The sequence below is a fragment of the Thermoflexus sp. genome, assembly GCF_042408815.1.
Lineage (GTDB): Bacteria > Chloroflexota > Anaerolineae > Thermoflexales > Thermoflexaceae > Thermoflexus.
Map to the genome: position 1 here is coordinate 1 of NZ_JBHOQR010000036.1, position 57,671 is coordinate 57,671.

Genomic DNA, 57,671 nt, shown 5'->3' on the forward strand with positions numbered 1-57,671 from the left:
GCCGAGCTCGCCGAAGCCCAACGCCGCACCGAAGAATCCCTGGCCGCACACCGCGCCGAAACCGACCGCCGCTTCGCCGAGCTCAGCGCCGAAGTCCGAGCCCTGGCCGAAGCCCAACGCCGCACCGAGGAATCCCTGGCCGCCCACCGCGCCGAAACCGAGCGCCGCTTCGCCGAGCTCAGCGCCGAAGTCCGGGCCCTGGCCGAAGCCCAACGCCGCACCGAAGAGATCATCCAGCAGATTCTCCTGCGTCAGGAGCAATTCCAGCGGACCCTGGATCGGTTCGGACAGACGATCGGGGTGACGGTGGAAGGGGAGATGGTGAAAGCGCTGCAACGCTATCTGCGGGAACGCGGCTATGCCCTCCTGGAACCCATCACCACCCTGGCCATCGATCAGGTGGGAGAGCTGGATGGGGTCGCGCGGGTCCGCGGGCCGGATGGGAACGAAGCGTGGGTGCTCGTCTCTGCGAAAGCCCGTGTCAGCCCCCGCGCGGTTCACGAGTTCGTCGATCTGCTACGGAATACCCGGGTGGTGCAAGCCCTGCAGGCTTACGGCATTCGGGGGAATGTGTTGCCCCTCATCTTCGGCGTGACCCTGGACCGTCGCGCTCTGGAGATCGCCAGGGAGAGCCAGGTGGGCCTTCTATTGCAGGCCCAGGGGGAACTGATCGCCCCCCAAGCCTGGACCCTGGAGACCCCGGAGCCATCTCAATCTTAATAGACCTTCGAACGGCGAAGAAGGGGAGGAGTAGGCCAGAGCGGCGCCGCCAGAGCGGCAGGGTCGCAGGCTGAGAGCCCTGCTCGGTGACCGCCGGCTGAAGTTCGCCCCGGAGCCGGAGCGGCGAACCGGAGGGGGATTTCCCGGCCTCCGCAGTAGTCGCTCCCGGAGGGCCCGCCGTTACCTGGGCTGCCCATGGGGAGGTGGAGCCATGGGCCGATGAGGGGGCCTGGGCCGGATGCGCCCAGGCCAAGCAGGGTGGTACCGCGGGGGATCCCACGCCCTCGTCCCTGGTAGGGATGAGGGCGTGATTGTTTCATGAAGACCTGCTTTCATCCTTCCCAGGAGGAAAGATGGGGAATGATCACCTCGGAGGAGCTGGAGCGCTTACAGGAGGAGGCGTTGCGGGCCCTGGAGGCGCTGGATACCGAAGAGGCGCTCCGGGCCTGGTATGCCGGTTATCTGGGGCGGCGAAGCCGGCTGATGGAGACGTTCGCCATGCTAGGGACATTGCCGAAAGACCAACGGCCGATCATCGGACGCAAGGCCAACGAAGTGAAAGAAGCCCTCGAGGCGGCCTATGCGGCCCGCTTGGAAGCGATCCGCCAGGCCGCGCTGCGCCGGGAGCTGGAGGCCCCGCCCCTGGATGTGACCTTGCCCGGCCGACCGGTCCGCGCGGGCCGGCTTCACCCGGCCACTCAGACCCTACGGGAAATTGTGGCCATCTTCGCCGAGATGGGATTCCAGGTCTTCACCAGCCGGGATGTGGAGACCGACGAATACAATTTCCAGCTGCTCAACATCCCGCCTCATCACCCGGCCCGGGATATGTGGAGCACCTTCTACACGGACCGGGAGGGGGTGATCCTGCGCACCCATACCTCACCAGGCCAGATCCACGCCATGCGGGCCTTCTGCCCGGAGCCGGTGCGGGTGATCCTGCCCGGGATGTGTTACCGCTACGAGCAGATCACCGCTCGCTCCGAGATCATGTTCCACCAGGTCGAAGGGCTGGCAATCGGCGAGCGGGTGACCATGACCGATCTGAAGGGCACCCTGGCGGATTTCGCCCGCCGGATGTTTGGGACGGATCGCCGGATCCGTTTCCGCCCCTCTTATTTCCCCTTCACAGAGCCCAGCGTGGAGGTGGACATCGATTGCATCCTATGCGAGGGGCTCGGCTGTCGGGTGTGCAAGTTCACAGGGTGGCTGGAGATCGCTGGAGCCGGGATGGTGCACCCGGTAGTGCTGGAGAACGGGGGATATGATCCCCGGCGCTTCACCGGCTTCGCCTTCGGCATGGGGCCGCAGCGCATTACCATGCTGAAACATCGCATCGACGACATTCGATATTTCTGGGCCAACGACCTGCGTTTCTTAGAGCAATTCGGATGAAGATCTATCGGGTTTCCCCGGAGGAAAAAGAACAGATCGCCAGGCTCCTGGCCACAGCTCTGGCCCGGGGAGCCTGATGGGGTCTTCACTTGAGGCAGAGACCTTTCGGGACATCGATGTGGCGGTCTTCCTGGATCCGCTGCCGATGGCCATCTGGTGCCACGAGAGCGAGCTGACGGACCGGCTGGGAAAGGCCCTACATCGGGGGGCTTCAGGTTCCCTATCTTGGGAACGCCTCTAACAGGCGCTTCGCCTCGTGCTCGACCACAAATGGATGCGGGAGGGACGCGTGATGCGGGTTCCGTTGCGCTGGTTGCAGGAATACGTGAAGGTGGAGCTCCCGCCGGAGGAGCTGGCGGAACGGTTGACCATGGCCGGCCTGGAGGTGACCGCCATCGAGCGGTTCGGGATCCCCGGCGCCCCCCTGGAATGGGATCGGGAGCGGATCGTTGTGGGCCAGATCCTTCGGGTGGAGCGCCATCCGAACGCTGACCGCCTGCTCCTGGCCACCGTGGATTACGGCCGGAGGGAACCGAAGGTGGTGGTCACCGGCGCTCCGAACCTCTTCCCCTTCATGGAGCGCCCCCCGGAGCGGCCGCTGAAGGTGGCCTTCGCCCTGGAGGGGGCGACGCTTTACGATGGCCATCAGCCCGGCTGGGTGAAGATGACCCTTCAGGGCCGGGCGATCCGAGGGATCTACTCGGATGCAATGGTATGCTCAGAGAAGGAGCTAGGGATCTCGGAGGACCACGAGGGGATCATCCTGCTGGACCCAGAGGCGCCGGTAGGGATGCCTCTGGCGGATTACATGGGCGACGCCGTGCTGGACATCGATCTCACTCCCAACCTGGCTCACGCCTTCTCGATGATCGGGATCGCCCGTGAGGTGGCCGCCCTCACCGGCCGACGCCTCCGATATCCCTCCACCGTGGTGAAGGCCCTGGGCCCGGCCGTCCGCCGTCTCATGGAGATCCGGATTGAGGATCCTCAGGGCTGTCCGCGCTATTCCGCGATGGTGATCCAGGACATCCGGGTCGGTCCTTCCCCCTACTGGATGCAATGGCGTCTGCGGCTGTGCGGGCTCCGCCCGATCAACAACATTGTGGATATCACCAACTACGTGATGCTGGAATGGGGCCAGCCGCTCCACGCCTTCGATTACGACCGGCTGGTGGAGCGCGCCAGCGGCCGCCCGCCCACGATCATCGTCCGCCGCGCCCGACCCGGCGAGCGCATCCGCACGCTGGATGGAGTGGATCGAACCCTCGATCCCGAGGATCTGCTGATCTGCGATGAGGCCGGGCCCATTGCGATCGCCGGCGTGATGGGCGGGGCCGAGACGGAGGTCACGGAAGCCACCCGGGCCGTCCTTCTGGAATCAGCGAACTTCGATTTCGTCTCCATCCGCCGCACCGCCGCCCGCCACCGGCTGCCTAGCGAGGCCAGCGCCCGCTTCGGCCGGGGGATCCACCCGGCCCTCACCATCCCGGCCGCTCAGCGGGCAGCCGCCTTCATGCAGCGGCTGGCGGGGGGCCTCGTGGCCCGGGGGATCGCTGATGCCTATGTGCGAAAAGCCCGGCGTGTGGTGATCCCGCTCTCCGTCGAAGCGGTGGAGCGGGTCCTGGGCTTCTCGATCCCCCCCCGGCAGATCGAGCGGATCCTCCGCTCCCTGGAATTCCAGATGGAGCCGATCGCGCCCTCCCGCCGTCGGGGCCGCCGCCCATCGCCGCCGACGGCCTGGCGGGTGACCGTGCCGGATCACCGGCTGGATTGCAATCGGCCGGAGGACCTTGTCGAGGAGATCGCCCGGATCTGGGGCTATGATCGGATCCCGGAGACGCGTCTGCGGGATCCCCTGCCGCCCCAGCGGGGGAACCCCGCCTGGGCCTTCGAGGAGCGGGTGCGGGACATCCTGGTCGCCTGCGGGCTCCAGGAGGTGATCACCTATTCCCTGATCCATCCCGAGGATGAAGCCCGCCTAACCCCACCCGGCGTCGCGAATCCTTACACCGCTCTGGAGTATCTCCGTCTGATCAACCCGATCAGCGAGGAGCGCACGGTACTCCGCCATACTCTGCTGCCGGGCCTGTTGCGCATCCTGGCTGCCAACCTGCGGTTCCGGGAGCGGGTGGCTCTCTTTGAGGTGGGGAAAGTCTTCCTCCCGATCCCGGGTGCCGCGTTGCCGGAGGAGCCGCGGCGAGTGGGCCTGGCCCTCACCGGCCCCCGGGATCCGGTTTCATGGCTGACGGTGGATCGCGCGCCCATGGATTTCTTCGACCTGAAGGGGATTGTGGAGACCCTGCTGGAGCGGCTTCACATCCCGGAGGTCGTGTTCGAGCGTGTGGAACATCCGACGCTTCATCCAGGCCGTGGAGCTGAAGTAATGGCAAGGGGGCGCCCCATCGGGATCCTGGGAGAATTGCATCCGCTGGTGCGTCGGATGTGGGAGCTGCCCGATCAACCCGTGCTGGTGGCCGAGCTGGATTTGGAGGCCCTCCAGGCGCTGACGCCGCTGGCTCACGCCTTTGAGGCGGTGCCCCGAGTGCCTCCTGTGGTCGAGGATCTCGCCTTCATCGTTCCAGAGAGCGTGCCAGCGGCCGCCCTGGCTGCTGTGCTCCGGGAGGCCGGCGCCCCCCTGGTGCGCGAGGTGCGCCTCTTCGATGTCTATCAGGGCGCTCCCATCCCGCCCGACCACCGGAGCCTGGCATTCACTGTGGTCTACCAGGCCGAGGACCGCACCCTCACGGATCGCGAAGTCGCCGCGTTGCGGGAACGGCTGATCCGAGCGGCAGCGGAGCGGCTGGGAGCTGTGATTCGGCAACGAGAGGGATGAAGCGGGGAAGGACCGCGAGGGCTACGGGGAGCGCCTTCGGCGCCCCTGTAGCCCTTAAAATCAAAGAACAACCCCGCCCCCCGAATCCGAGACAAACTGGTGTCTGCTTTGGGCAGCCTACTGGGAAAGCGGCTGCTCCCCGAGATCCGGCGCTCTTAATGGCAACGGCATCCGCCACCAGAGGGAGCAGCACCGCCCTGGGTGCGGAAAGAGTGGCCGCATCCACAGGTCGCGATCGCATTGGGATTGTGGATCTGGAAACCGCCCCCCATCAGGGCGTCCACATAGTCGATGGTGGAGCCCCACAGATACATCGCGCTGATGGGGTCCACCAGGATGCGGATCCCGTGGCTTTCGATTTGATAATCCTCGGCCTCCGGCTCGGCTTCGAACCCCATTCCATACTGAAGGCCCGCGCATCCCCCACCGGCGACAAACACCCGGAGGAAATACCCCTCCAGCTTTTTCTCGGCCATGATCTGCTGCAGCCTCCGGGCTGCCCCCTCCGTCAGGGCCACCACCGGGGCCTCCACCTGGCTCCTCTCTTCCTGCGTGAGCTCTTCCGCCATCGGACGCCTCCTGAGATTCGTCTCCAAACCCCGCCACTGGGGAAGGGCAAAAGATGTGGGCAAAGCCCTCAGCGGAAAATCCCATCTTGATTTATGATACCACACCCAATCATATAGGTATCCACGCCGGGCCGGTGACCCTGGCGCCTCCTCTGAGGATTCAATCCCGCACCATGGTGGGGTAGTATCCCCGATCCCGCATCTCCTTCCACAGACGCTCCAGGGCAGACTCCTCCAGGATGACCAAGTTAGGCGCCAGCCAACCCAAGATGGCGGACCCCAAGGAGGTGGCTGTGAGAAGCTCCTGCAGAAGGAGCGGATCTCCGGTCTCCAGGAGGGTGACGTTCTCGAACACCTGCACCCGGCTAAGACGCGCCCATGCCTCCTGGAGCGCCTGACGCAGCGTGGGGGTGGGCGACAGGCCTGAAGCCTCGAAGAGGGCCAGGATCTCCTCCGGTCGATATCCCTCCCGAAGCAGCCCCTCGATCCGCACTTCATCCAGCGTGAACACGAAGGGGGAGCCCGTCGGACGGCCCAGGCGGCTGGAGAGCCCGAGCAGACGGGCAGACTCTGGCCCCGGCCGCACCGACCAGGTCCGCTCATCCAGCCATCGGGTCTCGGGCAGGGAGACCCCCTCCAGCGCCCCTTCCGCGAGCGGGGCGCCCGCATCGGTTTCCCCTCGGACCCAGCGGCGGCCGCGCGGCGTCAGACGGAACGCCCGGAGCGCATCGCCTTCATAGGCGAGGGCCACTGCTCCCAGCCAGAACAGCGATCCCTCAAGGTAGGCCCGCACATGCTCAGCGAGCGGGAGCGGCTCCTGAACCGGGTGGCCACGGACCAGCCGCCAGGGCCGGTCGAGAGAGGGGCCCGCGAATCCCGGCGGCTGCACCGCCTCCAGCGCCCGCGCCACATCGGTCCAATCCACCCATTCGTCCGGCAGCCCACCCAGTAGGCGGATCAGGACCTGCCGGCCCAGCCCCCATTCGTAATAGAGCTGCTCCATTCCCCCGATCCAGCCGATAGACCGCAACAGGCGAACCGTTGGATCCCAGCGCTGAAGCCAGAGGATTTCAAACAGAGTAGCGCCGCTCTGCCACAGCCTCCACAGCTGATCCATGATCTCCGCATCGTCGGCCTCCCTCAGGGCCGGTGAGGCGGGGAAGATCTCCCCCAGCGGGGCGCCGGAAAGCCGCCCCATGGCCTCCACCAGGAACGCCGCGCCTTCCCATGGCAACCCGATCCGTTCCATCACTGCCTCAACTGTCTCAGAGGCCAGCCCGCTCACCGGCACCGTGATCCACTCGTAGGGGGGAGGGCCCCACGGATGGCGGGCGAGGAGAGCCTCTACTTCCTCCGGATCATGAGGCCATCCCCACAACCATGGGAACATCCTCGCCCGGGGATGCACGCGGAGGGGGATCCCGAACCGCTGAGGGAACAGCCCGCGACAGGCTTCCCGCAGCAGCGGGGCGATCGGGGGCGCCGCCACAATCCGATCCGGTGGGAAACCGCGATAAACCGTGATCGGGAACACGGGGGCCGGGAGCGCGGAGATCTCCAGGGCGGCGACGAGATGCGCATGGGGACGCGGCCGTGTCTCATGGCCCAGGACGCAGGGGATCAGCAACCCCTTCCGGATCGCCCGGTTCCAGATCTGCCGGAACACCCGGCGTTCCCCACCTGTCCAGCGGATCCACCGCGTTTCGAGATCCTCCAGATCCACCCGTTCGGCTCCCAGCAAACGGATCAGACCTAAGAGGCCCTCCAGCTCCGGATCCAGCTCCTCCCGCCACAGCCCCAGCCGGAAATAAAGGAAAAGCCGAGCGGCCAGCCGGCGCACCCGCTCCGGCTTGCGCCCGCGGGGAAGGGGCCATCCCCGAAGGCGGGCCAGGCGGAGCAGCTCCACCGTCGTCCGCTGTTCCAGCTGGGCTTCCAGCCGCCGCAGATCTTCCAGACCCTCCGCCGGGGCGGGCCCGATATCCAGCAGCAGGGCCAGCCAGGCTGCCACCTCATGGGCGCATGGTTTGCTGCCACGACATCCACAGCCCCGCTCCCGCAGCGTCTCCAGACGGATCTCCCCTCCGGGGCAGGGTCGCCGCCATTTCATTTCCCGGGGAACGCCCGTGGGGGTCTTCGATCGAGATGGCGGGAAAACCGTCGCGAAGAGCACGTCTCCATCTCCGGAGCGCCAGTGGATCCGGCCGGAGGACCACAGGCGGAATGCCTCTATCAGGAGCGAGCGGGGGAATCCATCAAGCCAGCGATCCATGACCATTGGAGGAAGGCCCTCGTCCATCGGAGCGGGAGCCCGGCAGGGAACGATACCAGACCGGCACATCCGCGACAGCAGGGTGATAAGCAGGCAATTCCTCCGCCTCAAGGATCTCATATCGATAGCCCCGCTCCGTGAGAAACAACTGGCGCCGGGCGGCATAATCCTGCTCCACCGTATCCCGGCTCACCAGGGTGTAGAAGTGCGCTAGGACCCCATTGCGCTTGGGGCGAAGGATCCGGCCCAAACGCTGGGCCTCTTCCTGTCGTGATCCGAAAGTCCCCGAAACCTGGATGAGCACGTTAGCGTCCGGGAGATCGATCGCGAAATTGCCCACCCGCGAGACCACCAGGCGGCGGATCTCCCCCCGACGCAGCTGGTCGAAGAGCCGCTCCCGCTCGACCACCGGTGTGCGGCCGGTGATCAGCGGGGAGCGGATTGCCCGGGCGATCCGCTCCAGCTGCTCCAGATAATGGCCGATGATCAGCACGGTATCGTCCAGATGCTTTTCCAGCAACTGACGGACCACAGGCTCCTTGGCCCGATTGGTGGCCGCGAGGCGATACCGCTCGCTTTCTTCCGCCGCGGCGTATCGAAGCCGATCCTCCGGCCCCATCGGAACACGGACCTCATGGCATTCCACGGCAGCGATCCAGCCCCGTGCCTCCAACTCCCGCCATGGCGCCTCGTAACGCTTGGGGCCGATCATGGCGAACACCTCCCGCTCCAGGCCATCCTCCCGCACCAGCGTGGCGGTTAACCCCAGACGTCGCCGGGCCTGGAGCTGCGCTGTGATGCGGAAGACTGGCGCGGGCAGCAGATGGACCTCATCGTAGATGATCAGCCCCCAGTCCAGGGCGTTGAACAGGCGGAAATGGGGGAACTGGCGGAGAAGGTCCTCCTCGAAATCCCGTCGGGGACGGTGGGTGAGGATCTGGTAGGTGGCCACTGTCACCGGACGGATCTGCTTCCGGTGGCCGGTGTATTCCCCGATTTGATCCGGGCTCAGATCGGTTTTATCCAGGATCTCAGCGATCCACTGGCGGGCGGCCACCGTGCTGGTGGCGATGATCAGCGTGGCCGTTTGCAACCGGGCCATCACCCCCAGGCCCACCATCGTTTTCCCGGCCCCGCAGGGAAGCAGAACCACCCCACTCCCCGCCTGGAGGAAAGCTTCAACGGCCTCCTCCTGGTAAGGCCGCAGGCGGAACGGCTCGCCCGTCGACCGGGAGGCCGGGCGCAGGCGTAGATCCAAGCGCGCCCCCTCGATGTATCCGGCCGCATCCTCTACCGGGTAACCCAGATAAAGGAGCGCTTGCTTCAGATGTCCGCGGGCCCGGGGCTCCACCTCCACCCGATCCCGGATCGGGCCTCCCGGGGCCGTCCGGAGGAAGGGAGCGACCACGGATTGATCGACGGCCCAGGCCAGGAGCGCCGGATCATCGGCGACCAGCCAGAGCCGGCCGTTCTCCATCTCCAGACGAAACCGTCCGTAGCGAGCCATCCATTCCCGGATCTCCTGGCGGAGCGTCTCGGGGACATGGCCGCCGCTGAACCGTTCGAGCCCGGCCAGGATCTCCTCCGCCGTGAGGCCCAGGGCGGCCGCGTTCCATACCGAGAGGGGGGTCATTCGATAGACATGGATCGACCCGGCGCTTCGCTCCAAATCCGCAAAGCAGGCCAGGACATCCCGGGCCTGCTCATACTCCGGGTGCCGGGTTTCCAGCCAGATCGTTCGATCGGTCTGGATTGTAATCGGGAAAGCGAGGCGGATCGCCATGGGTCGCACCGGCAAGAGATCAGGCTATTTATTTTCACCCACCTCCAGGGCCTTCGCAAGGCCTTCCATGGAAGGCAGCCGGAATCAAACGAAGCGCGGCCCTCCAGGCAACCCGCTCCGCCCCCAGCGCCAGCATGGACCACGCATCCCTGGCTTTCAGGGTCGATGGACAACCGCTCGATACACCGCTACCGTATCTGCGGCGATCCGCTGATGGGTGAACCGCTCCAGGACCCGCTGCCGGCCCTTCTCCCGCAGGGACTGGTAGAGCGAGGGGTCTTCCATCAGACGCCGGAGGGCTTCCCGCAAAGCGTCCTCCTGATCTTCCGGGAACACCAGCCCAGCCTCCCCGATCACCCAAGGGATCTCCCCGGCGGAGGAGCCGATGACCGGAACGCCGCATGCCATCGCCTCGATCAGCACCCGGCCGAACTGCTCCGTCCAGTTCCGCCGGGTTCGGGAGGGAAGCACCAGCACATCCAGGCTCCGATAGACCTCCGGCATACGCGTGGAGGGCAATGGAGGCTCAAAGGAGACGCGTCCGGAGAGCCCCAGGCGTTCCGCCAGCCGGCGCAGGGCCGGCCCTGCCGGGCCGCTCCCGATGATCCGCATCTGCCAGCCTCCGGCCAGCCCTGCGGCCGCCCGGAGCAGGAGATCGATCCCCTTCTCGGGAACCCACCGGCCCACGTAGCCGATGGTGAAAGGCCGGGGCGGCCGCTCCGCCACCGGCGAGAATAACTCCGGATCCACCCCCACCTGGGGGATCACCGCCAGAGGCCCTGCGTATCCCTTGGCCCGCCAGACCCGGGCGGCCGTCTCGCTGCCCACAATCGCCGCGTCGGCGGATCGGAGGACCTCCCGTTCCCACCAGCGGAAGGGCAGCGGATAGCGACGGAGGAGGTTCTGCCAGGAGAAAAAGATCACTCGGATCCCCATCCGTTTCGCGACCCGGACGGCATGCCAGGTCGCCAGGTTATAGGGCTCCTCCTCGATGTGCAGGAGATCTGGCCGCAGGGCGCGCAGGCGTCGGCTCAGGTGGGGATAGAAGTGCAGGTGGAAGTGCCCGTTGAGAGCAATGGGCTCCACCAGCAGGGTATAGCCCCGGGTGTGCGCCCGCTCGAGGGGAAGCATCCCTCGTTCATCCCGCCAGGCGGGAGGGACGAGCACGATAAGCTCGATATCCTCGTGGCGGGCGATCTCCTCCGCTTTGCGTTGATAGGCCCCCACGACCAGAGCTTTGGAGAGCAAGACCACCCGCATGGAGCTCCTTAAGCGCTGCGGGAATCATCTCGCCCGGATCCGCAGGGTTGGTGCCGTTCCGGTTCTCAGCGTCTCCGACCAACGGCTGCCGAATCGTTCTTAATCGTTTTCCTCGTTTTCCCACGCGGTGAGGGCATCCAGGCGCTGTTTTGCCTCCTCTGGAAGGGACCAACCTACCGCGCCGAGGAGTTCCTGCAACTGCTCGACGGTGCTGGCCCCGATGATCGGGCTGGTCACCACCGGGTTGCTCAACACCCAGGCCAGGGCAACCTGAGAAGGCGTTTTGCCGAGCTCACGGGCGATCCGCTTCACCTCCTCCAGGGTTCGCCATGCCCGCTCGCTCCGGAGGTAACGCGAGAGCCATTCGCTGACTGCCCCTCGACTGCCGGAAGGGGGTGGGGCATCTCGTCGGTATTTCCCGGTGAGGAAGCCGCCCGCCAGCGGGCTGTAGGGAATCACGCCCAGGCCTTGATCCCGACATAAAGCCATCAGCTCTCGCTCGAACTCCGCCCGGTGGAGCAGGTTATAATGCGGCTGCAGGCTATCGAAGCGCGCCCATCCATGCCGATCACTGATCCACAGCGCCTTGCAGAGCAGCCACGCCGGGAAGTTCGAGGCCCCGATGTAGCGCACCTTCCCCTGCCGCACCAGATCATCCAGCGCCCGAAGGGTCTCCTCAAGGGGCGTCTCCTCATCGGGCCAGTGAACCTGATAAAGATCGATGTAATCGGTCCCCAGGCGGCGGAGACTCCCTTCCACCGCTTCCATAATGTGCTTTCGGGAGAGCCCCTGGTCGTTCGGGCCCGGGCCCATCGGCCCACGCACCTTCGTGGCGATGACCAAGGCCTCGCGCCGCTGCCCCTTCAGCCAGCGGCCGATGATCTCTTCGGTACGCCCGGCCCATGCCCCTGGAGCCCAATACGGATAGATGTCGGCCGTATCGATGAAATGGATGCCCGCGTCCACCGCGGCGGAGAGGATCCGATGGGCCGTGGGCTCATCCGCCGTCCAGCCGAAGGTCATGGTTCCCAGGCAGAGAACGGAGACCTTGAGACCAGTTCGTCCCAGGGTGCGATATTCCATGGTGTGTCCTCCGGAGAACGGATTGTCATGGCGCTCGCAGCGCCCCGTCCGCCCTCACCTCACTTCCTCCACCTGAACGCGCTGATCCCCAAAGGAGGCCGATTGAGGACCCCGAGCCAGCATGGATCGCCAGATCTCCGGGATCACCGTGACCCGGCCGTTGCGATCGAGACAGACATGCCGGGTCCAGCCCGTGGCCAGGCGCTCCCCGGTATCGGCATTGTAAACGGCGTAGCGGAAGGTGATGGCGCGGCTGCGGACCTCCTCCACCCACGTGCGCACCGTGACGCGATCGCCGTAGCGGGCGGGAGCCTCATAACGGGCGTGCGCTTCCGTCACCGCGAACAAGGCCCCGCTGCGCTCGATATCCGCATAGTCGGCCCCGCAGGCGCGCATATACTGGCTTCGCCCTTCCTCAAACCAGACCAGATAGGCACTATGATGCACGATACCCATCTGGTCGGTTTCGGCATAGCGCACGTAAAACGTCGTCGCCACAACCGGTCGATTCTTGGATATTCCCGACATGAGCCGATTCCGCCTTCTGAAAAGGGTTCCGTGGGTCTTCCTCTCCCCGAATCCCAAAGGGATGTCTGGTGCAACAGCTGCCCCGGCCATCCGGACGGGGTTCGGTGGCCTCCACTGCCCGCGGGCGAGGCCAGGGCGGCCGCTTACGAGCCAGCTGGCCGCAAAAGCTCGCCAGCCTCTCGCACAGTGAGGAAAACCAGAAGCGCGATCAGAAGGAAGAAGCCGATCAGATGGACAACCCGCTCCCGCTGCGGATCCACCCGTCGGCCCCGCACCGCTTCCACCAGGACGAACAGGATCCGTCCACCATCCAAGGCGGGGATCGGCAGGAGATTGGTGAACGCGAGGGCCAGGCTGATCAAAGCTATGAAGGTCAGGAACACATCCGGCGAGCCCACCTCCACGCTGGTTTGAAGCACCTTGCCAGCCTCCGCCCCAATTCGAATCGGGCCCGCTGGCTGAAGCACGCTGGGGGGGACGAGTCCCAGCACGATGCGGGCCGGCAGGCTGAAGAGCTGACCAGTCAGCATGGCGAACATCGCCGTGCCCCGGGCGATCGCCCCGGAAACGCCGAAGCGCTGAATCCGCTGGTAATCCGGCACGGTGGCGATAATAACCCCCATCGCGCCCTGACCGGGAGGCGGATCCGGCCGCACATACACGGAGACCTCCCGCTCCACGCCGTTGCGACGGATCCGCAGGATCACGGTTTGTCCCCGGCGCTCCTGGGCCAGCCTCCGCACCTCCTCGGTCGTGAAGACCGGAATCCCCTCTAGGGCGATGAGGAAATCGCCCGATCGAAGCCCGGCTCGGGCCGCGGGCGAATCCGCAGCGACACCCTGGATCTGCACTCGGGAAGCAGGAACCCCGAGCAGGAAGACCAGGATCAGCACCCCCCAGGCGACCAGCATATTCATCAACGGGCCCGCCGCCAGGATCAGCAGCCGCCACGGCCACGGCCGGGCGGCGAACCCGTCTGGAATCTCCGGATCTTCTTCCCCGCGTAGCCGCACGAAGCCCCCAAAGGGGATCGCGTTGAGGGACAGAACCGTCTCTCCCCAGCGGCCCATGGTCACCAGGCGCGGAGGGAAACCGAAACCGAACTCCTCGACCGCAACCCCACCCAGCTTGGCGGTCAGCAGATGTCCCAGCTCATGGAAAAAAATCAAAGGACCCAAAACCAGCAGGAATCCCAGGATTCCCCAGGGCACTCCGATCATTGGCTCGCTCATGGTTCCTCCAAAGGGAATTTATCCGGATTGGCCCCTTTTCCTCTACGGGAGGTCAGCAACACTCCTCCGGATCCCTAGGAACCCGGGATCCGAGAGGCTCCACCCCCCGGCCCGCTGGTCAGCACCCGCCGCACCCCCGGCACGCGCCCCAGCCGCTGGGCCACCTCGTGGGCGACTTCCCCCGGACAGAGCACATGCACATTGGGCCCGGCGTCCAGCGTGAAGGCCACTGGCAACCCTTCCTCCCGCCAGCGACGGACAGCCTGCAGGACCGTGATGGTGGCGGGCTCCCAGTAGAACAACGGAGGCCGCGAGGTCATCATCACGGCGTGCATCCAGATCGCATCCGTCTCCGCAATCTCCGCCAGGGATTCGAAGTCCCGTCGCTGGATCGCCTCCCGACAGCGAGCAACCCGTTCAGAGGCTGTCACCACCCGCAGGGCGTGGAGCGGGCTGGTGGCCGCCCGGCGATGGCCCTCGCTGGAGCTGACCACCTTATGCTGTTCGCTGACGATGGCGATCACATCCCACAACGCCCAGTGCTCGGGCGGGGCGATGCTGTAGGCATACGAATCCTCGTGGCGCTCTCCCGCCACCCATTCCACAAAGCCAGGGGGCACGGACCGACAGGCCGACCCGGAGCCGAGCCGGGCCAGCATGGAGAGCTCGCGTTCCGAAAGATCCAGGCTCAGTGCCGCGGCGGCAGCCACCGCCAGCGCCGCAAAGGCGGCCGCCGAGGAAGCCAGCCCCACCCCGGCCGGGATGTCCGTGTTCGACTCCACCACGGCCTGCCCCCGAAACCCAGCCTCCCCCCGCACATAATTCAGGAACCCCTCCACCCGATCCCGAGCCGGGCCCTCCACCCGGATCCCATTCAAAATCAGAACATCCGGCCCTTCCTCCTCCAGGAACGTCACCGTAGTCACCGTGCGCAGCGCCCCCAGATTCATCGAGAGAGAAGGGTTCGCCGGAAGGCGAAGCCGGTCGTCCCGATTCCCCCAGTATTTGATAAAGGCAATATTTGGATGGGCTTGCGCTGTCGCCCGTCGAGCCGCTTCCATCCTTCACTTTCCCTCCGGATCGGAGCGCGGATCTCCTCCGCGGGGCCATCCCCCTCGGGCCAACCGCGTCCAGATGGACCAATCCAGTTTCACATCCTTCGAGGGCGGCATCGCCGCCTATTCCCCGGGCCAATCCGCGACGCCTGCCCGGCCCCAGGCTCACCAGAGCGGAACGAGCGGAAGCAACAGGCGCGCGGAAGCGGGAAGGATCCCACACGCGACCATGATATCTTCATCTCCGAATCGGGTGTCGCTCCAGGCCGCGCACACCCGATCGCGGACCACATCCAGGCCCCAGTAATCCCCGGGGGCCGGGCTGATCGGCGGCACCCCCACATTGAGGTCAAAGGAGCGGTTGCTGACCCGGAACGGCAGGCTCCACGTCCGGCCGCCATCCGGCGAATACGCATAAAAAGCATCGAACAGACGGTTTCCTGGATCCCGCCGGCGGTCCAGCCAGAACAAATGCACCCATCCGCGGGAATCCGTTCGCACGATGGGATGGGCCGCATCGCCAGGGGCGGCGAACGGAATGGATATGCTCCACGTTCGACCGCCATCCTCACTACGGGCGAAGACCACCTCCGTCCCCAAATCTCCCCGGGTGGAGAGCTCGGTCCACGTGACATAGAGCCGGTTTGCATCGGAAGGATCCGCCGCCGCGCTGGGGAGCGTGTAAAGCCGCCACCGGTCGTAGGGCCGCACCGGGCTGGGAGGCTGGAGGACGTGGGCCACCGTCCGGGGGGCAGAGAAGGAACGCCCACCATCGAAGGAAGTCACCACGCGGATCTCCCCCGGCGTGGTCGGGGACATCGGTTCCACATAGAACAGATGGACCGCGCCGTCCGCTCCGATCACCGGCATAGCCCCCTGAACACCTTCCCCTTCCGTCGCAGTCACCGGGGGTGACCAGGAAAGCCCCCCGTCTCCGGAGTGAACCATCCACAGCACATCGGCATGCATGGGGCGCCAGGCCACATAGAGGCGCCCGTAGAACGGGCTGCCAGGCCGGTTATCACGGGCCAACCATGGCTTATCATCGAGAATGGTCGATGGCTCCGAAATCACCGTCACCGCGTCCCGCCACGTGCGCCCCCCGTCATCCGACCATGTCAGAAAGAGCCCATGGTGGCGGTAAGCAGGGGTCCCTGCCCCCAGGACCAGAACGTAGAAGCGCCCGTTTTCGGCCGCCAGAGCCACGGGATCGCTCTGCCGGGTGATCGCAGGAGGGAGCCCGGGGAAGGGAAGCTGGATCGGCCAGGAACGCCCGCCATCGAAAGAGACATAGATCCAGACCTCGCGGGTGATATCCTGAGTGCGACGGAAATCCTTAGCGGCCACCACCAGATTCCCGGGATTTTGAGGATGGATGGCCAGACTAGGCTCCTGCTGGGCGAAGCCACTACGATCGCTGTTCGCGACCGCATTCGGACCCCAGAGCGGTGGAGGGAGCAAATCCGCCTCCATCCGAGCCAGCGCCAGAGGAACCGCCCATCCCAACAGAAGCCCCCCGGCCAGGGCGATCCACTGGGGAAACGCCTTCATCCTCCCGCCTCCATCAGTCTTCCTCGACTCATCCCGACCGAACAAGAGGGGAACCGCCCTTCGCTCTCCAATCGCGTTGAAGGTAAGGCATGGATCTGCTATGATCATGAATCCGGGGAACTGAAACCAGCAACCTGACTTGAAACGCAGACCGAACCCTCCATCTCCCTTCCCCACAAGGGCCGGGGGAGAGGTCAGACCCGATGGCCATCGAACGGACGTGGATTGCGGCATGGCAGGATGCCGCGATCTGGAAAGATGAGCAATGGGGGCGGCTCCTGGTGCGCGGGGAGGATCGGCTGGCCTTCCTGCAACGGATGTCCACCCATGACTTCCGCGCGATGCAACCCGGGATGGTCCTCCCCACGGTCTTCACCACCTCCACCGGGCGGATCATCGACTGGGTCCATGCCTGGGCGCTGGAGGAAGAGATCCTGCTCCTGACATCTCCCGGGGCCGGCCCGACGCTGAGCTCATGGCTTCGACAGTATATCTTTTTCCGGGATCGGGTCCGCATCGAAGACGGCGCTGACCGCTGGGAGGCCATAGCGCTGATCGGGCCCCGGGCCGCCGAGCGCCTGGGGTGGTCGCCTGGCCCCCCTTATGCCGGCCAGTGGATCCGGGTCGCCGGCATAGAGGTCCTCGCGGCGAGGATCGATTTCCCGCCTGCCCTCTGGATCATCGGCCCCCCCAATCCCATCCGGATGCTGCAGGAACATCTGGAGGCGCAGGGCGTGCCGGCCATGGGGAAGGCCATGTGGGAGATCTGGCGGATCGAACAGGGGATCCCCGTATGGGGTCGGGAGCTGACTGAAAGGGTGAATCCACTGGAAGCCGGCCTTCGGTTCGCGATTTCCTTCCAGAAGGGCTGCTATATCGGGCAGGAAGTCATCGCCCGCCTGGAACACTATGAGAAAGTCCGCCGCCGCTTGATGGGCCTGTATCTGGAGGAGGAGATCCCAGCCGAAGGCGCCCGCCTGGAGGTGGAGGGACGGGAGGTCGGGTGGTTGACCAGTTCAATTCGTTCCCCCCGGTGGGGTCCCATCGGTCTCGGATACGTATTGCGGGAATACGCCGAGCCCGGTCGCCCCGTTTCCGTTCGATCCGGCGAACGAGCCATTCCGGCCCGCCTGGCTACACTGCCCTTCGCCCAGAATCCCCTGCCGGGCGCTCTGGAGTGAGTCGGGCCTGAACCCGGCATTCAAATCCCGGGCCGCCTGTTCGGATGGAAACCAGGCGGGCAGAGGCTACCCTATCCCAGCGCTCTGAAATATCATATCTTTCGATGAGCACCCTGCAGGAGGGAATCTTTCCCATGGCGCGAGAGCCTGTGAAGCTGGCCATCATCGGGGGCAGCGGCCTCTACCAGATGGAAGCCCTGCAAGATGTGGAGGAGGTGCAGATCCCCACGCCCTTCGGGGATCCCAGCGATGCCATCATCATCGGGACGCTGGAGGGACGACGGGTTGCCTTCCTCCCCCGCCACGGGCGCGGCCACCGGATCGCCCCCAGCGAGATCAACAGCCGTGCGAACATCTATGCGCTCAAAGTTTTGGGAGTCGAGCGGATCGTCGCCGTGAGCGCCTGCGGGAGCCTTCGGGAGGAGTTCGCCCCCGGCCACGTGGTGGTCCCGGACCAGCTGATCGATGCGACGAAGGGCAAGCGCGCTTATACATTCTTCGGCAACGGCCTGGTGGTGCACATCTCGATGGCGGATCCTTTCTGTCCTCACCTGAGCGAATATGTCTACCAGGCGGTGAAAGCGGTGGGAGGCACGGCCCACAAAGGGGGGACTTTTATCACGATCGAGGGGCCGCGTTTCTCCACGAAGGCTGAGAGCCGGATCTGGCGGCAGTGGGGGGCGGATATCATCGGCATGACGGCGGTGCCGGAAGCCCAGCTGGCCCGCGAGGCGGAAATCTGCTATGCAGCGATGGCCCATGTGACGGATTACGATGTCTGGCATGAAAGCGAGGAGCCGGTGACCGCGGAGATGGTGATTCAGCGCCTGGCTGCCAACGTAGCCATGGCCAAAGAGGCCATTCGGGTCCTGGCCCGCATCCTCCCGGATGAGCGGCCCTGCGCCTGCGGCAGCGCCCTGCAGCACGCCTTTGCCACCGATCTCTCCCTGGTCCCCGAGTCTCTCCGGCGTGATCTGGCCCCGATCCTGGGGAAATACCTCCAGCCGTCTTGACATTCCGGGAATACAAGCAACGGCGGGCCGGGGAACTGCCTCCCCGGCCCGCAAGCGCTCTTCAACGGATTTCCCGCACCAGCTGCTCGTAAGGAATGTCGCCCGGAATCAGCCCTTTCCCCCGGGCCCAGGCAATCACATCCGCGAATTGCTCACGGGTGGGGAGCGCACGCTCCGGATACGGGGGTAACCGATAGGTTCCCACCAGGGGCTGAGGCACCAGCTGCTTCTCGGAGAGAAGGCCGGCGTATTTGTCCCGGTTCGCGTTGATGGCCGCCACCGCCTGATCCCATGCCTGCAGGAAGCGCCGCACGGCCTCCGGGTTCTTCTCCACCACCTCCGCCCGGAAGCTGAGCACGCTCAGAGAGATCGACTGGACCTCCCGATCGTCCGCGATCACCTTCGCCCCCTGCTGAATCGCCAGGGTCGCGAAGGGATCCGGAAGGGTGGCCGCCTTCACCCGGCCTTCCACCAGCGCCTGCAGCCGATCCGGGATGCGCGGGATGTTCACCGTTTGGTAATCCCCTGGTTTCAACCCCGCCCGCTCCAGGATCCGATCTGTCATATACTCAATGACCGTCCCCTGGGAGATGGCGATCTCCACCCCCTTCAGATCCTGAGGGCTTTCGATCCCGGCGCTGGGGTTCGCCAGAATGAAATACTGGGGCGCCTGCGGATACGCTTGGCGGGCAATGCGAACCACGTAGATCTGGGGTTTCTCTTTGTTATAGAAGAGCGTCGAAAGCGTATCGTTGACCATGGCGTCGATGCGCCCGGCCTGCATCAATTGATCCCGCTCGGCCGCAGAGGCCGCGGGCACGACTTCCACTTCCAGACCGGCCCGGGCGAAGTAGCCCTCGGTCTGGGCCACATAGACCGGCAGGACATCCAAGATCGGCAGGGCCCCGAAGCGGACCCGCATCGGACCCGCGCTCGATGAAGGCTGGCACCCGATCGCCTCCAGGATCAGCCCGACCATCAGAGCCAGCCCGATCCCTATCCGCTGCTTCATGGATCGCCTCCAATACCAGAATGTCATCAATAGTTTATCTCAACCCCCCGTCTCGTGAAGAATTTCTCAAAAGGCTGGGAGGAGGAGACCGAACATTCCGCTTTGCCCACCCATGGCCCTTTGCGCTTTGAGCGGGAGAGCCGTCGTGAGGCTTTTCCGGCGGCACCCTTGCCGTGGCGGGCGGCTCCAGGGCCTCGAGAGGCGCCCCACCCACCCGGCCGCTTTGACAACTCCCCCCAACTCGCCTATACTGGAGGCAGAACACGCAGATGGGGGAGGCTTCCCTTGCGTGGAGAGGTCCGACAACGAAGGCCATCCCCAAAACGGCACGCGGCCGATGGGCTGTCGTGCCGTTTTGCTTTTCTGTAAGGGGCTACGCCGCTCGGAATTCCACCCTCAGGAGGAGGCTCCCTATGGTGGACTCGGCGCTGATCGGCAAGATTGAGAAAGCCCGGCGCTACGCTGAGGAGCGGGATCGATTCCACTTCATCTCCTTCGCCGTCACCGTGCGCGGCGAGAACAACACCCACCACGTTCGCTACCACGAGGGGAACTGGACGTGCGACTGTGAGTTCTTCCAGCATCGCGGGACCTGCGCCCACACGATGGCGCTGGAGCGGATCCTGGAGGGGATGTTGTAAGCCGGCGATTTCCTCCAGCTCCCCGCGATCTAGCGGTGGGGAAGCATCCGTCGATGGATCTTCCGGGAAGGATCGCCGCGCCTTCCGAATCGCACCTGGACTGGGTCGGCGGGGCGGGCGTTGCAGCTGCCCGCCCCCTCATCTTTACAGCCGGGAGACGCGGAAAAGCAGGCCGGCTGCCCCCCATCCCCCGCGATGGAGCAGGCCTCCTCAGCCTATTCGCTATCATAAACATGAGCCAGCATGCCCGGCTTTCCCTGCTCGGGCCCTGTGCTGCCCGTTCGGCGCTATCGCTTTTGGGAGATCAAGCCGAACGATCCCGCAGGCAGATCCCTATCCCGCTCGACTCAGACGAAGCGCCATGAGCATCCGCAATCGAGGTCCGGCGTCCGCCTCCAGAGGAGGCGAGTTCTGGTTAACCCTGCGAGAAACGATCGTGTTGGGAGCCACCCTGGCCAGCTTCCTGGCCAGCATCTGGCTGCTCCGGCGTCCGGCTCCCGCGCCGATCCGGATCGTTCCGCCCCCAACCCCGGCACCGACCCTTACCCCCACCCCGAAGTGGATCCAGGTCTACCTGACCGGCGCCGTGCAAGCGCCCGGCGTCTACACCGTCCCTCAGGGGGTTCGGATCTGGGCCCTGCTGGAGCAGGCAGGGGGCCCTCAGGCCGATGCGGATCTCGAGGCCCTCAATCTGGCCGCGCCGGTTGCGGATGGGATGCACCTGCATGTGCCCCGACGCGGGGAGCCGCCATCGGCTACGCCCACCCCCTCCGCCCGCCTGGACCTGAACACGGCTTCCGTGGAAGCGCTGGAGCAGCTCCCCGGCATCGGGCCCCGGACTGCGCAGGCGATCGTCGATTACCGGCTCAAGCATGGACCCTTCCGGTCCCTGGAGGATCTCCTGGCCGTCCCGGGCATCGGCCCCGCTACCCTGGAGCGTATTCGCCCCTGGGTGACCATCTATCCGGAACCCTGAGGGAGGCGGAAACCGGTATTGACCCGGCCCAGATGACCGACGGAGGAAAAAACAAGGGCGGAACCGACACGAGGGCCCGGCTCGTTATGAAGCTATGAAGCATGGAGGGCCGCCAGCATGTCCTCGAGCAGGTGTTCATCGGTGAAGGTTCCCTTCTCCAGCACCGCGTAGGCCTGCTCGCGCAGACGGGCCTGTTCCTCCGGCGCCAGGCTCCGAGCGGTGATCACCAGGACCGGGATGCGGCGCAGCTGTTCATCGGCTTTCAATGCCTCCAGGAGAGCAAAGCCGTCCATCCCGGGCATCATCAGATCCAGGAGGATCACATCTGGCGGCTGCGCCCGGATGCGCGCCAGGGCCTCGTCGCCCCGATAGGCGGCCTCCACATAGAAAACCCCGCGCGATTGCAGAATCCGCCGGATCAGCCGCACCGCATCCGGGTCGTCGTCCACGATCAGCACCCGCCGGCTGCGCGGATCCAGCTGGTCTAATGCAGTGAGGAACCCCTCGGAAGGCGCAGCGGGGGCTTCCAGGGTGTGGACCCAACCTTCTCCCAGGGCGAACTTCTCCACCGGGAAGGTATGCCCCGACGCGTTGATGACCACGGTCTCCTCCGGCCGGATGCGCCCGGAGGCGATCAGCTTGAAGGCACCGGCGAAGGCGGCGGCCGCCGCTGGCTCTATCGAGAGGCCTTCCATCTTAGCCAGCAGATGCATTGCCCGATAGGCTTCCTCATCGCTCACCGTCTCCATAAAGCCCCCGGTCTCCAGCACGATGCGGCGCAGCACGGGGTAGGCCGGGCCCGGATCCCCGGTCGCCAGCGTGGCGATCCGGGTGCGGGGCGTAGGAACGACCTGGGCCTGCTCCCGGCCCTCGCGGAAGGATGCCACGATAGGGGCGCAGCCCTCCGCCTGGATGATGCCGATGCGCGGAACCCGATCCACCAGACCCATGGCCTGGAGCTCCCGGAATCCTTTCCACACCCCGATTGGGCCCATTCCCCCGCTCACGGCCTGGATATACCAGTCCGGCGCCCGCCAGCCCAGCTGCTCCGCCATCTCGAAAGCGAGGGTCTTCATGCTCTCCCGCGCCGCCAGGCTCCGGATCCCCCGGTCCAGGAACAGCCCGCGCCGCTCGGCGAACCGGGCCGCCACCTGCTTGGTCTGGTCGTAAGTCCCGGTCACCTTGATGACCTCCGCCCCATACAGGGCGACCTCCCGCATCTTGTCCGCGGGCGCGGAGCTCACCAGGAAGGCCCATAGCTGAATCCCGGCCCGGGCGCAGTAGGCGGCATACGAGATGGCCACATTCCCGGTGGAGGCCACCACCATCTCCTGCAAGCCGGCCTCCCGAGCCACTGAGATGGCCAGGGAGGCCTGACGGTCCTTGAAAGAGCCCGTGGGGTTCTGGCGCTCGTCCTTGATGTAAAGGCGCGGACGGCCCAGCATCAACCCCAGGTTCTCCGCCCGCAGAAGCGGCGTTCCCCCTTCGTCCATCGTCACGATGTGGAGATCATGACGCAGGGGCAGGAGCTCCCGATAGCGCCACATGGTGAAGGGGCGGTCACGGAGCACGCGTTCCCACTGCCGGCGGACGGTTTCCAGATCGTAGACGACATCCAGCCAGTCGCCGCCACAACGCGGGCAGCGGATCTCGAAGCGGAGATAGGGCCACCGATGGCTACAGGCCGCGCAATGCAGCCACATCCCGTCACCCCTCCGATTCGAGGCCCAGGGCCCGCCGAATGTGAAGGTCGAAGGGCGGATAGAGGATTCCCCTCTCCGTGACGATCCCGGTGATGTAGCGGGCAGGCGTGACATCGAAGGCGGGGTTGGCCGCCCGCGCTCCCCGGGGGGCGATAGGGATGCCCTCGATCTCCAGCACCTCCCGCTCATCCCGCTCCTCAATGGGGATGGCGTCTCCGTTCGGCGTATGGGGATCGATGGTGGAGGTGGGGGCCACCACATAGAAGGGGACCCCGTGCTCTTTCGCCAGGACCGCCAGGGTGTAGGTGCCGACTTTGTTGGCCACATCGCCGTTGGCAGCGATGCGGTCGGCGCCCACCAGGACGATGTTCACCTTCCCCTTGCGCATGTAATAGCCGGCCGCGCTGTCGGCGATCACGGTGAAGGGGATGCCCAGCTGGAGCAGCTCCCACGCGGTCAGACGGGCGCCCTGCAAACGTGGCCGCGTCTCATCGACCAGCACATGGATGCGCTTCCCCTGCTCGTGAGCCGTGCGGATCACCCCCAGGGCGGTGCCGTAATCCACCGTGGCTAGGGCGCCGGTGTTGCAGTGGTGCAAGATGATGTCACCATCCCGGATCAGAGACGCCCCGAACTGGCCCATCCGGCGGTTGGTCTCCACATCCTCTTCCGCAATGCGGATCGCCTCCGCCACCAGCGCCTCCCGCAACGCCTGGGGATCCTCCAGGCCCTCATCCGTTGCGCGGCGAAGCATGCGATCCACTGCCCAGAACAGATTCACCGCCGTGGGCCGGGAGGCCTTGAGCAGGGCCGCCGCTGCCTCCAGATCCCGCAACAGGCCTATCCGATCGGACGCCGGACTGCGCAGGGCAGCCAGGGCCATCCCGAAGGCGGCCGCCGCCCCAATCGCCGGCGCCCCGCGGACTGCCATGGTGCGGATGGCCTCCGCGACCGCCTGTGGGGTGTCACACTCCAGGATTACCCGCTCATGGGGCAGACGTCGCTGGTCGATCAGACGAAGCACGCCGTCATGCCATTCCACGCTGCGCATCCGCTGGTCTCCATGCCAGAAAGATCAATGGGGATTTTACCCGAACCGATGGTGATGTGGGGAGTCCAGAGCCTCAAACCGCCCGGCGGGGACGGGATCCCGTTCCACCCCTCTCCCCTCTTGACGGCTTTGCGACCTCAGGGGCCCGCTGATCCCTTGAAGTCCAGAAATGAAATCCCCCTCCCCGTTTCCAGGGAGGGGGATCGGGTTAACATTCACTGTAGCCACAGTTATAGCAGGTCCGGCATCCTTCTTGCTCCAGCAGCGTAGCCTCGCCGCACTGCGGGCAGAGGTCCCCCACTGGCCCGAGGGCCTCTCGCTCGGCGGGCTCCGGGCGAGGTTCCGGCAGCGGGAGCGCTGGCGGAGGGCTCGGGATCGCCGAGGCCTCCAGGCCGCGCTCCGCCAGGTATTCCGCCAACACCCGGGCGATGCCGTCGGGGAGGCTGCGCACCCGCTCCGGCCCGAAGCCCAGGGCGCGCCCCCCGCCGATGCCCTGCAGCTGATCCACCACCTGGCGCAGCCGCTCGGCGGGCGGCACCGGGGAAGGCAGCCGCAGCAGCAGGGAGATCAGCCGCCCGATGGCCTCCGCCACCGCCGCGATGTCCGAACCTGCTTTCCCCACATTCAGGAACACCTCGAAGGGCTGGCCCTCGCCGTTCTCATTCAAGGTGATGAACGCCGTCCCCACCGGCGTGGCGATCCGGTAGGTGACGCCAGCGAGTTTCTGCGGCCGCGGACGCACGGTCGGGCCCACTGGTTGCGGCAGCGTGGGCTGGGTCGGAACCATCGCCGCCCCCTTCTGCTCCTTCTTGGCCTTGGTCTCCAGGGTCTCCAGGACCTCCTTTTGACGGGATCCGGCCACGTATACGGTCAAGCCCTTGCATCCCAACTTCCATGCCAGAAGGTAGGCCTTTTCGACATCTTCCACGGTTGCTGTTTCGGGGAAGTTGATGGTCTTGGAAATGCTGTTATCGATGAACGCCTGGATGCTGGCCTGCATCCACACGTGTTCTTCGGGGGTGAGGTCCTGGGCGACCACGAAGGTGTGGCGGATCCAGTCGGGGAGCTCCTGGATGTGCTGGCAGGTGCCCCTGCGCAGGACCTCCTCGATGATCCGGGCGCGGGCCTCCTCATTGAGGCCGGCCTCCTTCAGGGCGCGCATGAAGAGGGGGCTGACGTAGCGCAGCTCCAGTCGCCCCTCCGCCTCGTGGACGTAGCGGATGTAGGCCAGGGCGAAGACGGGCTCGCACCCGTAGCCCTCGCAGCCGGCGACGGTGGAAAGCGTGCCAGTCGGGGCCACCGTGGTCTGGGCGGCGTTGCGGATGCCGTAGCGGCGGATCCCCTCCACGATGGCCTTCCAGTCCAGGGGCGGCCGGCCCCAATCCCGGGTGTAGGGCTTCAGAGGCTTCGGGGGCTCCCATTTCAGGTTCTCCGGGTCATAGATGCTCCCCCGGATCGCCGGGAAGGGGCCCCGCTCTTTGGCCAGCTCGATACTGGTCCGCATAGCGTGGTAACGGATGAACTCCGCGATCTGGGCGGCGAACTCCTGGCCTTCCTCCGAGCCATAGCGGATCCGCAAGTGATACATCAGATCCGCCAGCCCCATGAAGCCCAGGCCGATGCGGCGGGTCTGGAAGGCAGCCTCCTTCAGCTGAGGGACGGCGGGCACATACTGGTTGACCTGGACCACGTTGTCCAGGAAGCGGGTGGCCCATTCCACAGTCTCCCGCAGCTTCTCCCAATCCACCTCCGCCCGGCCGTCCACGTATTTCACGTGGCGGGCCAGGTTCACCGAGCCCAGACAGCAGTTCTCGTAAGGCCCCAGCCACTGTTCACCGCAGGGGTTTGTGGCTTCCAAGGTGTAGAGATGCGGGACCGGGTTCGAGCGATTCGCGGTGTCCAGGAAGAGCACACCGGGCTCACCGTTGTGGTGGGCCTGGGCAGCGATCTTGCGGAAGAGGTCCCGAGCCCGCACCCGCTTGTAGACCCGGATGGGGATCCCCGCCCGCTCGGCGTCCTCCAGGGTCCCCCGGAAGTTGCGATAGGCGGGATGCAGCACGTCTGGGAAGCGCAGCTCCCACTCCTCGTCGTTCTCCACCGCCCGCATGAAGGCATCGGTGATGCCCACCGAGATGTTGAAGTTGGTGATGGCGTTCTCGTCCGTCTTGCAAGTGATGAACTCCTCGACGTCCGGATGATCCACCCGGAGCACCGCCATGTTGGCGCCCCGGCGGCTGTTGTGGGTCACCATGCCATTGGCCAAATAGGTGTGATTGTCTGATACCTCCAGGTCCAGCGTCAGCGCCTCGCCAGCGGGCTCAACGGATCGAACGTGAACGAACCAGCGATTGCCCACCGGAAGAGCATGTCGGGCGAATTCAGGAGATCGCGCTGTTAGCCCTTCATAAGCCGTAAGGGTGAGCCAACCCTCCCCTCGGACGTAGCGCCGCAAGGCACGTGGCAGCGCTGGGCGCGGGCTTCGGATCTTTCGACCGGTTCCTCGCCCGCGTCGATCCCGCAGTGGAAGGGCGGTCGCTCCCCGAACCGGGCTGAGCCAGTAAGCGGGCTCCGGAAGCGGATAGGCGGATTCACGATTCGAATCCGGGATCCGCTCCAGGCAAACCCGGAACCGGGAGCGGGGATCACAACCGATCCGCTCCGCCCATGCCCGCAGCCCGGCCGAGGAGACAATGCGAACGAACCAGGGCCGGGACCGTCCGAACCGGTTCCTGGATGGATGGCCCGAGCGCACTTTCACCGGGCATCCCAGGCCGATGAGCAACACCGCCACTTCTCGGGCCAGGCGCTCCGAGGCAGTGCAGAGCATGGGATAGCCATGGACGACCCTTCCATCGGCCTCGAAAAGCCCCCGCAGATAAGCCGCCACCACCGAAGGAGGGCTGAGCCGGATCAGACGGGGGACGCTGGCCTCCACGCTCCGGCCCTTCCCCAAACCGTTCATGCGAAGGAACTCCTTCACCGCGCGGTTATCGATGATGAAGAGCGTAGAGCCCTTCCCGGGCTTGCGCTGGATATGGACCTGAACCCCGAAGAGACGCTCCATCAGGCGGGGCATCTCTTCGATCAGGTAAGAATGATCGGCCACCGCCACCCCGATTCGATGATCGTTCTCCCCGTGGGCTACAAAGCCATCACCGGTGAGATACCCCAGGAAAAAAGCGAACTCCTCGTCCAAAACAGGGGGTAGCCGGGGCATGACTGGATCGCCGTGTTCCTTCTCGACCGGCTTCAGAGGCTGGAGATGGCCCTGATGCTGGCCGAGAATGACCGGGATGGCCTCGCCGGGCTGCAGCTCATCCAGCCGACGCCAGACCCAACCTTCCCGCGTCAGCACCTTCACCTTGTGATCCGGCGTGCCAGTCAGCGTTAGGCCCTCCTCCGTCACCACGCGCAACACCCGGGATCGGCCGCGGTTATAGCCGTGAAGGGAAATCCGGGGACCCTCATCGGTCCACACGGTGATGCGCTGCGGCTGCCATCCGGGCTTTTCCGGATCGACGATCTCGTCCAGCCGGAGCAGCCCATGCGTGGTGAACACCAGGGTATCCGGCGTCAGACATCCTCCCTGGGCAATCTCTCCGAAGGCCCGATCGTAGACCCGCAGGAAGCCTACCGGGCCGGTAGCCCGGCCCATCGAGGAGAAGACGATGGCGTTCTTGGGACGCAGACGGGAGAACGAGAACCCATTGCCGCCGCCCGTCTGCTGGATCAGCGCCGCATCCCGCAGGGTCTGAAAGATCCCCCCCGGGATCTTCCCCATGTCATCCTCCAGGGGGAGGACAAAGCAGTTGTGGACTACAACGCCTTCTACAACATAAGTGTGATCCTCTTCTACCTCACAATTATAAACAAATCCTTCATACCCCTCAGTTCCAACATGTTCTATCTTCAAATATGCATGGTCTCCGTTCCTCAATATGTCGTTACCCAGAGATACAGGAACCGAAAGATGGATTTCAAAGGCTTCCTCGATAAGCGGCCGAGATCGGCGGCGAACTCGGATCGCTGGAGCAATGCACTGGGCTTCAAGATCCTCGGCATAGACGGCCTCCGCTGGATCGAAAGGCCCAACCGGCAAGATCCCCTTCGGGAAGCCGACAGCTACCCAATCTCCAGGACGGAGATCGGCGGCCATGACCCAGCCCTGAGGGGTCAGGAAAGGATGCTCGGGAGTGGCCCGGATGGGTTGACCGATCCGCCCCACTTGGATCACCTTCAGCGGTCCCCGATAAAACCGCCGGGAGGTTTGCCGGACCGGCTGATAGCGGCCACGATGGGTCAGGACGCGATCGCCGGGCCGCAGGTCATCGATCCGTTTCGGACCGCGATCGGTCATCACGCGCATCTCGGGCGTGAAGCACGCCGCCAGCTGCCCCAGCGGGGTGCCGGCGCCGGTGAAGGTGGGGGAATTGGGGAGAAAGCGGAGGGAGGTGAGCATCCGGTAGAACCGCTCCTCCCATAGGGCCGGATCGCCGCCCAGCTCCTTCTCCGCCTCCGCAATGGCCCGAGCCACTCGACGGAACATCTCAGGGATGGTCTCTACCGGCCGGCCGTCCGGCCCCTTGCGCAAATACCGCCGCTCCAGGACGATACGGCCGTTCTCGGTTAACGGGATCTCCGCCTCCGTATTCGCTTCATCCACCCGGATCTCCCAGCGCGTCGTCATGGCCGTTTCCTCCTTCCCCAAAATAGAGATCGCTCGGCATCGATGTGCCCCGGACTCCATCGGCCCGCTGACCCCATGGACACCATCCGGATCTCCACTGTTCTCGGAGAACCCGGGGAACCACCATATATGGCGGTTTATTTGACATCAAATCCTATATATGGCGAATCCGCGGACACCATTGAGCCATCGGTAGGAGGTTCGCGGATCGGTTGCTTGGGATGGAAACAGGGCCCGAGGTCAGGCGCCGTTCAGGCCGGGCCGGCCGGCGGGGAGGCGCTTTCCCGGGCTCGGGCCTCCAGGAGGTTATCGATCTCCCGCCGGATGCTCTCCAGATCGCTCAAACCGAGATACACAATGGCGTAGCGGATGTAGGCGATCTCATCCAGCTCCTTCAGCCCCGCGATGACCATATCGCCGATCTGCCGGCTGGGGATCTCCGATTTCCCCATCGCCTGGAGACGGGCCTCGATCCGCTCCACCAGGCGCTCCAGGGCCTCCGCCGGGATGGGCCGCTTGGCGCAGGCGATCTGGATCCCCCGCAACAGCTTCTCCCGATCAAAGGGCTCCCGTCGCCCATCCCGCTTAATCACCATGGGCGCGAGGTGAATCGGCCGCTCAATGGTGGTGAACCGGCGCAGACACCGGGGGCACTCCCGACGCCGCCGCACGGCCCGTCGCTCCGCCTCCGGCGTGGTGTCGATCACCCGCGTGTCCCCATTCCCACAAAAGGGGCAGCGCACGGACGAAACCCCTATATATAGGGTAGAAAACAGGTTGAGCCGCCAGATCTTCGGATCCAGACGGGCCCTTATCGTAGCATGGAGGCAGAGGGCTGTCAAGCGCCACGGAACGCTTTAACCGGCGAGGACGTCCGCCGTTGAGCGCGGAGCGGGCCGCTCGTTTGACGCCGGCCCGGGGCTACCCCGCTCGATCCTCCAGATGGCATGTATCGTTCAGGCGGATCACGACCCAGCGTCCATCCTGAACGACCAGCTCGGTCAGCGAGGCGTTATCGAAGCGAAACGGGGAAGGCCGATCCAAGGGGAAGCCCAGCCAGCACCGGAAGAACATGGCGAAGGTCCCCCCGTGGGCCACCACCGCCACCGCTTGCTCCGGCCGGGCCATCGCCGCCTGCATCGCCGCCCACACCCGCTCCGCGAAGGCCTCGCGGGGCTCCACCCCCACGATCGCCGTGGTTGGATCCCGGGCCATCTCCCGCCAGGCCCGCTGCAACACGGCGACCTCCTCCCCCGGGCGCCCCTCGAAGGGACCCTGCCCACGCTCCTTCAAGCGCTCATCCACCTCGATAGGGACCCCCCAGGCGGCGGCGAGGAGGCAGGCGGTCTCATAGGCCCGCCACAACGGGCTGCAAAGGATGAGGTCCGGCGGAGCGGTGCGCAGGCGCTCCGCCAGCCGGCGGACCTGCTCCCGACCCACGTCATCCAGGGGCACATCCGCCCACCCCTGGATCCGTCCTTCGGCGTTCCACGCCGTGCGCCCGTGCCGGATCAGATATAGCCGCTCCGACATCTCAGCGGTTCTCCCGACCCGACTTCATGGAAAGTTTCCTGCCCGCCGCATCCCTTGAGGTTCCATACCCAGCGATTCCATACCGGGTTCCCCGACGTGCTCTGAGTATACCCCATCTCCGGAGCCCTCCACGCATTTCGTTCCCCTATCCTTGGGTGCAGATCAACGGGGCTACGGGATTTCCAGGACCCCCACCTCCACGCCATCCCCGAGGGAGCCATCCACCCGGACCGGCCATCGGGCTCCGGAGCGAGGGTCATACAGACCCACCCGGATCCGGTAAAGGCCGTGGAGATCCCGGGGCAGGATCACCCGAGTGAAGACTGGGAAGGGGTGATCGAGGGGCCAGGTAGAGATCGGCATGAGATCGTTGGGCAGCGGACCGTCCTGCTGGGCCACCAAGCGCCCGGCAGGATCCAGGACATGGATGAACATCTGGGGAGAACGAGGGATCGGCCCCACCCGCGCCCAGGCCAGAGTCACTCCGAGCAGGTCTCCCGGCCAGCGGGGCTGGCGCAGATGCACGCCCCGCAGTTCGACTTTCCCATCGAAATCGGCCTTCCGCGGCGTCAGGGGACGCCCATGGAAAGGCGGCCACGTCTCATAATAAGCCACCCAGAGGGAACCGAAAGGCTGTCCCCCGACCTCAAAGCCGTTTTCCAGCAACAGCCCATCGAAGAGCCCCAGGGGGTCCACCACGTTCTGTTGCCATCCGAAGAACCACAGGCGCCACGGACGGTCGGGCGGGCCATATCGTCGATGGGCGTCCTCCAGCCACGTTCGAACGGCTTCCTCCTCCCACACGGGGGATGCCGGGCCCATGAGGAGCGGAGCGGAGATCCCCATCCGGTTCCAGTAATAGAGAACCGCCCAGTTGGCCCGCAGGGCGAGGGCCGCTTCCCCCGGCCGGATCTGTCGGGCCACGTGGGCCACCGCTTCCCGATACGGATCCCGGCCACGGCCGGGATCCGCCCACCACGTCCACCATGGGCCGAGGAGCATGGCTCCCAGGGGCAGGAGGAACAGCGCCCCGATCCATCCTCCGGCCCGGCGCGGCAACCCGGGGATCCGCGCGCCGAGGAGCTCCCCCAGCCGGGCGGCCCCGCCGCCGATCCCGATGACCCACAGCGCCCACAGGAAGATCCCATAGCGGGGATGGAACAAGGCGAACCGAGGGAAAACCGTCACGAGGGTCGCGACGGTCAGGGCCATGGTGCCCAGGGTGAGCGCCGCCCACCGACGGGCGAAGGCGTTCCAGCGGAGCAGAGCAGCCGGGGCGAGGATAGCGGCGAGGAGCCATGTCCCTTCCCCCGGCCAGAACCCGTGGGCGAGGGCGGAGAGGATCCCCAGCAGGGTCGCGGGGGGTCGGAGGAAATCCTCCGGACGAACGAACCGTTCTCGGGCGAAGATCAGCCAGGGGCCGATGAGCCCCAGGAGTCCCAGCATGCTCGCGGCCCATCGCCGGCGCGCCCCGGAGCAGCGGGCGCTCCCCAGCCCCAGCCCGATGGCCATCGCGGCCGCCGGGAAAAGCCCGTAATAATGCGTGAGGATTGTTCCGGCGGCGAGCAGTGTCCAGATCAGGAAGCGAAGCGACGTAGGCTTCCGGAGGATCGCTTCCATCCCCTCGAAGGCGGCCAATGCCCCGGCGGCCAGCATCGCATACATCCGGGCTTCCTGCACATAATACAGCCAGAAGGGGGAAAGCCCCATCGCCAGCATCGTCAGGATCCCCGCGGGCCATCCCCACCCGCGCGCGGCGATCCGTCCGGCCAGGGCGGCCGTCAGCAGGCCGAACGCCACTGAGGGCCACCGCAGCGCGAACTCGCTCTCCCCGGCGATCCGGATCCAGAGATGGAGCAGCAGGTAGTAGAGGAAGGGGCTCCGATCCGCCGCCGTGGTCCGCAGCATCTCCGGGATGGGCATGCGGGCCAGATGCCAAGACCATCCCTCATCGAACCAGAGGGAAGGGATGTGGAGGCGATTCAAGGAGATGGCGGTCAAGAGCACCAACCATGCGATCGGCATTCCGGTTCACTCCCGAACGCAGCTTGCGGTGCGCCCCGGCGGGGAAGCTCCCTCGAGGCCCAGCGGCAGCCTTCGATCCCCGATCTCCAGAGGATGCATCCGGATGGATTCGCTCCTCAAAGTGTAACCATCGAGGCGTTCCCTGCCAAACCAGTTCCCCGGAGTAGCCGGCTCAGGCTATTATGGAAAAGGGTGGCCTGGCGGGGCTTGCATCCAGGGGAAGGGAAACATCGGAAGGATCTGGGGACTCAGGGCTTATGCACATCGTGGTGCAGATCCCAGCCTATAACGAAGCGGAGACCATCGGGGAAGTGATCCGAGGGATCCCGCGGGAGATCCCTGGGGTGGAGCGGATCACTGTCCTGGTGGTGGATGATGGCTCAACCGACGGGACCGAAGGGATCGCCCGTTCCGCCGGAGCGGACATCGTCATACGGCATCGGCGGAACCGGGGGCTGGCGGCCGCCTTTCAGACTGGGTTCGACGCCGCCCTGCGTCTGGGCGCGGACATCATTGTGAACGTAGACGCCGATGGCCAATATGATCCGGGGGACATCCCGGCGTTGATCGCGCCCATCCTACGAGGGGAAGCCGACATGGTTGTCGGCGATCGACAGGTCACCCGCCTGGCCCATTTTCCCTGGCACAAGCGCATTCTGTCGGCCCTGGGCTCGGCCGTCGTGCGTTGGGCCTCGGGGCTGGACGTTCCGGACGCGCCGAGCGGCTTCCGGGCCTACACCCGGGAGGCGGCCCTGCGATTGATTGTGCTGACGGACTTCTCGTACACCGTGGAACATCTCATCCAGGCCGGCAAGCGACGTCTGGCCGTCACCCATGTTCCCATCCATGCCCGTCCCACTTCCCGGCCCTCCCGGCTCCATCATGGCCTATGGGATTTCATCAAACGACAGGGGGCGACCATTGTGCGGGTCTACGCGAGCTACGAGCCGCTGAAGGTCTTTTTCTATCTCTCCCTTCCCTTTTTGGGGGTTGGCCTGATTCTCTTCGCCCGGCTGGGGTGGTTTTTCATCGCTGAGGGCTTCGCCCTCTACGGCCATCTGCAGTCCCTCATCGTCGCCACCATGGCCATCATCCTGGCCTTCCTGATCTTCCTCTTCGGCCTATTAGCGGATCGCATCGGAGACAACCGAAGGCTGCTCGAGGAGGTCCTGCGCCGGCTGCGGGAGTTAGAGGAGCGACTTTAGCCCCGGCCCTCCGGTTTCCGAAGGACCAGGTTGAAGTTCGGCATCCAGGGGGTCAGCCACGGGCGAAATCGCGGAGGAAGCCGCCGCACCCAGCGCGAGAAGATCCTCACCCATCGTCCGTTCAAGTGGAACTGCTGTGGATCCTCCAACAGACGGTAAGTGTAATCCTCGATCACGAATCCCAGATCCTCCAAGGCGTGGCGCAGGGTCCACCATGAGACGGGGCGTTCATAATAGAGGGGAGCTTTGCCGCTCCAGCGCACCACCCGATGGGCCAGAGGGCGCGGGAGGTAAGGGAGCAGGGGGAGGTCATAATGCAACTCAACCGGAAACAGGCGGTTGGGGCCGCTGAAGAAGCAGACCCCACCCGGCCGAAGCACCCGCTGGATCTCCCGCAGCAAGCGACGCCAGTCTGGGACGTGCTCGTAGACCTGGGCGCAGAGGACCAACTCAAAGGCGGCATCGGGGAAGGGAAGCTGTAGCGCATCCCCCACGCATAAGGGAAGCCTTGCCCCTCGGCTTCGGGCAAGGCGCAGGGCTTCCGCGTCGATGTCCACACCGACGATCTCCCAATGTGGCCATGCCAGCACGAGATGCTCGCTGATCACCCCGATCGAGCAGCCGACATCCAACGCTCTCCCCCCCTGCTCTATGAGCTGGGGGGCTGCAGCCTCCAGGATGGAGCGGATCTTGCGGGCCTTTTGCCGTCTTAACTCCGGGTCCTTACACGTCTCCCAGCAAGCCCAATAGTTCGGCTGATAGTGTTCCTTCATCCTGTTCCCCCTTCAAAAGGGAGGCGATGATCTCCACCGCACGCTCGGGCCGGAACCATCCCCGCAGGATGGAGGTGTTCCGCTGGAAGACCTCCCGACGATCGGGATGGGATAGGACCCACCGCAGGCCTGTGGCCAAGGCCTCCACGGTAGGTTCACCCACCACCCACCCCACCTCCTTCAGGCGGATCAACAGGCCGAGGTCCCCCACATCTGTGGCCACTACGGGCAGCCCGCACTGCATGGCGTCTCCGAAGACCAAAGGGATGCTCTCCACGCGGGAGGGGATCACGAGGTAATCGGCCGCTTTCATCATGGAGACCACCATGGGGGGGGTCGCATAGCCGTGGAGGAAGACCGTTCCGGCCAGCCCGCAGGCCTCGAGACGCCTCTCCACCCACGGCCGCAGGGTTCCATCCCCCAACATATGAACCTGAACGCCGGCCAGATCCTCCCGCAGGGCGCACAAGGCCTCCGCCAGGAGATCCACGCCCTTCTGCCGCTCAAAGCGGCCGACATACAGCAAGCGACAACGAGCCGCAGGGAGCACAGCCGGAGCGATCTCGAGCGGCAGCCGCCGGGCCGCAGGGAGGAACCCACACCGCCTCCCGCTGATCCGTTCGACCTCCTGGGCCAGGTTCCAGCCATCGGCCAGGCAGAAGGCAGCATCTTGCAAGACCCGGCGGACCACCCGTTCCCCGAAGGGATAACGCCGCCGCCCCCAGATGTCGGATCCTAAGGCCCACACCCCGTAGGGGAGGCGACGCCGACGCCAAGCCCAATGCGCCAAAGCTCCCGATGGGAGGGCCCACAACGCCACGCAAGCCTCCACTCCGAGAGCAGCAGTGGCCCGATCCACGAAGACCATGCCGCTAAGCACAAGGCTGGCGAAGCGGATCCAATTGAGGGGATGCGAGGGCTGAGGGGCCAACTCTCGATAATTACCCCACCAAGGGAACTCGAGAACCGGGAGTTGAGGCTCGCGGATCGGTCGGTCCTTACGAGGCGTCACCACCCAGACTTGGTAGCCTGCCCGTTGTAGGCCGAGGGCCAGCTCGCGGGCGAGGACCCCCGCGTTGAAGGTCTCCTCCGGGCTCAAGGGATAAGACGAGGTGATCAGAAGGAGCCGCTTCATCCTTCCCTCCGCAGCAGCCAGGCTGTGTATCGGGCTCCCCACGACCAACCCAGGAAGGCCGCCACACCCTCCAGAGGGTAGGCCACGGCCAAGAAGAGATAAAGGCCGATCCACGGCCACCGGCTCTGGTGGAACCACGCTGCTGCCCTCTCTATCCCCCTCGGCCCTCCTGGAGCTTCCCGAAGCCCGAAAGAGGCCATGCGCCGGAGAAAAGGGATCCACGGAAGCCGCTCCACGGCCTGGGTTCCTAGGACGTGAAACCCGTGCCGTTGGAACAATGCCCCCCAGTCTCGGCGCTGTCTTGGGAATAGATAAAAGACCTCTCCCTCGAGCTGGCACAGCTCCAAAGCGACCAGCCTTCCTCCCGGACGCAGCAGACGTCGGAGCTCCGTGAGGGTCTCCTCTTGAACGGAATAGGGGAGATGTTGGAGGACGGTCACTGAGATCGCCCAATCGAATGAGCCGCTTTGGAAACCGAGGCGGGGAAGGTTCATCACCGCCCATGATCCTAAAGGGGTCAGACGGCGAGCCCAGGAGAGGGCATGGAACCCCAGATCCACTCCGACCGTCCGGACTCCATATTGCTGGAGCAGACGAGACCACCGCCCTGTCCCACATCCTAAATCCAAGGCCCGTTCCCCCGGCTGGGGTGGGCACCTCCGCCAGAGCCGGCGCACCGCCCGTTCCTGCCAGAAGGCGAAGAAGCGGTTGAAAGGGGCTGGCATCCCTCGATACAAATCATGGATCCAGCTGACCTCCTCAGGCCGCCTTAGATTCCTCAGAGTGGCCAACCCCTTATCGTGGCGGTGCCAGAAGCGATCCAGGGCCTCTGGGACGGAAAGAAAATCCCTCATGGCCGAAGGATGAACTCGACGTGCCAGGTAAGCAGCTCGCCCAACAGCGGGATGCGGGAGAGATCCAACGGGAGGAAGCGAACCCCCTGATGGACGATCCGGAACCCCGCCTGAAGGATCAGCTTTCGGGCGCGGCGGATCGTCAGGGGATAGAGACCGTAATCCCCGAAGGCACGGGCGAAGGAAGAGGGGGAGGTCGGGAATCGCTCCGGGACCCAGCTGCTCTTCCCCCACCACCTTCGCCATCGGATCGCTGTGAGGGCCGCGCGTTCCCCCAGGTAGTGAAACGGCGAGAACTGATGTCCACCCCGCGGACTATAGAAAGGCGGGAAGCTTAAATAAATCCAGCCTTTCTCACGCATCACACGCCGGATCTCGCAGAGCAGTCCCAACGGCTCCGGAACATGCTCGATGAGGCTGGCACAGAACACACCATCGAAGGTCGCGCTCGCGAAAGGGAGGCGAATCGCGTCGCCGCGCACCTCCGCGATCCCTTCCCCCAAGGAAGAGGACAGGGAGAGATCCAAGGCCACTACCCGGGCGCCGGCCTCCCTCAAAGCCAACGAATAACCTCCGTATCCACAGCCCAGATCCAAGATCCGCCGGCCGGCCAGCGCACACCCACGATGGATGAGTTCCTCCACCACCCATCGACCCTGATAACGCTGGAAGGCTTGATAGTCCTCCTCGCTGCGCAGCCGGACCCGAGCTAAGCGCCATAACTCCCACCAGCGCCACCACATCCTCAAGACCGTCCCCTCCGCCACAGCTCGCGGATCTTCTCGATCACATAAAGAACTTCATCTTCCTCCATGTGGGCCGTGAGAGGGAGGGAGAGGGTTTCCTCAGAGATCCGCTCAGCGTGAGGGAACATGCCGGGGCGATAGCCGTAGGCCTCCCGATAGAACCGGTGGAGGTGCAATGCCTTGTAGTGGATCCCTGTTCCGATACCGGCCTGGTGCAGCCGCCGGATCAACTCATCCCGGGGAAACGGGGCTGCTCGAGGATCCACCCGGATGGTATACAGATGGCGGGCGTGGACGATGTGCTCCTCCTCCGGAGGCAAGCGGATCCCCTCGAGGTCCCCCAGCCCCTCGTTGTAAAGCCGCCAGAGCCGCTCGCGGCGGCTCCGCCATTGCTCCAGATAAGGCATCTGAGCCAACCCCATCGCCGCCTGGATGTCCGTCATATTGTATTTATACCCGGGCTCCATGACCTCGTAATCCGGGAATTGTTCCTCGGTGTAACGGCGCCAGGCGTCCCGGCTCAAGCCGTGCAGGCGTAGGATGCGGGCGCGCTCCGCCCATTCCGCGGAGGCAGTGGTTAACATCCCGCCCTCCCCTGTCGTCAGGCTCTTGGTCGGATAGAAGCTGAAGGCAGCCAGATGTCCCAGCGTCCCCACCTTACGGCCCTTATAGAACGCTTCCAGCGCATGAGCGGCATCCTCGATGATAAAAATCCCATGGCGCTGGGCAAGGTCAATGAACGCATCCATCTCACATGGGCGCCCGGCATAGTGCACGACGATAATTGCGCGGGTGCGAGGCGTGAGCACATCCCGGGTGGCCTCTGGATCCAGATTGCCCGTCCGCGGATCCACATCAGCAAAAACAGGGCGCGCTCCTGCATGGATGATCACATTAGCGGTGGCCGCAAAAGTCATGGGGGAGGTGATCACCTCATCTCCAGGGCCGACCCCGATCAGCCGCAGGGCAAGGTGGAGAGCAGCCGTGCATGAGCTCACAGCCACAGCGAAGGGAGCGCCGATATATCGAGCGAAGGCTTCCTCAAAGGCAGCCACCCGCGGGCCTGTTCCCAGCCAGCCCGAGCGAAGGACCTCCACCACCGCCTCAATAGCTTCCTCGGGTAATCGAGGCGCTCCGAAAACCAGATAGCGGCCACGCGGCGAAATGACAGGGGCCATCGCTACCTCCCCAGGCGCTCAAAGATCAGATTCACCCGCTCCCGCATGAAATCCTCTGTCAAAGGATCGGACCACTTCACAAGCAGATAGCCCACTAAGTTTCCCTTCCAGAAAACAACTTCATGGGACCAGATCTTTCCGCTTCTCGATTCCTCGGAGGGATGTATCCTCCAGCGCGCTTCGTCGGCCGCCGTCTGGATCAAACGAAATGAGCCTTCTGATGAAGACAAGCGCCGGGCATACGCCTCCCAGGCCAAGCGGATGTCCTGGAACAGCCGTAGCTCCACCGCGAAACCCTTTATGAACGGATGATAACGATCTTCCTCCACAGGAAAACGCAACTCAAGACCGCGGAAGGTCGCTTCACGGATCTCAGTGCGGAGAACATAGAGCGTTCGCATGAATGGGAAATCCTCGGGCCGGAGAATCGCTGACTCCAAATTCAAATCGGCAGGATAAGGCGGGGAAAACGTGGCGGGCATGACCATGGGCTCAACAGGCGATTCGAATAAAATAGGGGAGGGCTGGCCCATGGAAGGAGAACTAAAGGGAAACGGACGGAAGGGAGCGCAGCTCCCTATGAGGCTCATAACTCCTAGCCAGCAAAGCATGCGAACGGCCGCCATATTTTCTCCTCTTCAACATCAAAAATGCCGGGGTGCGACCACGATCGCACCCCGGCATTTTAATCCTAGTATGGTGATCGAATCAAGAGGAGCTAGGGGGATTTAACCCCCGGGAACCCTGCAGCCACATCCCCAGATAGGATCAAGCTGTTCTGATCGCCAATCACCGCGATCGGTTTGTCCGACAAAATGGTGACGCTACCGAGGAAACCTGGTGGAATATGTCCATCAGAGAGCTGATTGAAGGTTTGGGCGTCCTGCACCGTGACATTCCGGCTGAAGGTGCCCAGATTGCCCGAGTAGTTAAGGGTCAGCTGAGCGGCCCCCCCGCCAATCACCTGAACGGAGAAGGTTGTCGTCCATTTCCCTCCGCTGTATTGATTTTCGATCAAGGGAACGGCCATCTTCGTGCCTACGTCGGATGGAGCAAAGGCGGTGTAACCGATGGCCCGATCGCCTGGCCCCAGAGTGTTCGCGATATTATAAGCAATGACCAGGGGTTGTGTGGAGGTCACGGTTGCTGCGCCGTAGAAATTGCTGGCCAGCGGCCCCCCTGTACATCCTCCATAGACATTCGCGGCAGGATTCAGATAGAGGCTGCCATTGGCTGGAATGGAACAATTTAATGTCTGATTGTTCGTGAACTGAATTTGAACAGAAGCCGGGCTTGATGCCGTGTTGATCATCGTAAAGTCAGTAGTCCACGATCCATAGGCGTTGATATAACCCGGCATGTACAACGTAGTGCTGGCCTTACTAAGCGGCAAAGCCGAGTAGGAGACTAACAGTCCCCCCGTTGTCCGATATTCATCCACCGTGACCGCCACGGGTTGCGTCGCCGAGATAATCGCTGATCCATTGAAATTGGTTAAAGTAGGATGATCCCATTGATCTACCAGTGCGGAAGCTCCTGCAGGAAGATTCGGAATGGACTGGGTAGCCACCACGCTGCCACCGCTGATGAACTGGATCTCCACCGTCGCTGACAACGCACCCGCGTTCTGGATCGCCATGCGGGTGTTCCAAGGACCGAACTTGGCCATCACAATCGGCGCGAAAACCACAGGAGCAGGCTCTCCGATTCCCACATAGGCATCTGATACATACTGAGATCCAGAGAGATTGTTCGCTACTGTGGCAATCGCAGAGACCGGTTGATCTGCGCTCACGATTGCAGCCCCCTGCCACCCAGAGGGCAGGGTGCCACCCCCATCGAGCGTATGAAGGGCGGGATTAAAATACGCCGATCCCCCTGCAGACACGTTGTAAAAGGTCTTCGTACCTGCCGAGGACCCGTCTGGATTTATAAAATTCACAACAATGTTGGCTGAGCTTGTTCCCAGATTTTGAATATTAAAATCTACAGTAAATTGACCTGGAGGGGCTCCCCATGCAGGGCCTACAATCGAAAAAAGGACAACAAATAGGATGATCCATCGTAATTTTCGCATCATGGCCAAGCCTCCTTTCGCGAGAACAGGGTTCTAAGGCTATATTATTGGGTTCCCAGGATCCTGTCTATACTCCCTTTGGATTACTCCGGGTCGGAGAATCCCCACTGTTGGGGCTACTCCCGCCCGGGATGCTCACAATCCCGCCATCGGAAGATCCAGACCCGATCCTGATGATATAAGAGCTCCCAAGGGCCTCCACGCAGCTCATCGGGCACCCAAAGAGGAGGCGAGGGGGCATTGACCCGACCTTGTTGCTGTCCCACATAGACGTAACACCAACCTAAGCGAACCAGATCGTTCAGGATCTGGGGATCACGCGCCGTCAAACGGGAAATCTGTTCCCGAAGACGTGAAGGAAGATGGGGATCGGTGGTCCGCTCGATGGCATACGGGAGGGGAGGAATCAAAACCGCTCGTTGGGCCAACAGGGGCAGCCACCATCCCCCATCGCTGCCTACCGCATCCTGACCTCCATAGGCTAAAAACCCATTAATCAAAAACCGCGCATCCGAAGGCAGATGTCTACGGATCCAATCCATGGCTTGCCGATCCGGTCGGGTCAGCATGGCATGAGAGCGGGGATCAATATCCCCAAGCCGATTCCAAGCACCCCAGGCACCGAATAACCCGATTAGAACGATTCCCATCCGCCGAACCCATGGATTGCGCCATCCCATTTCCAGGAGATCTCCGATTGCGATACCGATCAAAAGGGCCATTGGCAAGTAGATCCCAATCCAGAAGGCAAAGCTGCTGATCACTCCAGACCCTGGCAGGCCCACCAGCTGCGGATGGGCACTCAGAAAGACGCCAGCCCACCAGATCAATAGAAATCCGATCGCATTCCGATGACGCATCCATCCGGTGATCAGGGCCAACCCTCCCAGGATCCAGCCCCACAGGGGCATGTACATTTTCAGATCTCCCCACGTCTCCAGACCGGGGCTGCTTCCACCGCCAGCGGATAGAGTTTGCCGCAGGGAGGCGGGAAGTCCTCCCTCCCCTAACCGCTCCAACCAGGGGAGGATCAGGATGACTACGAGCCCTCCCAGAATCAATAGCCGCAGTATGCCCTCTCTCCAGGCCGGATGGAACCACTGTAGCCCACGGACAAGCATCCACGTGATCAAGAAAATACCATAGAAGGCCAAGACTCGATAATGAGTTAACCCCAGACCGGCAACCACCAGCGCGGTTAGAAGAAGTAAACGCAGATTGGGTTTCTGAGGCTCCAGCGATTCCACGGTTAGGCGCACCGCCACCGGCAAGAGGGTCTGCCCAGCCAGCTGAGTATAGCGCCCCCAGTTTGTATAATACATTGGCATTGACCACCCCAAGGCTGGAAGGGCCACGGCTACCACACCGGCCCATGGGGATCCCCCCATCCGGCGCGCCAGAGGATAGAGGGTAAAGGCCGCTAGCCCATTCATCAGCTGGCCCCCGAACAGCACGGCCTGGAGCGCAGGCCAACCGCTGATCCAAGCGAGCGCTGCCATTTGGCTGTGAAAGCCATAATGATATGTAAAACTTGTAATGGGAGCGTAGGGAGTCCATTCTCGGAACAGGCCGCCATGATCCAACAACAGCTGAACAATCATCGTATGTTGCAAGCCATCGCCCCACATAGGCGCTTCCAGCCCGCGCGCTACCAGCAACCGAACTCCTAAGGCCAGGAGGAGGATACCGATTAGGACGCCATCTGGCCCGGAGGCCTCCTCACGCCACCACCTTTGCAAAGCCTTCCACCCCTGGCGCAACCGCCATCTCCGATGCCGATAAGCCAGAGCCACCAGCCCGCCTCCCACGGGCAGCCACGCGTATAGCGCCCCCCCATGCACGCCCACAAAATCGGTCCACAATAGGAGAAGGGGGTAAAGGGCCAGACTGATCCCAACCGCCAGCCCCATGCGATCCAGCCAGGAAAGAGATCCCCCTGTCCAGAACCACGCGAGCAAGACATATCCCGGAATCAAATAAATCAACGCGGATAGAAATAAAAACCAAACTCCAGCCAACACCGCTTGCGCAAGCTCTATGGCGATTCCTTTGAGATCGTAAGTCAACCGAAATGCCAGCTGGACATCCAGGGGTTCATGGTCCCGATAGGCCGCGCCGTCGATATAGGCGTCACCGGGGGCAGCACCCACCCGCACCGCGCCCGTGCCTTCCAGTTCCAGGAAAGCATAGCGATACATGCCGTGGGAACGGTTGTCGGGGGGGAAAGAGAAGCGGTAGAAACGGGGAACTGTGACGGTCTCCAGCGGCAACGCCACCACAGCCAGGTCAGTCGGGGATCGGGGATCGGCTCGAAGGTGAAGGCGAAGGATGCCTTTCGCCCCCGGCTCCGGCTCCAGCCAAAGCTCCACTCCGTTCAGTCCCCCATGGCGGCCCACAAAGGTTTGCCCCACGGTATGGCCCGGCTCCAGGAGAAGAGCAGGAGCCATCGGGCGAAGGGGTTGGGTGTCTGCCCAAGTGCACCCCGCAAGCTCCAAAAGCAAGAGCAGGCAGAGGCCTGCCGCTTTCCGCCACCTCCCCATTCTTCTAACCCAAAGTGAAAGCTCTTCGGAAGGCCAGGTATGTGCCCAGCAAATACATTCCCAGAACCAGACCATACGCCGCTCCCCATCTTAATATCACTGGCTTCCCCTGACCTAGGCGCTCTGCCAGGATAACCCAGCGATCAGGGATGGTCAGGGCATAGCCGGCGCGGAACGCCAGATCCTGAACACGGTCCGCCTCCCCTCCCCCAAAGCCCCGCAAGAGGGCCTCCCCCTCCGGATACTGATCCGTGTCTGCTGCCCAGATCGCGACGGCGTTCCCAGGTTGTCCCCCTGGAGCCTCCAGGCAAAAGGTGAAACGGCGCCCTGCGGAAGATGTCACAGGCGGAAAGGTGAAAGCATATTCTTCATGGTCTCGTAGGATTGCCATCTCCGCATAAGCCACGCGTAACAGCCGCCCATTCCATTCCCCCTCTCGAAGCACAAATCGCAGCTCCCCCTGATTGTGTCGTCCATATGTGCCAATCCGGACACGGATTTCTGCCAGATGCGGAAAGCGAGCCACAAAGGTCTGGCATATCGAACGGCCCGCGACCAACTCCCCCACCAGGACATTTGCGAACGGCTGCTGGGGGCCCTCTTCCGGAGCCGCCCATGCGGCCCCAGCCAGGAAAATGCCCAGAAGAAGGAACATCCCGCTAAGAGGGCCAAGGGTTCTGATCAGGGACATGGGCGAGGCATCACGTAAAAGGGTTGATCCACGTAGATCCCCAGCCGGATCTGGCCGTTTGCAGTCCGATCCCCATCCCAATTCGGATCTCCATCCCGAACGGGATCGTAGACCCTCCCGACCGTGTCCACCAAGCGCAAGCATGGATAAGGGAAATCAACTGTGGTGTTGGATCCGCGAGCCCAGAGAACGGTCTTCTCCACACCATCCGGCATACGGAAGACATAAGCCTCAACTCCAGGGATGTCAAGAGGATGGAGATAACGAGCGCCTTGAAGCTCCCGCGTTAATGTTTGATAAGCCCAGTAAGAGAGCTTCGGACGGTTGAGATCCCGATCCCAGAACAGACCGTGAGCCTCGGTGCCGGGCCCAGCATCGAAAACGGAGTACCAAGCCAGCATCCGAAGATCAACGGAGAGACCTCGCACCAACATTTGAGCCAGCCATCGCGCCTGGAGTTCTTCGCTGCTTCCAACGCTTGGATCGCTCCAGAAACCCATCTCCGGCACGAGCAAAGGCAGGTCACTTATCCCATGCCGCTCCATAATCCCACGGATCTCCATTGCCTTCTCGCGAAGGGTCGGCCAACGATGGGGGGATATCGGATAATAATGAAAAGCTACCGCATCAATGAAGCGTCGAGCCTGTCCCTCGCCTCCTCCTAGCGCATTCAAGGCGCGAAGGGTATCCGTCAGAAACGATCGGACAAAGGGTCCTCCCTCCTCTTCGAACCAATCATAGGCCAGGCCACCAATGAGCACTTTGGCGCGCGGGTTCGCCGTGTGAATGGCTGGGGAGATCTGGGCAAGCATCGCCGCAAAACCAGCACCATTGTGCCCCCAGTAGCCCTTTCCATAGCGGGCCCGGTCGAGATCCCCATTATCAGGCTCCGCATAGAAGGACCAGTAATGAACGCAAGGGGAGCCGGGCGCATCCTCGACCCCATCACAGTCGTAGCGCTCGGCCATGCGGGTGACAAAGTCCACAAGGTCTTGGGTGTTCGTCACAGGCCCCCCAGGCAGCGCGGCCGCCCATGAGGGATTGTCTGTAAAGAGAACAAAGACTTCCATCCCCGCCCCCTGGGCATTCCGAACCTTCTCGTCAAAACCCGCCCAGTTGAAACTCCCCCGCGCCGGCTCTACTGCTGACCAGGATAGAACCGTGACAACCCATCGCCCTCCCGCCTCTTTCATCTTGGAGAGACCCCATGCATCATCCACCGCCCCATACATTGTGATCCCAAAGGGAGACGTATATCCCGGATCATAGAACCGTGCGATAAGCGGAAGATAGAGGGTAAAATCGGGAGCAGCCCCTGCAGATTGCATGGCCCCTCGGAAGGGCGCCTGGTCTCCCCAGATCAGCAGAAGGGACAGAAGCAGCCATCTCGAAATCCAGAGATTATGCGGCCGAGGAATCTTCACCTCAGCCTCCTTTGTAAAAATAAGGCAAGAGCGCGAAAGCGAGGGCGGCAGCATCCAGGATGGCCCACAAAAGAAGGAATCCGAACACCCGCGCACCTTCCCATCCTTCTGGGATCCATCGCCCCCATCCCCCTGCCAGGAAGAAGGCAAGAGGCACAGCAGCCGGAAACATGTATCGCCCCTGCGCGTAATAGCGCCCTCTTGGAACATTCATAACGAAGAACATCCAGCCTGCTACGGTGAAGACCACAAAAGCCCCCATCACCCCTATCACCCAGCCAGGCACCCGCCACCGGCGGGAGCGCGGAAGCATCCAGCCCTCCAGAGCAATCATTAAGAGGAGATACACAACCCCATACCAGAACCACCCTGCAGAGACGTTCATCCATCCGAAACGAGCCCACATGCTCTCAACCGCCAACCGAAACGTCTGATCCAAAGACGGCAGCCCTTCGCCCCCTATGTCCCCAGGCTCAAGGGCTCGAAGCGCTCCCTGGACCCAGCGCCCGACGGGCGTCCGGAAAGACAGGAGAGCTGCGCTGAACAGGAGAAACGCAAGGGTAACGCCTGAGGTCAGCTTCCATCCCCACTGCCTCTTGCTCCGGAAGATTCGGTATCCCCATGTTGCAGCATAAAGAACACTCAAGGGAATCAACGGGGCAGCCGTGTTCTTGGTCCACAAGGCGAGCCCGGTCCCGCCGATGATGGCCCCAAGGCCCAGGGGGCACAGCCCTCGCCGGAATAGACGGATCCATCCCCAGAGCGCTAAGGTAGCCCAGAGCTCCGCCATGGGCCCCTCGTTGACGCTGGCATTGATGAAAGTGTGTTGAGGCCAGAAGACAAGGAACCCAGTGGCAGCCACCGCCCATCCCTGCGGCAGATCGGCTTCCCGGAAAATCGCCCAGGCCAAAGCAATCACCATCGCGTTCAGAATCACGGAGGACGCCCGGGCCAGATACAGCAAAACGGACAGATCTTCGTGAATCAGCGGCGCTATGAATCCCGCTGCCCATAGATACGCGAGAGAGAACCGGCCCCCGAGAAGTGTTCGGGAACGCTGAGCGAAAATGCTCGAGGGGAGATCCGAGATTCGCTCCGGCATCCGGTCCGGAAGCGGACGGCCGATGAACGCTCCATAATGCCACGCATAAAGCGAGCCGAGCTGCTCCCTCTCAAATTCGGGGAGGATCTCCCCGGGGGCCGGCAGACGGCCAAGCCGGGCGATGTGCCATGCGTATTCGAAATGACCCGGCTCATCGGGAGCCTGCCATGGCGGAACGAGTGCCGCGTAGAGCAAGCCCCGGATGAGGGCGAGCGCCATCCAGAGCGCCGGCCATGTCCAATGCGAGATCCCAGCCGAACACCGATCCATCCTCCCTCCTACCGAACGGTCATCCGAGGGAGGTCCGCAGGAACACGATCCTCAGGGATCCGCACTGTCCGCAATGCCACGGCGTCGAAGGCCGCTTCCCCTTCGCCCCATAGCCGCAAGAGCAGTCGGACCTGTCCATCGGACCCCGGGCTCCGAGCGATGATCCCCACATACCGCCAGCTTCCTCCCGTGTCCGGCAAACGCAGCTCCGCATAGCCTGAAAGCCCTATCCCGATCCAACCCCCAGGAGCCAGGTCCGCTCGATAGGCAAAGGAAAGCAGATAGAGCGCCCCGGGTTCCACAAGGATCGAATGGCTCCAGTATCCCGCTCGTGCCGGCTCCCGGCCCTCCTGCGCCTCGGTCCACAGACCATCTACACGGGCAGCGACTCGTCCATGATAGGCCTCTAGAGTCTCGGGGATGCTGAGGAAAAGACCTGGAGCCCAGGGCGGTGCATTGGACATATCCGACCATTCCCATCCCTGGGGTTTCGACTTCTCCCATTCCTCAAAATCGCCAAAGGCCCACTGATTCTCCCCCAGCCTCAGCCATGCCTCCGGGATCCCTAACAGATCGGCAGCCAGGCGCCGGTCATCGGTGCGCTCCGCTAAGTATCGCTGTCCATCCGTGGATCCGGCGCATGATGGATCTTCCTCCAGCCCATGGCATGCGCGAAGCCAGCGCTGCCATCCCAATAGATCATCGGGGGCTGCCTCGACATATCGCCGATAGAAGGCCGCCGCCTCCCGCTGGGCCTCCGGGGTGCCCTCTTCCTCTTTTAGCATCCCCAGTCGGAGCCATGCCCGGGCAAGGTGAGGATCCAAATCCAGAGCCGCCCGATAGAGGATTTCCGCCTGCCCTTTCTCCCCCCGTCGATGCCTCAGCTCCGCCTGATCCAACACCCAGTGAGGATCCTGGGGACGGCGCGCCCGGAGGATCTCCAGGGCCTGATCGACCATCAAACCCGGCAATCCCTCCGCCGCGAGGGCCAGCTGAGCTCGGATCACCCGCCGCAGGGTTCCCAGATCCCAGATCCCATCTTCGACCAGAGCGATCATGGCGGAGGCCTCAGCGCGCGGCAGCCGGAAGTCCAGATCCACCCGAACCCTCACGCTTTCCGGTCCGAACCGCCGCAATCGCCCGGTCATCTCCGCCATGCCCGCCTGATCCCCCAGATGCCGGTAGAATTCCAGCAGACGATAGGATGCATACAGATTCCCGGGATCCAACGCCAGGGCGCGTTGATAAAGACGAGCGGCCAGATCCAGGTTCTCGCGGCGCGCATCGTCAGCTCGCTTCAAGTAGTTGGCTACAAGAGGGAGGCGACGGCTTCCAATCCGGCCGCGCTCATAAAGCCGTATAGCTCCCTCCACATCCCCGCGCATATCCAGCAAGTCGCCCAGCTCCAGGGCCACACGGGGATCTGTAGGAAAATCCAGGAGAGCTGGTTCGAGGATTTGGAGCGCTTCGTCGGGCTGATTCTGGGCCGCATAGGCCCGAGCCAGCCAACGCCGCGCGGCGAGATGGTGCGGATCCCACGCCAGAGCCGCCCGAAGGTGGGCGATGCCCCGGGCCAAGCGCCCGGGATCCTGAATCTGCTCCGGAGCCAGGCGGTCCGGGAAGACCGGCCGTAGAGCGGCCTCGATCTCGCGAGCCCCGAGCTCGGTGTGATAAATGGCCATCAGCCAGGGGTGGAGCCCCAGGATCAGCCCCAATCCCACCAGTCCCAGCGCCAGGCCGGCAAGCCTCTTTTCAGAAACGCAGCCCATCCCTCAGCTTTTTGCAGGAGAATTCTAAAACTGGTCTTCCGATCCCTCTAGATCCTGCGGTGAAGAAAGGGGTCACGCCTCAGGCACCCTGCTCATGGCCGGAAGGGGAAGCGACGACGCTGATCAGAACATCAGGGCGCAAGGGCCTCGTTTCCCCGCCCTCACCCATTTCCAGGTTTGGGCCAGGCCCTCCCGCAATCCGACCTGTGGAGTCCATCCCAGCTCCGCCTGAGCCCGACGGATGTCCAGGACCATCCGCCGGATGTCCCCTGGCCGCGGAGGGCCATGGGCAGGCTCGCTCTCCACACCGGTTACTCTCTGCATCAGCCGATAGAGCCCACGGATGGAGATCGCCCGCCCGGTCCCAATATTATAGATTCCTCCCGCTCCACGGGCTGTCGCTTGCAGATGCGCTGCCGCCACGTCCCCTACGTAAATGAAATCCCGGACTTGCCGCCCGTCCCCGTGGATGACTGGCCGCTCGCCGTCGGCCAGAGCGGCCAGGAAGCGGGCGATCACCCCGGCTTCTCCGACCGCCGGCTGTCGGGGCCCATAGACGTTCCCATAGCGCAGGATGATCACCTCCAGCCCATAATGGGCCCCAAACCAGCGGGCGTAGGCCTCCGCCGCCGCCTTGCTGAGGCCATAGGGGGAGAGAGGGTGAAGCGGGTGCTCCTCCGCCACCGGCAGCCGCTCCGGCTCCCCATACACCGCGGCGGAAGAAGCGAGGACCACCCGCCGGGCGCCGCCGCGAAGGGCCGCCCGCAGCACCCGCAGGGTGCCCAGCAGGTTGACGGAAGCGTCATGCCATGGATCCGCCACTGACGCCGCCACATCCACCTGGGCGGCCAGATGGTGGATGACCGCCGGGCGGAAATCAACGGCCAGCTCCTCCAACGAGGGGTCCCGCACATCCATCACAAACAGCGGGACATCGGTCGGCAGATGGGCCCGGGAGCCCCGGGAGAGATCATCGACCACCCAGATCTCCCATCCGGCTTGCCGTCCGGCTTCCACCACGTGAGATCCGATGAACCCCGCGCCGCCGGTGATCAGAACCCGCATGCTGCAGCTGCCCGAAGGATATCCGCTTCTTACACTCATCAGAAACGCACCGGGCCCTATGCCTCTCCCTCTGGCCTACGCCCGGCCCCGAAATGTCAGAGTATCCACTACTGTTTTGCAAAGAATCACGAGATCCAGCCAAGGAGACCAATGTTTGATATAATAAAGATCATATTGCAATCGAATCATGGCATCTTCTTTAGATGAAGCATAGCCATATTTCACGAGAGCCCATCCCGCCATGCCGGGCTTCACCGCATGGCGGACCCGGTAGAAAGGGATTTCCCGGGCCAGCTCTTCCACGAACTCAGGACGCTCCGGCCGTGGGCCCACGGCGCTCATCTCCCCTTTTAGAATGTTCCAAAACTGAGGAAACTCATCGAGATGAGTCCGGCGCAGGATGCGCCCTACCCGGGTGACCCGCGGGTCGTTCTCCTGGGCCCAGACCGCTCGCTCCTTCTCGGCCTCCGGCACCATGGAACGGAATTTGTAGATCCGGAACACCCGCCCCCCTTTCCCAACACGCTCCTGCGTGTAAAAGATCGGCCCGGGGGAATCCAAGTAGATGGCCAGGGCGATGAAGGGGAAGAGCACGGCGAGCACCAGCATCCCCAGGGAGGCGAGGATCAAGTCCATCCCTCGCTTGATCGCGCGGTTGATCGTGCGGGTGAGGGGATGGCTCAGGGGCATGGCCACATACCAGTTATTATCTCCCACATGCTCCACCGGCACCTGGCCGGTGAGCTGCTCATACAGAACCGGCATCGGAAGGATCTCCACTCCCAGCTCCAGGCAGTCCGCCAGCATCTGCAACAGCTGCCCATCCACCTCGTGCGTGATAGCCAGGACCAGCGTATCGATTCGATGGGCAGCGATGAGCTCCGGGAGTCGGTGGCGATCCCCCAGCACCGGCCGGGTCTCCCCTCCCTTCCAGGCCATCCGAGCACCGTGCTTAGCAGGGTCATCATCGACGAAGCCAACGATCTCATAGCTTCCATCCCCATAGGACGAGAGGGCCTCCGCGATCGTGCGGCCGGCCCAGCCGGCGCCGATAATCAGGGTGCGGCGCTGAAAGACAGGACGCGTGAAAATCAAGGCATAAAGTCCCCGTCCTCCCACAAGGGCGGCAAGAGCAAGCAATGGGAAAGCGAAAAGAAGGGAACGGGCAGTGGGCAGAGGCGGGGGAAGGTATGGGATGAGCAGAAAGAGCGCAGCGGCCGTCAGACCCGCTTTCGCCACGCTCAGGACGGTGGAAGGGAAACGGACACTCCCTCGGGGCTCATAAGCATCAAAAACGAAGGCCGCGAAGAGATAGAGCACGCTCACCAAGAGGAACCAATGAGGGAGGCGGACAACAATCTCCGGGCGCAGATGAAGCCAGATCCACAGTGCCCCGTTCACCGCGAGCAGATCCAGGACCATCAGGAGGATTCGTCGCTCGACCAGCAGGAGGGCATACCGTCCTCCGTGCACTCTGGGAAAGCTCCGCGCGATCTGCATCCTCTTCCCTCCTTAACATTTGCGTTCCCCAAGCATGATCCGGACATCCGACGGATTCGGGCAGCTTGCTTCAGGTCCAGACAGCAAGATTTTTCTCCGCGAGGAGCTCGCGATAAAGATCCAGGATACGGCTTACCACCTGCTGATCGGAAAACCGCTCCTCGGCCAGCCGCCGGGATGCTGCCCCGAACTCGGCCCGAAGCTCGGGGCTCTTGAGCAGGGTTTCAATAGCGGCCGCCAAAGCCCCCGGGTTTTTGGGCGGCACCAGCAGACCGTTCACCCCGTCCACAACCACTTCCCGGCAGCCGGGCACGTCCGTGGCCACCAGGGGGAGCCCGGTGGCCATGGCCTCCAGCATCGTAAGTAGGCGTTTGAACGCCAACTATAGTTTAAAGGGCCCTCAAAGTCATAGCACCTTATCGTAGCATGGAAGGGGTGAAAGTAAGACCCCGTTTAGCGTCCGCTCGAGACGATCGGCTAGGCCACGAATGTCGTGATGCTTTTCGACATAGGATCGTCCCCGGCGGCCCATCGCCTCCCGTTCCTCAGGAGGCATCTCATAAAGCGCGATGACCGCCTCCGCTAGGGCCTGCGGATCACGAGGCGGGACGGTGAGGCCGCAACGGGCCTCCTCGACGGGGTTGTTGGGTGCATCGACGGAGAAGAGAACGGGCCTTCCCGAGGCCATATAATCGAACAGCTTGTTAGGGCTGATCCCATACTTGAACACCTCGACCCTCTCCAGGTTGAAGATAAAGGCATCGGCTTCCTGGAGGGTCTGAGGCACCTCGGTCTTCTTGACCGGATCGCGGAATTCCACATTTCTCAGATGCAGCTTCTCGGCCAGCTGGATCAGCCTGGGCTTCTCCGCACCGTCGCCCACAAGGATAAAGTGGATCTCGCGGTGGCCGCGATCCTGGACGATCTTGGCCGCCTGCAGCAGGACATCCAGCGCGTTGGCCTGACCGTGCGCGCCGAGATACATCACCTTGAGGCCTTCATGGCCCTTGCCTCTCGATCTCGATTCGACCCGGACCTGGAACCGGGAGAGATCGACCCCGTTCGGAATCCAGACGACCTTCTCTTTGTTTATACCCTGAGCGGCGATGTATTCCCCTGCTTTCGGCAAGAGGGTGATGATTCGCTCCGCTCTGTGATAGAGGAACCTTTCCAAAGCTTGGAGCAGCTTCGTCAAGGGATTCCGCTCGCTCAATTCCCCCATGTCGATGATCGTCTGGGGCCAGAGGTCCCGGACCTCCATAATGAACTTGGCCCGGTGATGCTTGGCCACCCAATAGGCCGCAAGAGGGGTGAGCAGGTGAGGGGAGGAGCCGATCACCACATCCGGCCTCCCCATGTCGGGCGCGAGCTTGGGCAACTTTCGTCCCAGCCGCCAAGCCTGGAGCGCGAAAGCCACCATATTCCGCACCCGGCGCCAATCGTTGCGCCAATATGGAGGCGTGCGGAGCCAGACGAACCTGATGCCGTCGACATCCTCGACCTTCCAGTGCTCCCCCGGCTGTAAGCGCGTCTCGCGGTGGAGGTAGTGGTGGAAGCTCGTGGCGAAGATGGCCACCCGATGCCCTCGCTTCACCAGCTCCCGGCTTAGGTCATAGTGTCGCGTCCCGCCGGGGAGGTCCGGCGGGTGCGCGTATTGGTTGAAGATCCAGAGGTTCATCGCCGTTCCTCTCGTAGGAACTTTGCGGTCTCCCGCAGGCCATCCAGGAGATGGATTGAAGGCCTCCAGCAAAGCTCTTGCTCGGCCTTGGAGGCATCCAAGAAGATCCTCTTTAGCTCACCTTTCCGCTCCGGACCATAGAGGGCCTGGCCCGGAAATCTAAGGATCTTCTTCTGTTGTACGCTTGCGTGTCGAGGCATGCTCGGAAGGGCACTCCTTCCTCTAAGCGCTTTATGAGGGGCGTCCTCTAAAGGTTGTCCACTACAATAACTTGGTAGCCTTCAGCAATCAAAGCATCCACCCCATGGGAGCCGATAAACTCAAACCCGCCCGTGACCAAGATCGGGCTCATTGTCCTTCCTCAAACTCGTAGTTGCCATTCATCATGTCCAGCAGTTTCTTCACGTTCTTACTTATACTGAAAGCCTCCTCGACCCTGCAACGGCCTCTTCTTCCCATCTCTTTTGCCAGCGCCACATTATGGATAAGGGTCGCTATCGCCTGGGCCAGTTGTTCTGGACTCTTCTCCTCTACCAGGATGCCAGCCCCCTCCGTGACCAGCTCAGGTATGCCGCCAGTTCTAGTAGAGATCACGGGAACTCCATAAGCCATGGCCTCCATTAGGGCTACAGGAATCCCCTCCCTCTCTCCCTTATCGGTTACAATGCTCGGCAGGACCACGATATCAGCCTCCTCACGAAGCAGCTGTTGAACCTGCCCATGGGGCAGAGCCCCTCGCATTTCGATCCGATCCTCCAAGTTGAGCGCTCGAATCTGCTCCTCAATCGCCCGGCGCTCCGGTCCTTCTCCCACGAGGAGGCACCGGAATCGCAGCCCCTTGTCCTTGAGGATGCGGCAGGCCTCTAGCAAATACTTATGCCCTTTTACCTCCACGAGATTGGCTATACAGGCGATGGTCGGGGTATGTCTTACCTGCTGTTCCTGCTGGGCTAAGGGTCTGGGAAGGCTTACTCCCATGTGAATTACAAACACCTTCGCTGCCCAACTCTTACCCACTATTTTCAAGATCTCTTGCCTTCCTTCCTCGGAAATGGCTCTCACAAAGCGCGCTTTTTGGACCTTTGTCTTGAGCATATTGTTTTCCACAATATCCCAGCGATGCGCGGTGAAACTCCAGGGAATGCCGGAAACCTCACTGGCTACCATCGCCATGCTTGCCGTCGTAGCAGCCCAGTGGGCGTGGATATGGTCCGCGCTAAGCCGTCGGGCTAATCCCGACAACCACAGTCCTTTGGGATAAACAATGAGGTTTTTGAGAAGATGGCGCGGCTTCCAGGTGAGCAAGAGTGCCAGCGCCCGCAAAGCCCGTACGGGCGAGCGAAGAAACTCCTTTAGGGCCCCGAGCACCACTTCCCGAGAGAACAGAGGCTGCACCACCGCCCGCTCGCTTAGTTGCAAGGCTTCTGTATGCACAATATCCCCTCGGGGGTACATAGGCGCCACCCAGACCTCGTGCCCCTGGCGACCAAGCTCCAGGACTTCGGGGAGAATGAAGGCCTCACCCGGCCCATGTGGGAAGCTAGAAGTTACGTAGACCAACCTCATTTGAGAATCACCGCAGGAGGGTTTCGCAATTTTTGAAAAGCTTTCGCCACAATGGCCCGGGCCCTACACAGCAAATTCGCGTCCTGTCGCATAAACTGCTCCCGCCACTGACCGAACAGATACGCATACTCAGGGAATGCGAGGCTCAGCGCCTCAAGCTGGGCGATGTGAAGCCGCTGATAAAACGGGCTGGCCAAGTGGCCCGAAAGGTCGTAGTAGGACCAATACCCTGCATTGTAAGAGGGAAGATATGCCACAAGTGCGCTTAGGCTTTTCTTAAGCATCTGGCGGGCTTCGCTGGAATCCTCTACAAGGAGGAAGTCATACAAGCCAAACAGGGCGAATACCCAACCGTTAAGGATTGCCTTATAATCCTCCGCTGGGACTTCTTCTAGGATGAGCCCCTCGGGGACTACCCGACAAGTGCCCCCATCTTCGATCGGTTTCTGCATGGGCCCCAAAGCCCGACGCGCTGCCTCTACATAGGCTGAATTCTGTGTGAGCGTATAAGCTCTGACCAGTACAGAGATCCCCTCGCCCTGGGTCATGGCCGAGTAGGGCGAAGCGTATCTTAGGCCCAGAAGGGGCCAAACTACCCACCCTCCTTGTGCATCCTGTGCTTCAACAGCCCACTGTGCAACCCGGAGAAACGCGCTCTTATGCCCCTCATCCTCTTGGCCGGAGGCTAACCACAAGTCCCAATGCTTTCTGAAAGAGCGTTGTGGGAAAATGTATCTTCTTCCCCCCTACGTCGTTCAGGGGCAAACCTGTTTGATCTTGCGGTCCATCCCACTGCACCTTCGCCGTCAGATCATTGTAGTAGCCCCAAAGTTTTCCGGGGATAAAAAACGCCCCAAGTCCCTGAGGCACATGCCAGTAACTGCGTCCCAACAGCATGGCTCCCCAGTACCGAAGCAGTGAGCCCGCTCTCTCAGCCTTTTTCCAGAAGCTGCTCATACAAGGCCTCATACCCTCGCACCATTACACCTACGTCGAAACGCTCTTTTGCTCGCCGAAATGCCGCACAACCCATTCGAACCCGCAACTCCGGGTCGTCGACTACTTTCCAAATCGCCTCGGCCAGCGCACCCGCGTCTGCCGGGGGAACCAGGAGCCCGCTTACCCCATCCTCGACAAGCTCAGGTACGCCACCCACAGCCGTTGCGATTACCGGCTTACCCGCCGCCATGGCCTCCATGACCGAAAGGGGGTTCCCTTCCCACTCCGAGGATAGAACGAACACATCCGCAGTGGCCAGAATTTCCGGCACGTCGCTCCGCACGCCCAGGAAACGCACCTTGTTCTCTAAGCCCAGCACCCTCACCTGGTCCTCCAATTCCGGCCGTAGCGGACCATCACCCACCAAAAGCAACCGGAGCCGACGATCGCGGCAGGCGACCGTGGCAAAAGCCCGAATCAGCAAGGGGTGATTCTTTGGAGGGCTCATCCGTGCTACCGAAACTAGCAGGACATCTTCTTCTGCGTACCCCTCACGCGCTCGCCAGGCTTTCCGCACGTCCTCTCCCAGACTGTACTCGGCCACCGGGATTCCGTTAGGAATCAGGGGTACCCCCTTTAGGGCGTACACCCTCTCAATGCTCCGGGCGACTTCCTTCGCAATAGCCACCGGAACCACACCCATCCGAAAGGCAGCACGATGCACCCACCTTCCAGGCTTATCCACCTCTTTCTCGGCGACGTTATGGACCGTGTGAATCCACCCACGTGCCCGCCGCGCAAGGACCAAGGGAAGAAGGTATCGCAAGACATACTGATGGGTGTGCACAACATCCGGTCGAAACTCCTGGAATACCCGGGCAAGGCGCCCGTACATCCTGGGATCAAACCCCTTTCGTTTACCCAGGTACCAAACCCGGACGCCCGCTCGGTCGAGCATGGTCTCCAGGTCCGTACCCTGTCTATCGAAAAGCGAAACCGCCGCCACCTCGAAGCGGCGACGGTCCAGGTGAAGCAGCAAATGCGCCGCCATCCGTTCGGCCCCCCCGGGTCCGAAGTTGGGGAGGATGTGAAGCGCTCTAATTTTACCCATCAGTTATTCTCCTCTCCTTCTAATTGACTCTGTCACGACGTTAAGTAGGCCAAAGACTATCCAAGGCACAAGATAGCGCACCCATAAATATATAAATGACGCGCTCTCCACGCGCATTCCATGTAGCATAAATATAGGCAAACTGCCGGCGTATAGGAGCAGTCTTGACACGGATGGGCGCCGGATCAACCGATTGTAAATAGCCCCAATAATATATCCATAAAGGAACAGGTGCACGAATATACCGACATACCCAAAGTTGATAAAAGCTTCCGTTACAGGAGAAAAGCCCAGCCCCCCACCAGCGGCGAGGATTTCAGGATAGAAAGTCTCTAATCGCCAATTATTGGGATGGAACAGGCTCCCACTAACTAGCCTTCCCAAAAATGGAATCGTACTAACTACCGCAGTCAGATACGAGGCACCATACAGAAGACCAGGTCCTCCATACTCAAGGACCTCTATCAACGATGCTCCCGGCATTTTGAACTCGTTTGTATTCCAAGGAAGCAGAAGATACGGATTCTTCACCACCATTGGCCACGTTTGAAATAGACTGTACAGGAATCCCTGCGCCAGGAAGAATCGTGCTAAGGCGTAATATTGCATTGTTGCAATACCCAACAATACACCAGTAGCGATCAGCAAAGATGGAATTCGTTTATAGCCATAGTTGATTAACACTACGGAATAGATAAGTGGAAACAGAAATTCGTGCCGCCGCCCAGTCTTCAGTATAACTATCACAGCAAGCATGGAGAGAACTAGCCCAAAGGCAGTAGCTATAGTAGACCGCCGGATTCCATAATATATCAACAGTCCAGTACCTAGTAGCCACCACTGAAAACCTATCCCAATTACAAATCCGCTCCTGAGAGAGAGATAGAAATCTCCTCCATAACCAATCTCAAGGTACTGCCCAAGACTTCCAAGGGATGCAATTAAAGTAAGCACCGAAACACTTGCCCCAGCCAACATACCGAAGGCAGTTAGTAGAAGAAGCATGCCCCAACGCCTACTTAAGGGAGGAAATGCGATATTGCTCGCTGGCACCTTGCTCCGTTTCGACGCGGCGGAAATGCCTACTCTTAGTGCCAGGAGCCCCCAAAATTGCAGAAACAAGTACTGTGTCTGTGCTTGGTCCGAAAAATTCCCTAATAACGAAATCGGACCAAGAGCGTAAAGCGCATAAGTCAAAGGCAAAAGTACACTCGGTGCCAATAAATCCTCAGATCGCCGTAACGAGGCACGAACAAAAGGGAATAAACCGAAGGTCGCTATTCCAACAACGAGATAGCTCTTACTATCCGGCCCAACTATGAGGACGGCTGCTACAGCCAATATACCCAACAGGAGATAGAACAATGTCCCAAGAAAGAAAGAGCTTGTAAATCCTCGTCCCATCATAGCACAGTTTCTCGGCCTATACGACGCAAGTACAAAAGCATGCCCAGCTCGCCGATAACCAAAACTACACCGTAAACTGCCGCCGCACCTAGAGCATTCAACGGAGAAATCAATAAACAGAAGAGCGCGGTGGCCATTAGGCGAAAGATATTAGTGTATGCGTCCACATGTGGCTTCATTAATGTATGGACCAACATCGTCGCAAGCCCCAAAAAGATTACGGTGGCCAATGCCCCGCTTGTAACCAGAAACACCGGCAATGCTTCACGATACTCCTTCCCCAAAAGAGACCATTGCAATAATCCTAACGCAGTAATTCCCACTATAGCAAACGCCACGTAGTACGGTGCCACCCGACTAAGTCTCGCAGAATATCGTCTAATTTGCTGCTCTCGAAATGCCGTCACTTGTGGGAAGAGCACAGCCCGTATCGCTGTGTTCAATGTGGAAAACGCCACAGTAAAAGTCATACCCGCCGAGAATATCCCTACCTCCTCTACAGAGCCACGAACGGCCAGAATAAATCTTACTAAGTAGGGCA

The 57,671-nt window shown here is 62.8% G+C and carries 45 protein-coding genes and 2 pseudogenes (1 of these 47 running past the window's edge); 9 read left to right on the plus strand and 38 right to left on the minus strand.

Translation table 11 applies throughout. The annotated features are described in order from the left end of the window. The 4 genes and pseudogenes from ACFMO3_RS11530 to pheT all read left to right on the plus strand — a co-directional run. Positions 1-720 (plus strand): annotated as a pseudogene (locus ACFMO3_RS11530) (hypothetical protein); the annotation flags it as partial. Between the two features lie 360 nt (positions 721-1,080). Continuing rightward, positions 1,081-2,115, plus strand: a complete 1,035-nt coding sequence (gene pheS / locus ACFMO3_RS11535) for a phenylalanine--tRNA ligase subunit alpha (protein WP_376790554.1) — start codon at positions 1,081-1,083, stop codon at positions 2,113-2,115. Positions 2,116-2,191: 76 nt separating this feature from the next. Beyond that, positions 2,192-2,356, plus strand: a complete 165-nt coding sequence (locus tag ACFMO3_RS11540) for a hypothetical protein (protein ID WP_376790555.1) — start codon at positions 2,192-2,194, stop codon at positions 2,354-2,356. Positions 2,357-2,407: 51 nt separating this feature from the next. After that, positions 2,408-4,948 carry a phenylalanine--tRNA ligase subunit beta gene (gene pheT / locus ACFMO3_RS11545; protein WP_376790556.1) on the plus strand — a complete coding sequence of 847 codons (2,541 nt, stop codon included), beginning with the start codon at positions 2,408-2,410 and terminating at the stop codon, positions 4,946-4,948. Between the two features lie 155 nt (positions 4,949-5,103). Here pheT and ACFMO3_RS11550 read toward each other — a convergent pair whose 3' ends face one another. The 9 genes from ACFMO3_RS11550 to ACFMO3_RS11590 form a co-directional block, all read right to left on the minus strand. Continuing rightward, the gene (locus ACFMO3_RS11550) at positions 5,104-5,517 is read right to left on the minus strand and encodes a HesB/IscA family protein (RefSeq protein WP_376790557.1); all 414 of its coding nucleotides are present in this window, start codon (positions 5,515-5,517) and stop codon (positions 5,104-5,106) included. Positions 5,518-5,677: 160 nt separating this feature from the next. After that, positions 5,678-7,687 carry a hypothetical protein gene (locus tag ACFMO3_RS11555; protein WP_376790558.1) on the minus strand — a complete coding sequence of 670 codons (2,010 nt, stop codon included), beginning with the start codon at positions 7,685-7,687 and terminating at the stop codon, positions 5,678-5,680. Between the two features lie 82 nt (positions 7,688-7,769). Then, positions 7,770-9,569: a DNA repair helicase XPB gene (locus tag ACFMO3_RS11560; RefSeq protein WP_376790559.1), complete on the minus strand. Its 1,800-nt coding sequence runs from the start codon at positions 9,567-9,569 to the stop codon at positions 7,770-7,772. A gap of 156 nt (positions 9,570-9,725) precedes the next feature. Next, positions 9,726-10,829, minus strand: a complete 1,104-nt coding sequence (locus ACFMO3_RS11565; protein WP_376790560.1) for a glycosyltransferase family 4 protein — start codon at positions 10,827-10,829, stop codon at positions 9,726-9,728. Positions 10,830-10,928: 99 nt separating this feature from the next. Continuing rightward, positions 10,929-11,912, minus strand: a complete 984-nt coding sequence (locus tag ACFMO3_RS11570) for an aldo/keto reductase (RefSeq protein ID WP_376790561.1) — start codon at positions 11,910-11,912, stop codon at positions 10,929-10,931. A gap of 54 nt (positions 11,913-11,966) precedes the next feature. Continuing rightward, on the minus strand, positions 11,967-12,440 hold the full coding sequence (locus ACFMO3_RS11575) for an acyl-CoA thioesterase (protein ID WP_376790562.1): 474 nt from the start codon (positions 12,438-12,440) through the stop codon (positions 11,967-11,969). A 143-nt stretch (positions 12,441-12,583) separates the two neighbouring features. Then, entirely contained in the window at positions 12,584-13,672 is a 1,089-nt protein-coding gene (locus ACFMO3_RS11580) for an RIP metalloprotease (protein ID WP_376790563.1), read from the minus strand. Between the two features lie 74 nt (positions 13,673-13,746). Continuing rightward, the gene (gene mvaD, locus ACFMO3_RS11585) at positions 13,747-14,733 is read right to left on the minus strand and encodes a diphosphomevalonate decarboxylase (protein ID WP_376790564.1); all 987 of its coding nucleotides are present in this window, start codon (positions 14,731-14,733) and stop codon (positions 13,747-13,749) included. A 159-nt stretch (positions 14,734-14,892) separates the two neighbouring features. Continuing rightward, positions 14,893-16,278, minus strand: a complete 1,386-nt coding sequence (locus ACFMO3_RS11590) for a sialidase family protein (protein WP_376790565.1) — start codon at positions 16,276-16,278, stop codon at positions 14,893-14,895. A gap of 203 nt (positions 16,279-16,481) precedes the next feature. Here ACFMO3_RS11590 and ACFMO3_RS11595 point away from each other — a divergent pair, with 203 nt between their 5' ends. Both ACFMO3_RS11595 and mtnP read left to right on the plus strand, forming a co-directional pair. Then, on the plus strand, positions 16,482-17,459 hold the full coding sequence (locus ACFMO3_RS11595; protein WP_376790566.1) for a YgfZ/GcvT domain-containing protein: 978 nt from the start codon (positions 16,482-16,484) through the stop codon (positions 17,457-17,459). Between the two features lie 134 nt (positions 17,460-17,593). Then, positions 17,594-18,472 carry an S-methyl-5'-thioadenosine phosphorylase gene (mtnP, locus tag ACFMO3_RS11600; RefSeq protein WP_376790567.1) on the plus strand — a complete coding sequence of 293 codons (879 nt, stop codon included), beginning with the start codon at positions 17,594-17,596 and terminating at the stop codon, positions 18,470-18,472. 61 nt (positions 18,473-18,533) lie between these two features. Here mtnP and ACFMO3_RS11605 read toward each other — a convergent pair whose 3' ends face one another. Continuing rightward, positions 18,534-19,484, minus strand: coding sequence for an ABC transporter substrate-binding protein (locus ACFMO3_RS11605; RefSeq protein ID WP_376790568.1), 951 nt, complete (start codon positions 19,482-19,484; stop codon positions 18,534-18,536). Between the two features lie 413 nt (positions 19,485-19,897). Between ACFMO3_RS11605 and ACFMO3_RS11610 the strand changes: the two genes are divergently transcribed. Beyond that, positions 19,898-20,125 (plus strand): SWIM zinc finger family protein, encoded by a 228-nt coding sequence (locus ACFMO3_RS11610; RefSeq protein ID WP_322802296.1) that lies wholly within the window; start codon positions 19,898-19,900, stop codon positions 20,123-20,125. A gap of 361 nt (positions 20,126-20,486) precedes the next feature. Beyond that, complete coding sequence (locus ACFMO3_RS11615; RefSeq protein ID WP_376790569.1) at positions 20,487-21,101, plus strand: helix-hairpin-helix domain-containing protein; 615 nt, start codon at positions 20,487-20,489, stop codon at positions 21,099-21,101. Between the two features lie 92 nt (positions 21,102-21,193). On the opposite strand, the gene ACFMO3_RS11620 is transcribed toward ACFMO3_RS11615, so the two are convergent. From ACFMO3_RS11620 to ACFMO3_RS11645, 6 genes are all read right to left on the minus strand, one after another. Beyond that, positions 21,194-22,804, minus strand: a complete 1,611-nt coding sequence (locus ACFMO3_RS11620; RefSeq protein WP_376790570.1) for a threonine synthase — start codon at positions 22,802-22,804, stop codon at positions 21,194-21,196. A 4-nt stretch (positions 22,805-22,808) separates the two neighbouring features. Further along, positions 22,809-23,855, minus strand: a complete 1,047-nt coding sequence (gene mtnA, locus ACFMO3_RS11625) for an S-methyl-5-thioribose-1-phosphate isomerase (protein WP_376790571.1) — start codon at positions 23,853-23,855, stop codon at positions 22,809-22,811. Positions 23,856-24,063: 208 nt separating this feature from the next. Beyond that, positions 24,064-28,542 (minus strand): adenosylcobalamin-dependent ribonucleoside-diphosphate reductase, encoded by a 4,479-nt coding sequence (locus ACFMO3_RS11630; protein WP_376790572.1) that lies wholly within the window; start codon positions 28,540-28,542, stop codon positions 24,064-24,066. Between the two features lie 251 nt (positions 28,543-28,793). Further along, positions 28,794-29,285: a transcriptional regulator NrdR gene (gene nrdR, locus ACFMO3_RS11635; RefSeq protein WP_376790573.1), complete on the minus strand. Its 492-nt coding sequence runs from the start codon at positions 29,283-29,285 to the stop codon at positions 28,794-28,796. 178 nt (positions 29,286-29,463) lie between these two features. Further along, positions 29,464-30,075: a histidine phosphatase family protein gene (locus ACFMO3_RS11640; RefSeq protein ID WP_376790574.1), complete on the minus strand. Its 612-nt coding sequence runs from the start codon at positions 30,073-30,075 to the stop codon at positions 29,464-29,466. A 171-nt stretch (positions 30,076-30,246) separates the two neighbouring features. After that, positions 30,247-32,100, minus strand: coding sequence for a hypothetical protein (locus ACFMO3_RS11645; protein WP_376790575.1), 1,854 nt, complete (start codon positions 32,098-32,100; stop codon positions 30,247-30,249). A gap of 257 nt (positions 32,101-32,357) precedes the next feature. Here ACFMO3_RS11645 and ACFMO3_RS11650 point away from each other — a divergent pair, with 257 nt between their 5' ends. Then, positions 32,358-33,305: a glycosyltransferase family 2 protein gene (locus ACFMO3_RS11650; RefSeq protein ID WP_376790576.1), complete on the plus strand. Its 948-nt coding sequence runs from the start codon at positions 32,358-32,360 to the stop codon at positions 33,303-33,305. Here the strand turns inward: ACFMO3_RS11650 and ACFMO3_RS11655 are convergent. The 22 genes and pseudogenes from ACFMO3_RS11655 to ACFMO3_RS11760 form a co-directional block, all read right to left on the minus strand. Further along, the gene (locus tag ACFMO3_RS11655; protein ID WP_376790577.1) at positions 33,302-34,078 is read right to left on the minus strand and encodes a class I SAM-dependent methyltransferase; all 777 of its coding nucleotides are present in this window, start codon (positions 34,076-34,078) and stop codon (positions 33,302-33,304) included. The two genes, ACFMO3_RS11650 and ACFMO3_RS11655, sit on opposite strands and share 4 nt — an antisense overlap. After that, positions 34,029-35,213, minus strand: a complete 1,185-nt coding sequence (locus tag ACFMO3_RS11660; protein WP_376790578.1) for a glycosyltransferase — start codon at positions 35,211-35,213, stop codon at positions 34,029-34,031. Before ACFMO3_RS11660 ends, ACFMO3_RS11655 begins: the two co-directional genes overlap by 50 nt. Further along, positions 35,210-35,938 (minus strand): class I SAM-dependent methyltransferase, encoded by a 729-nt coding sequence (locus ACFMO3_RS11665; RefSeq protein ID WP_376790579.1) that lies wholly within the window; start codon positions 35,936-35,938, stop codon positions 35,210-35,212. Before ACFMO3_RS11665 ends, ACFMO3_RS11660 begins: the two co-directional genes overlap by 4 nt. Positions 35,939-36,063: 125 nt before the next feature. Continuing rightward, positions 36,064-36,810, minus strand: a complete 747-nt coding sequence (locus tag ACFMO3_RS11670; protein ID WP_376790580.1) for a class I SAM-dependent methyltransferase — start codon at positions 36,808-36,810, stop codon at positions 36,064-36,066. Between the two features lie 2 nt (positions 36,811-36,812). Then, entirely contained in the window at positions 36,813-37,991 is a 1,179-nt protein-coding gene (locus ACFMO3_RS11675) for a DegT/DnrJ/EryC1/StrS family aminotransferase (protein ID WP_376790581.1), read from the minus strand. Between the two features lie 2 nt (positions 37,992-37,993). Next, positions 37,994-38,392, minus strand: a complete 399-nt coding sequence (locus ACFMO3_RS11680; protein WP_376790582.1) for a hypothetical protein — start codon at positions 38,390-38,392, stop codon at positions 37,994-37,996. A 317-nt stretch (positions 38,393-38,709) separates the two neighbouring features. Then, positions 38,710-40,071 (minus strand): hypothetical protein, encoded by a 1,362-nt coding sequence (locus ACFMO3_RS11685; protein WP_376790583.1) that lies wholly within the window; start codon positions 40,069-40,071, stop codon positions 38,710-38,712. A gap of 113 nt (positions 40,072-40,184) precedes the next feature. Further along, positions 40,185-42,479, minus strand: coding sequence for a hypothetical protein (locus ACFMO3_RS11690; RefSeq protein ID WP_376790584.1), 2,295 nt, complete (start codon positions 42,477-42,479; stop codon positions 40,185-40,187). A 133-nt stretch (positions 42,480-42,612) separates the two neighbouring features. Continuing rightward, positions 42,613-43,299 (minus strand): hypothetical protein, encoded by a 687-nt coding sequence (locus ACFMO3_RS11695; RefSeq protein WP_376790585.1) that lies wholly within the window; start codon positions 43,297-43,299, stop codon positions 42,613-42,615. Continuing rightward, the gene (locus ACFMO3_RS11700; RefSeq protein WP_376790586.1) at positions 43,290-44,723 is read right to left on the minus strand and encodes a beta-galactosidase; all 1,434 of its coding nucleotides are present in this window, start codon (positions 44,721-44,723) and stop codon (positions 43,290-43,292) included. The genes ACFMO3_RS11695 and ACFMO3_RS11700 overlap by 10 nt, the downstream gene beginning before the upstream one ends. 1 nt (position 44,724) lies before the next feature. Beyond that, on the minus strand, positions 44,725-46,095 hold the full coding sequence (locus tag ACFMO3_RS11705; protein ID WP_376790587.1) for a DUF2142 domain-containing protein: 1,371 nt from the start codon (positions 46,093-46,095) through the stop codon (positions 44,725-44,727). A gap of 8 nt (positions 46,096-46,103) precedes the next feature. Next, positions 46,104-47,864 carry a tetratricopeptide repeat protein gene (locus ACFMO3_RS11710; protein ID WP_376790588.1) on the minus strand — a complete coding sequence of 587 codons (1,761 nt, stop codon included), beginning with the start codon at positions 47,862-47,864 and terminating at the stop codon, positions 46,104-46,106. A 123-nt stretch (positions 47,865-47,987) separates the two neighbouring features. Next, positions 47,988-48,929, minus strand: coding sequence for an NAD-dependent epimerase/dehydratase family protein (locus tag ACFMO3_RS11715; RefSeq protein WP_376790589.1), 942 nt, complete (start codon positions 48,927-48,929; stop codon positions 47,988-47,990). A 75-nt stretch (positions 48,930-49,004) separates the two neighbouring features. Then, positions 49,005-50,429, minus strand: coding sequence for a sugar transferase (locus ACFMO3_RS11720; RefSeq protein ID WP_376790590.1), 1,425 nt, complete (start codon positions 50,427-50,429; stop codon positions 49,005-49,007). Between the two features lie 70 nt (positions 50,430-50,499). Further along, entirely contained in the window at positions 50,500-50,787 is a 288-nt protein-coding gene (locus tag ACFMO3_RS11725; RefSeq protein WP_376790600.1) for a glycosyltransferase, read from the minus strand. A gap of 48 nt (positions 50,788-50,835) precedes the next feature. Beyond that, positions 50,836-52,107: a glycosyltransferase family 4 protein gene (locus ACFMO3_RS11730; RefSeq protein WP_376790591.1), complete on the minus strand. Its 1,272-nt coding sequence runs from the start codon at positions 52,105-52,107 to the stop codon at positions 50,836-50,838. A 250-nt stretch (positions 52,108-52,357) separates the two neighbouring features. After that, positions 52,358-52,459, minus strand: a pseudogene (locus tag ACFMO3_RS11735) (NAD-dependent epimerase/dehydratase family protein); the annotation flags it as partial. Next, positions 52,456-53,673: a glycosyltransferase family 4 protein gene (locus tag ACFMO3_RS11740; protein ID WP_376790592.1), complete on the minus strand. Its 1,218-nt coding sequence runs from the start codon at positions 53,671-53,673 to the stop codon at positions 52,456-52,458. The gene ACFMO3_RS11740 and the pseudogene ACFMO3_RS11735, both read right to left, overlap by 4 nt. Beyond that, the gene (locus ACFMO3_RS11745; RefSeq protein WP_376790601.1) at positions 53,670-54,221 is read right to left on the minus strand and encodes a D-glucuronyl C5-epimerase family protein; all 552 of its coding nucleotides are present in this window, start codon (positions 54,219-54,221) and stop codon (positions 53,670-53,672) included. The genes ACFMO3_RS11740 and ACFMO3_RS11745 overlap by 4 nt, the downstream gene beginning before the upstream one ends. A gap of 383 nt (positions 54,222-54,604) precedes the next feature. Beyond that, entirely contained in the window at positions 54,605-55,723 is a 1,119-nt protein-coding gene (locus ACFMO3_RS11750; protein WP_376790593.1) for a glycosyltransferase, read from the minus strand. A 3-nt stretch (positions 55,724-55,726) separates the two neighbouring features. Further along, positions 55,727-57,130 carry an O-antigen polymerase gene (locus ACFMO3_RS11755; protein WP_376790594.1) on the minus strand — a complete coding sequence of 468 codons (1,404 nt, stop codon included), beginning with the start codon at positions 57,128-57,130 and terminating at the stop codon, positions 55,727-55,729. Continuing rightward, positions 57,127-57,671, minus strand: the final stretch of a protein-coding gene (locus ACFMO3_RS11760; protein ID WP_376790595.1) for an oligosaccharide flippase family protein. The gene runs 766 nt beyond the window's last position; 545 of the gene's 1,311 nt are visible here — the last part of the coding sequence; the start codon falls outside the window, past its right edge — the gene reads right to left on this strand; it ends in the stop codon at positions 57,127-57,129. The genes ACFMO3_RS11755 and ACFMO3_RS11760 overlap by 4 nt, the downstream gene beginning before the upstream one ends.

Coding starts and splice junctions, on each gene's coding strand:
- ACFMO3_RS11750 (WP_376790593.1), bottom strand. CDS start 55,723: ATGGGTAAAATTAGAGCGCTTCACATCCTCCCCAACTTCGGACCCGGG.
- ACFMO3_RS11740 (WP_376790592.1), bottom strand. CDS start 53,673: ATGAGGTTGGTCTACGTAACTTCTAGCTTCCCACATGGGCCGGGTGAG.
- ACFMO3_RS11565 (WP_376790560.1), bottom strand. CDS start 10,829: ATGCGGGTGGTCTTGCTCTCCAAAGCTCTGGTCGTGGGGGCCTATCAA.
- ACFMO3_RS11630 (WP_376790572.1), bottom strand. CDS start 28,542: ATGACGACGCGCTGGGAGATCCGGGTGGATGAAGCGAATACGGAGGCG.
- ACFMO3_RS11745 (WP_376790601.1), bottom strand. CDS start 54,221: ATGACCCAGGGCGAGGGGATCTCTGTACTGGTCAGAGCTTATACGCTC.
- ACFMO3_RS11755 (WP_376790594.1), bottom strand. CDS start 57,130: ATGATGGGACGAGGATTTACAAGCTCTTTCTTTCTTGGGACATTGTTC.
- pheS (WP_376790554.1), top strand. CDS start 1,081: ATGATCACCTCGGAGGAGCTGGAGCGCTTACAGGAGGAGGCGTTGCGG.
- ACFMO3_RS11695 (WP_376790585.1), bottom strand. CDS start 43,299: ATGTCCCTGATCAGAACCCTTGGCCCTCTTAGCGGGATGTTCCTTCTT.
- ACFMO3_RS11730 (WP_376790591.1), bottom strand. CDS start 52,107: ATGAACCTCTGGATCTTCAACCAATACGCGCACCCGCCGGACCTCCCC.
- ACFMO3_RS11590 (WP_376790565.1), bottom strand. CDS start 16,278: ATGAAGGCGTTTCCCCAGTGGATCGCCCTGGCCGGGGGGCTTCTGTTG.
- ACFMO3_RS11575 (WP_376790562.1), bottom strand. CDS start 12,440: ATGTCGGGAATATCCAAGAATCGACCGGTTGTGGCGACGACGTTTTAC.
- pheT (WP_376790556.1), top strand. CDS start 2,408: ATGCGGGTTCCGTTGCGCTGGTTGCAGGAATACGTGAAGGTGGAGCTC.
- ACFMO3_RS11680 (WP_376790582.1), bottom strand. CDS start 38,392: ATGCGAACGCTCTATGTTCTCCGCACTGAGATCCGTGAAGCGACCTTC.
- ACFMO3_RS11570 (WP_376790561.1), bottom strand. CDS start 11,912: ATGGAATATCGCACCCTGGGACGAACTGGTCTCAAGGTCTCCGTTCTC.
- ACFMO3_RS11610 (WP_322802296.1), top strand. CDS start 19,898: ATGGTGGACTCGGCGCTGATCGGCAAGATTGAGAAAGCCCGGCGCTAC.
- mtnP (WP_376790567.1), top strand. CDS start 17,594: ATGGCGCGAGAGCCTGTGAAGCTGGCCATCATCGGGGGCAGCGGCCTC.
- mtnA (WP_376790571.1), bottom strand. CDS start 23,855: ATGCGCAGCGTGGAATGGCATGACGGCGTGCTTCGTCTGATCGACCAG.
- ACFMO3_RS11670 (WP_376790580.1), bottom strand. CDS start 36,810: ATGTGGTGGCGCTGGTGGGAGTTATGGCGCTTAGCTCGGGTCCGGCTG.
- ACFMO3_RS11620 (WP_376790570.1), bottom strand. CDS start 22,804: ATGTGGCTGCATTGCGCGGCCTGTAGCCATCGGTGGCCCTATCTCCGC.
- ACFMO3_RS11560 (WP_376790559.1), bottom strand. CDS start 9,569: ATGGCGATCCGCCTCGCTTTCCCGATTACAATCCAGACCGATCGAACG.
- ACFMO3_RS11715 (WP_376790589.1), bottom strand. CDS start 48,929: ATGCGGGTTCTGATCACCGGCGGCGCGGGGTTCATCGGATCTCACGTG.
- ACFMO3_RS11665 (WP_376790579.1), bottom strand. CDS start 35,938: ATGCCAGCCCCTTTCAACCGCTTCTTCGCCTTCTGGCAGGAACGGGCG.
- ACFMO3_RS11705 (WP_376790587.1), bottom strand. CDS start 46,095: ATGGATCGGTGTTCGGCTGGGATCTCGCATTGGACATGGCCGGCGCTC.
- ACFMO3_RS11685 (WP_376790583.1), bottom strand. CDS start 40,071: ATGATGCGAAAATTACGATGGATCATCCTATTTGTTGTCCTTTTTTCG.
- ACFMO3_RS11720 (WP_376790590.1), bottom strand. CDS start 50,429: ATGCAGATCGCGCGGAGCTTTCCCAGAGTGCACGGAGGACGGTATGCC.
- ACFMO3_RS11640 (WP_376790574.1), bottom strand. CDS start 30,075: ATGTCGGAGCGGCTATATCTGATCCGGCACGGGCGCACGGCGTGGAAC.
- ACFMO3_RS11660 (WP_376790578.1), bottom strand. CDS start 35,213: ATGAAGCGGCTCCTTCTGATCACCTCGTCTTATCCCTTGAGCCCGGAG.
- ACFMO3_RS11650 (WP_376790576.1), top strand. CDS start 32,358: ATGCACATCGTGGTGCAGATCCCAGCCTATAACGAAGCGGAGACCATC.
- ACFMO3_RS11605 (WP_376790568.1), bottom strand. CDS start 19,484: ATGAAGCAGCGGATAGGGATCGGGCTGGCTCTGATGGTCGGGCTGATC.
- ACFMO3_RS11645 (WP_376790575.1), bottom strand. CDS start 32,100: ATGCCGATCGCATGGTTGGTGCTCTTGACCGCCATCTCCTTGAATCGC.
- ACFMO3_RS11710 (WP_376790588.1), bottom strand. CDS start 47,864: ATGGGCTGCGTTTCTGAAAAGAGGCTTGCCGGCCTGGCGCTGGGACTG.
- mvaD (WP_376790564.1), bottom strand. CDS start 14,733: ATGGAAGCGGCTCGACGGGCGACAGCGCAAGCCCATCCAAATATTGCC.
- ACFMO3_RS11580 (WP_376790563.1), bottom strand. CDS start 13,672: ATGAGCGAGCCAATGATCGGAGTGCCCTGGGGAATCCTGGGATTCCTG.
- ACFMO3_RS11615 (WP_376790569.1), top strand. CDS start 20,487: ATGAGCATCCGCAATCGAGGTCCGGCGTCCGCCTCCAGAGGAGGCGAG.
- ACFMO3_RS11675 (WP_376790581.1), bottom strand. CDS start 37,991: ATGGCCCCTGTCATTTCGCCGCGTGGCCGCTATCTGGTTTTCGGAGCG.
- ACFMO3_RS11540 (WP_376790555.1), top strand. CDS start 2,192: ATGGGGTCTTCACTTGAGGCAGAGACCTTTCGGGACATCGATGTGGCG.
- ACFMO3_RS11550 (WP_376790557.1), bottom strand. CDS start 5,517: ATGGCGGAAGAGCTCACGCAGGAAGAGAGGAGCCAGGTGGAGGCCCCG.
- ACFMO3_RS11655 (WP_376790577.1), bottom strand. CDS start 34,078: ATGAAGGAACACTATCAGCCGAACTATTGGGCTTGCTGGGAGACGTGT.
- ACFMO3_RS11725 (WP_376790600.1), bottom strand. CDS start 50,787: ATGCTGGAGGCCATGGCCACCGGGCTCCCCCTGGTGGCCACGGACGTG.
- ACFMO3_RS11595 (WP_376790566.1), top strand. CDS start 16,482: ATGGCCATCGAACGGACGTGGATTGCGGCATGGCAGGATGCCGCGATC.